General features: G+C 44.4%; 58 protein-coding genes and 1 pseudogene (1 of these 59 running past the window's edge). 37 read left to right on the top strand and 22 right to left on the bottom strand.

Annotation, left to right across the window (positions count from 1 at the left end):
* Both glnD and map read right to left on the bottom strand, forming a co-directional pair.
* Nucleotides 1-774, bottom strand: partial view of a bifunctional uridylyltransferase/uridylyl-removing protein GlnD gene (glnD, locus tag ACED28_RS05685; protein ID WP_371709475.1) — the start only. It extends 1,848 nt beyond the left edge of the window; 774 of the gene's 2,622 nt are visible here — the first part of the coding sequence; the start codon lies at nt 772-774; its stop codon lies beyond the left edge, outside the window.
* A gap of 139 nt (nt 775-913) precedes the next feature.
* Nucleotides 914-1,792 carry a type I methionyl aminopeptidase gene (gene map, locus ACED28_RS05680; protein ID WP_012604605.1) on the bottom strand — a complete coding sequence of 293 codons (879 nt, stop codon included), beginning with the start codon at nt 1,790-1,792 and terminating at the stop codon, nt 914-916.
* Between the two features lie 457 nt (nt 1,793-2,249).
* Between map and rpsB the strand changes: the two genes are divergently transcribed.
* From rpsB to ACED28_RS05575, 21 genes are all read left to right on the top strand, one after another.
* A complete protein-coding gene (rpsB, locus tag ACED28_RS05675) occupies nt 2,250-2,981 on the top strand; it encodes a 30S ribosomal protein S2 (RefSeq protein WP_009847420.1) in 732 nt (243 codons plus the stop codon).
* 137 nt (nt 2,982-3,118) lie between these two features.
* Nucleotides 3,119-3,964, top strand: a complete 846-nt coding sequence (gene tsf / locus ACED28_RS05670) for a translation elongation factor Ts (protein ID WP_009847419.1) — start codon at nt 3,119-3,121, stop codon at nt 3,962-3,964.
* A gap of 156 nt (nt 3,965-4,120) precedes the next feature.
* The gene (pyrH, locus tag ACED28_RS05665; protein ID WP_009847418.1) at nt 4,121-4,852 is read left to right on the top strand and encodes a UMP kinase; all 732 of its coding nucleotides are present in this window, start codon (nt 4,121-4,123) and stop codon (nt 4,850-4,852) included.
* A gap of 98 nt (nt 4,853-4,950) precedes the next feature.
* Nucleotides 4,951-5,508 (top strand): ribosome recycling factor, encoded by a 558-nt coding sequence (gene frr / locus ACED28_RS05660; RefSeq protein WP_009847417.1) that lies wholly within the window; start codon nt 4,951-4,953, stop codon nt 5,506-5,508.
* Between the two features lie 98 nt (nt 5,509-5,606).
* Nucleotides 5,607-6,359, top strand: coding sequence for an isoprenyl transferase (locus ACED28_RS05655; RefSeq protein WP_009847415.1), 753 nt, complete (start codon nt 5,607-5,609; stop codon nt 6,357-6,359).
* A 16-nt stretch (nt 6,360-6,375) separates the two neighbouring features.
* Nucleotides 6,376-7,218, top strand: a complete 843-nt coding sequence (locus tag ACED28_RS05650; protein WP_017096810.1) for a phosphatidate cytidylyltransferase — start codon at nt 6,376-6,378, stop codon at nt 7,216-7,218.
* A gap of 51 nt (nt 7,219-7,269) precedes the next feature.
* Complete coding sequence (gene ispC / locus ACED28_RS05645; protein WP_371709474.1) at nt 7,270-8,478, top strand: 1-deoxy-D-xylulose-5-phosphate reductoisomerase; 1,209 nt, start codon at nt 7,270-7,272, stop codon at nt 8,476-8,478.
* Nucleotides 8,475-9,833, top strand: coding sequence for a sigma E protease regulator RseP (gene rseP, locus ACED28_RS05640; RefSeq protein WP_017103660.1), 1,359 nt, complete (start codon nt 8,475-8,477; stop codon nt 9,831-9,833). The genes ispC and rseP overlap by 4 nt, the downstream gene beginning before the upstream one ends.
* A 48-nt stretch (nt 9,834-9,881) precedes the next feature.
* Nucleotides 9,882-12,287 carry an outer membrane protein assembly factor BamA gene (bamA, locus tag ACED28_RS05635; protein WP_012604598.1) on the top strand — a complete coding sequence of 802 codons (2,406 nt, stop codon included), beginning with the start codon at nt 9,882-9,884 and terminating at the stop codon, nt 12,285-12,287.
* Between the two features lie 27 nt (nt 12,288-12,314).
* Nucleotides 12,315-12,815, top strand: a complete 501-nt coding sequence (locus ACED28_RS05630) for an OmpH family outer membrane protein (protein WP_009847410.1) — start codon at nt 12,315-12,317, stop codon at nt 12,813-12,815.
* A 5-nt stretch (nt 12,816-12,820) separates the two neighbouring features.
* Nucleotides 12,821-13,852, top strand: a complete 1,032-nt coding sequence (lpxD, locus tag ACED28_RS05625; RefSeq protein ID WP_017100792.1) for a UDP-3-O-(3-hydroxymyristoyl)glucosamine N-acyltransferase — start codon at nt 12,821-12,823, stop codon at nt 13,850-13,852.
* A gap of 93 nt (nt 13,853-13,945) precedes the next feature.
* Nucleotides 13,946-14,398, top strand: a complete 453-nt coding sequence (fabZ, locus tag ACED28_RS05620; protein WP_009847408.1) for a 3-hydroxyacyl-ACP dehydratase FabZ — start codon at nt 13,946-13,948, stop codon at nt 14,396-14,398.
* A gap of 1 nt (nt 14,399) precedes the next feature.
* Nucleotides 14,400-15,188, top strand: coding sequence for an acyl-ACP--UDP-N-acetylglucosamine O-acyltransferase (gene lpxA / locus ACED28_RS05615; RefSeq protein ID WP_009847407.1), 789 nt, complete (start codon nt 14,400-14,402; stop codon nt 15,186-15,188).
* A gap of 129 nt (nt 15,189-15,317) precedes the next feature.
* Nucleotides 15,318-16,514 (top strand): lipid-A-disaccharide synthase, encoded by a 1,197-nt coding sequence (gene lpxB, locus ACED28_RS05610; RefSeq protein WP_371708265.1) that lies wholly within the window; start codon nt 15,318-15,320, stop codon nt 16,512-16,514.
* A gap of 48 nt (nt 16,515-16,562) precedes the next feature.
* On the top strand, nt 16,563-17,183 hold the full coding sequence (gene rnhB / locus ACED28_RS05605; RefSeq protein WP_012604594.1) for a ribonuclease HII: 621 nt from the start codon (nt 16,563-16,565) through the stop codon (nt 17,181-17,183).
* Nucleotides 17,184-17,326: 143 nt separating this feature from the next.
* Nucleotides 17,327-20,806 (top strand): DNA polymerase III subunit alpha, encoded by a 3,480-nt coding sequence (dnaE, locus tag ACED28_RS05600; protein ID WP_371709473.1) that lies wholly within the window; start codon nt 17,327-17,329, stop codon nt 20,804-20,806.
* 45 nt (nt 20,807-20,851) lie between these two features.
* Nucleotides 20,852-21,811 carry an acetyl-CoA carboxylase carboxyl transferase subunit alpha gene (gene accA, locus ACED28_RS05595; RefSeq protein ID WP_009847403.1) on the top strand — a complete coding sequence of 320 codons (960 nt, stop codon included), beginning with the start codon at nt 20,852-20,854 and terminating at the stop codon, nt 21,809-21,811.
* 130 nt (nt 21,812-21,941) lie between these two features.
* Nucleotides 21,942-23,288, top strand: coding sequence for a tRNA lysidine(34) synthetase TilS (gene tilS, locus ACED28_RS05590; RefSeq protein WP_371709472.1), 1,347 nt, complete (start codon nt 21,942-21,944; stop codon nt 23,286-23,288).
* Nucleotides 23,289-23,334: 46 nt separating this feature from the next.
* Nucleotides 23,335-23,658, top strand: coding sequence for a cytochrome c (locus ACED28_RS05585; protein WP_012604592.1), 324 nt, complete (start codon nt 23,335-23,337; stop codon nt 23,656-23,658).
* Between the two features lie 130 nt (nt 23,659-23,788).
* A complete protein-coding gene (gene glnB, locus ACED28_RS05580) occupies nt 23,789-24,127 on the top strand; it encodes a nitrogen regulatory protein P-II (protein WP_017063373.1) in 339 nt (112 codons plus the stop codon).
* Between the two features lie 61 nt (nt 24,128-24,188).
* Nucleotides 24,189-25,031, top strand: coding sequence for an endonuclease/exonuclease/phosphatase family protein (locus ACED28_RS05575; protein ID WP_009847399.1), 843 nt, complete (start codon nt 24,189-24,191; stop codon nt 25,029-25,031).
* A 138-nt stretch (nt 25,032-25,169) separates the two neighbouring features.
* On the opposite strand, the gene ACED28_RS05570 is transcribed toward ACED28_RS05575, so the two are convergent.
* The 3 genes from ACED28_RS05570 to gloB form a co-directional block, all read right to left on the bottom strand.
* Nucleotides 25,170-25,856, bottom strand: a complete 687-nt coding sequence (locus ACED28_RS05570) for a YIP1 family protein (protein ID WP_009847398.1) — start codon at nt 25,854-25,856, stop codon at nt 25,170-25,172.
* Nucleotides 25,853-27,424, bottom strand: a complete 1,572-nt coding sequence (locus ACED28_RS05565; RefSeq protein ID WP_017103656.1) for a LysM peptidoglycan-binding domain-containing protein — start codon at nt 27,422-27,424, stop codon at nt 25,853-25,855. Before ACED28_RS05565 ends, ACED28_RS05570 begins: the two co-directional genes overlap by 4 nt.
* A 70-nt stretch (nt 27,425-27,494) precedes the next feature.
* On the bottom strand, nt 27,495-28,253 hold the full coding sequence (gloB, locus tag ACED28_RS05560; protein WP_012604588.1) for a hydroxyacylglutathione hydrolase: 759 nt from the start codon (nt 28,251-28,253) through the stop codon (nt 27,495-27,497).
* A 53-nt stretch (nt 28,254-28,306) separates the two neighbouring features.
* Here gloB and ACED28_RS05555 point away from each other — a divergent pair, with 53 nt between their 5' ends.
* Complete coding sequence (locus ACED28_RS05555; protein ID WP_009847395.1) at nt 28,307-29,092, top strand: class I SAM-dependent methyltransferase; 786 nt, start codon at nt 28,307-28,309, stop codon at nt 29,090-29,092.
* A 56-nt stretch (nt 29,093-29,148) separates the two neighbouring features.
* On the opposite strand, the gene rnhA is transcribed toward ACED28_RS05555, so the two are convergent.
* Entirely contained in the window at nt 29,149-29,613 is a 465-nt protein-coding gene (gene rnhA, locus ACED28_RS05550; protein WP_009847394.1) for a ribonuclease HI, read from the bottom strand.
* A 56-nt stretch (nt 29,614-29,669) separates the two neighbouring features.
* Between rnhA and dnaQ the strand changes: the two genes are divergently transcribed.
* Both dnaQ and ACED28_RS05540 read left to right on the top strand, forming a co-directional pair.
* Entirely contained in the window at nt 29,670-30,437 is a 768-nt protein-coding gene (gene dnaQ / locus ACED28_RS05545) for a DNA polymerase III subunit epsilon (RefSeq protein ID WP_009847393.1), read from the top strand.
* Nucleotides 30,438-30,446: 9 nt separating this feature from the next.
* Nucleotides 30,447-31,694, top strand: coding sequence for a TIGR03503 family protein (locus ACED28_RS05540; RefSeq protein ID WP_371709471.1), 1,248 nt, complete (start codon nt 30,447-30,449; stop codon nt 31,692-31,694).
* Nucleotides 31,695-31,884: 190 nt separating this feature from the next.
* Here the strand turns inward: ACED28_RS05540 and fadE are convergent, their stop codons facing one another.
* Nucleotides 31,885-34,350, bottom strand: coding sequence for an acyl-CoA dehydrogenase FadE (gene fadE, locus ACED28_RS05535; protein ID WP_371709470.1), 2,466 nt, complete (start codon nt 34,348-34,350; stop codon nt 31,885-31,887).
* A gap of 328 nt (nt 34,351-34,678) precedes the next feature.
* Between fadE and lpcA the strand changes: the two genes are divergently transcribed.
* Nucleotides 34,679-35,254: a D-sedoheptulose 7-phosphate isomerase gene (lpcA, locus tag ACED28_RS05530; RefSeq protein WP_009847390.1), complete on the top strand. Its 576-nt coding sequence runs from the start codon at nt 34,679-34,681 to the stop codon at nt 35,252-35,254.
* Between the two features lie 67 nt (nt 35,255-35,321).
* Nucleotides 35,322-36,167, top strand: a complete 846-nt coding sequence (locus tag ACED28_RS05525) for a class II glutamine amidotransferase (RefSeq protein ID WP_009847389.1) — start codon at nt 35,322-35,324, stop codon at nt 36,165-36,167.
* Nucleotides 36,168-36,302: 135 nt separating this feature from the next.
* Here the strand turns inward: ACED28_RS05525 and purN are convergent, their stop codons facing one another.
* Nucleotides 36,303-36,989, bottom strand: coding sequence for a phosphoribosylglycinamide formyltransferase (purN, locus tag ACED28_RS05520; RefSeq protein WP_086027545.1), 687 nt, complete (start codon nt 36,987-36,989; stop codon nt 36,303-36,305).
* Between the two features lie 120 nt (nt 36,990-37,109).
* Nucleotides 37,110-38,150 (bottom strand): phosphoribosylformylglycinamidine cyclo-ligase, encoded by a 1,041-nt coding sequence (gene purM / locus ACED28_RS05515; RefSeq protein WP_371709469.1) that lies wholly within the window; start codon nt 38,148-38,150, stop codon nt 37,110-37,112.
* A 169-nt stretch (nt 38,151-38,319) separates the two neighbouring features.
* Here purM and upp point away from each other — a divergent pair, with 169 nt between their 5' ends.
* On the top strand, nt 38,320-38,946 hold the full coding sequence (upp, locus tag ACED28_RS05510; protein ID WP_009847387.1) for a uracil phosphoribosyltransferase: 627 nt from the start codon (nt 38,320-38,322) through the stop codon (nt 38,944-38,946).
* Between the two features lie 160 nt (nt 38,947-39,106).
* Here upp and ACED28_RS05505 read toward each other — a convergent pair whose 3' ends face one another.
* Nucleotides 39,107-40,345, bottom strand: a complete 1,239-nt coding sequence (locus tag ACED28_RS05505; protein ID WP_004734317.1) for a uracil-xanthine permease family protein — start codon at nt 40,343-40,345, stop codon at nt 39,107-39,109.
* A 277-nt stretch (nt 40,346-40,622) separates the two neighbouring features.
* On the opposite strand from ACED28_RS05505, the gene ACED28_RS05500 reads away from it, so the two are divergent.
* A complete protein-coding gene (locus ACED28_RS05500) occupies nt 40,623-41,882 on the top strand; it encodes a DUF2066 domain-containing protein (RefSeq protein ID WP_371709468.1) in 1,260 nt (419 codons plus the stop codon).
* Nucleotides 41,883-41,997: 115 nt separating this feature from the next.
* Here the strand turns inward: ACED28_RS05500 and ACED28_RS05495 are convergent, their stop codons facing one another.
* The 4 genes from ACED28_RS05495 to ACED28_RS05480 form a co-directional block, all read right to left on the bottom strand.
* The gene (locus ACED28_RS05495) at nt 41,998-42,435 is read right to left on the bottom strand and encodes a DUF2069 domain-containing protein (RefSeq protein ID WP_371709467.1); all 438 of its coding nucleotides are present in this window, start codon (nt 42,433-42,435) and stop codon (nt 41,998-42,000) included.
* Entirely contained in the window at nt 42,432-43,025 is a 594-nt protein-coding gene (gene wrbA, locus ACED28_RS05490; protein ID WP_009847384.1) for an NAD(P)H:quinone oxidoreductase, read from the bottom strand. The genes ACED28_RS05495 and wrbA overlap by 4 nt, the downstream gene beginning before the upstream one ends.
* A gap of 6 nt (nt 43,026-43,031) precedes the next feature.
* A complete protein-coding gene (arsC, locus tag ACED28_RS05485) occupies nt 43,032-43,382 on the bottom strand; it encodes an arsenate reductase (glutaredoxin) (protein ID WP_009847383.1) in 351 nt (116 codons plus the stop codon).
* 123 nt (nt 43,383-43,505) lie between these two features.
* The gene (locus ACED28_RS05480) at nt 43,506-44,960 is read right to left on the bottom strand and encodes a M48 family metalloprotease (protein ID WP_371709466.1); all 1,455 of its coding nucleotides are present in this window, start codon (nt 44,958-44,960) and stop codon (nt 43,506-43,508) included.
* 178 nt (nt 44,961-45,138) lie between these two features.
* On the opposite strand from ACED28_RS05480, the gene ACED28_RS05475 reads away from it, so the two are divergent.
* Both ACED28_RS05475 and ACED28_RS05470 read left to right on the top strand, forming a co-directional pair.
* On the top strand, nt 45,139-45,378 hold the full coding sequence (locus tag ACED28_RS05475; RefSeq protein ID WP_012604576.1) for a sulfurtransferase TusA family protein: 240 nt from the start codon (nt 45,139-45,141) through the stop codon (nt 45,376-45,378).
* Nucleotides 45,371-46,447: an AI-2E family transporter gene (locus ACED28_RS05470; RefSeq protein WP_009847379.1), complete on the top strand. Its 1,077-nt coding sequence runs from the start codon at nt 45,371-45,373 to the stop codon at nt 46,445-46,447. The genes ACED28_RS05475 and ACED28_RS05470 overlap by 8 nt, the downstream gene beginning before the upstream one ends.
* A 155-nt stretch (nt 46,448-46,602) precedes the next feature.
* On the opposite strand, the gene bcp is transcribed toward ACED28_RS05470, so the two are convergent.
* Complete coding sequence (gene bcp / locus ACED28_RS05465; protein ID WP_009847378.1) at nt 46,603-47,073, bottom strand: thioredoxin-dependent thiol peroxidase; 471 nt, start codon at nt 47,071-47,073, stop codon at nt 46,603-46,605.
* A gap of 12 nt (nt 47,074-47,085) precedes the next feature.
* On the bottom strand, nt 47,086-47,628 hold the full coding sequence (locus ACED28_RS05460) for a glycine cleavage system protein R (protein WP_009847377.1): 543 nt from the start codon (nt 47,626-47,628) through the stop codon (nt 47,086-47,088).
* Nucleotides 47,629-48,000: 372 nt separating this feature from the next.
* On the opposite strand from ACED28_RS05460, the gene dapA reads away from it, so the two are divergent.
* Nucleotides 48,001-48,879: a 4-hydroxy-tetrahydrodipicolinate synthase gene (dapA, locus tag ACED28_RS05455; RefSeq protein ID WP_009847376.1), complete on the top strand. Its 879-nt coding sequence runs from the start codon at nt 48,001-48,003 to the stop codon at nt 48,877-48,879.
* Between the two features lie 49 nt (nt 48,880-48,928).
* The gene (gene bamC, locus ACED28_RS05450) at nt 48,929-49,975 is read left to right on the top strand and encodes an outer membrane protein assembly factor BamC (protein WP_371709465.1); all 1,047 of its coding nucleotides are present in this window, start codon (nt 48,929-48,931) and stop codon (nt 49,973-49,975) included.
* 164 nt (nt 49,976-50,139) lie between these two features.
* Here bamC and ACED28_RS05445 read toward each other — a convergent pair whose 3' ends face one another.
* The 4 genes from ACED28_RS05445 to ACED28_RS05430 all read right to left on the bottom strand — a co-directional run bounded on the left by ACED28_RS05445 (nt 50,140) and on the right by ACED28_RS05430 (nt 52,659).
* On the bottom strand, nt 50,140-50,349 hold the full coding sequence (locus ACED28_RS05445) for a DUF2897 family protein (RefSeq protein ID WP_371709464.1): 210 nt from the start codon (nt 50,347-50,349) through the stop codon (nt 50,140-50,142).
* Between the two features lie 8 nt (nt 50,350-50,357).
* Nucleotides 50,358-51,032, bottom strand: coding sequence for a M15 family metallopeptidase (locus ACED28_RS05440; RefSeq protein ID WP_371709463.1), 675 nt, complete (start codon nt 51,030-51,032; stop codon nt 50,358-50,360).
* A gap of 46 nt (nt 51,033-51,078) precedes the next feature.
* The gene (gene dapE / locus ACED28_RS05435; protein ID WP_371709462.1) at nt 51,079-52,215 is read right to left on the bottom strand and encodes a succinyl-diaminopimelate desuccinylase; all 1,137 of its coding nucleotides are present in this window, start codon (nt 52,213-52,215) and stop codon (nt 51,079-51,081) included.
* A 96-nt stretch (nt 52,216-52,311) separates the two neighbouring features.
* Entirely contained in the window at nt 52,312-52,659 is a 348-nt protein-coding gene (locus ACED28_RS05430; RefSeq protein ID WP_371709461.1) for an ArsC family reductase, read from the bottom strand.
* Nucleotides 52,660-52,864: 205 nt separating this feature from the next.
* On the opposite strand from ACED28_RS05430, the gene ACED28_RS05425 reads away from it, so the two are divergent.
* Nucleotides 52,865-53,152, top strand: a complete 288-nt coding sequence (locus ACED28_RS05425; RefSeq protein ID WP_004734273.1) for a helix-turn-helix domain-containing protein — start codon at nt 52,865-52,867, stop codon at nt 53,150-53,152.
* 56 nt (nt 53,153-53,208) lie between these two features.
* On the opposite strand, the gene ACED28_RS05420 is transcribed toward ACED28_RS05425, so the two are convergent.
* Together ACED28_RS05420 and ACED28_RS05415 are read right to left on the bottom strand one after the other, a co-directional pair.
* Nucleotides 53,209-53,541, bottom strand: coding sequence for a DUF4156 domain-containing protein (locus ACED28_RS05420; protein ID WP_102257778.1), 333 nt, complete (start codon nt 53,539-53,541; stop codon nt 53,209-53,211).
* A gap of 12 nt (nt 53,542-53,553) precedes the next feature.
* Nucleotides 53,554-53,898 carry a DUF2956 domain-containing protein gene (locus ACED28_RS05415; RefSeq protein WP_135381670.1) on the bottom strand — a complete coding sequence of 115 codons (345 nt, stop codon included), beginning with the start codon at nt 53,896-53,898 and terminating at the stop codon, nt 53,554-53,556.
* 109 nt (nt 53,899-54,007) lie between these two features.
* Here ACED28_RS05415 and ACED28_RS05410 point away from each other — a divergent pair, with 109 nt between their 5' ends.
* From ACED28_RS05410 to ACED28_RS05395, 4 genes and pseudogenes are all read left to right on the top strand, one after another.
* Complete coding sequence (locus ACED28_RS05410) at nt 54,008-54,469, top strand: DUF2919 domain-containing protein (protein WP_371709460.1); 462 nt, start codon at nt 54,008-54,010, stop codon at nt 54,467-54,469.
* 65 nt (nt 54,470-54,534) lie between these two features.
* Nucleotides 54,535-55,458 carry a Dyp-type peroxidase gene (locus ACED28_RS05405; RefSeq protein ID WP_371709459.1) on the top strand — a complete coding sequence of 308 codons (924 nt, stop codon included), beginning with the start codon at nt 54,535-54,537 and terminating at the stop codon, nt 55,456-55,458.
* Between the two features lie 120 nt (nt 55,459-55,578).
* A complete protein-coding gene (locus tag ACED28_RS05400; protein WP_371709458.1) occupies nt 55,579-56,712 on the top strand; it encodes a flagellin in 1,134 nt (377 codons plus the stop codon).
* Between the two features lie 297 nt (nt 56,713-57,009).
* Nucleotides 57,010-57,149, top strand: a pseudogene (locus ACED28_RS05395) (flagellin); the annotation flags it as partial.

Raw genomic sequence — 57,149 nt, 5'->3', positions numbered from 1 at the left:
TGCAAAGCGAACGCGCCATAAGAAGTCTTGGCACTCCACGAGTTCACGATATTCAGCATCGGTAAGAAAGCCATACTTGCTCATTTCTAACAAAGAAGTCGCACCGAAGTGGCGACGTGCTACCCAACTCAGAGTGTGGATGTCTCTGAGTCCGCCCGGAGTTGATTTGATATGCGGTTCTAGATTGTAGGTGGTGTCGTGGTACCGAGCATGACGCTCTCTTTGTTCTTGAATTTTGGCTTTGTAAAAGGTCTCACTTGGCCAAAATGAATCGGAATGAATCTTTAGTTTCAGCTCTTGGAAGGTGTCCTCACTGCCACACAGTAAGCGCGATTCTTGCAGGTTAGTCGCAACCGTTAAATCGTCACTACCAATCTCAATACATTCAGCAATGGTACGCACTGCGTGGCCGACTTCTAGCTTCAAATCCCACAATAGGGTGATGAATTGACTGACTTTCTCACCTAGTGCTGATGGTAGAGTTCTTTGCGAGACGATGAGAATATCAATATCGGATAAAGGGTGTAGTTCACCACGGCCATAGCCGCCTACTGCGACCAACGCAATATGAGGCAGTTTGCTAAATCCGAAATGTTCCCATAAACGATTGAGAAGCAAATCCATGTATTCGGAGCGCAGCAGAACCAAATCGGTAACTGGATGATGATTTAGAAATTCGCTCTTTTGATACTGCGTGAAGATTTCGAGCTGATTTTTTAATTCGCAGATTTCAAGTTGTTCGTCATTGAACGTAATAGGGCATTGATAAGGCATAGTCTGCTATCCGTGCAAGCAAATGAGAATAGTAAACAATTTAACAGAAGCTGATGCAAAATCGAAATTGAGCGGATAAAAAAATATCCTCGGCAATGCGAGGATATTTTCAAAAGTCTGAGGTGTTCAGTTTGTTGAACTAAGCGTTCTTCATGATACGTGGAATCGTATCATCACTGCGTAGTGTTAGTACTTCACAACCTGTATCAGTCACAACTAATGTGTGTTCCCACTGAGCCGAGTTCTTGCTGTCAGCTGTGTACACTGTCCAGCTATCTTCGTCATCTAGACGACAGCCAAACTTACCCGCATTGATCATTGGCTCGATAGTGAAGCACATGCCTGCTTTTAGCACTGTGCGATCGCTGTTTTTGTAGTGAACGACTTGTGGATCTTCGTGGAACTCAGAACCAATGCCGTGACCACAGTAATCTTTTACAATAGAGAACTTAGCGCGTGGGTTATTCTTGTTGTTTGTCTTGATGTACTTCTCGATAGCAGTACCAACTTGGCCAAGTTGAACGCCTGGTTTAACCTGACGCATGCCTTCGTAAAGTGCTTCTTGAGCAACCATGCATAGACGTTTGTTTGCTGGTGAAACTTCACCCACAAGGAACATTTTAGATGTGTCACCATGGTAACCTTGCGGACGAGTGCTTAGGTCTGCATTTTCGTCATCAGGAACAATCACAGTGATATCAACGTTTAGAATATCGCCATCTTTCAATACTGCAGGTTTGAATTGACCTGTGCTACCAGTCTCATCTTGTGATGCTGGAATACCATGACACACGATGTGGTTGATAGACGTACAGATAGACTTAGGGAAACCGTGGTAATCAAGTGGTGCTGAGTATGCGCCTCTCTCTAGAGCGTACTCGTGACAGATTTGGTTAAGCTCTTCTGTCGTTGTACCCACTTGGATGTGAGGTTCAATCATCTCTAAAATTTCAGAAGCCAGCTTGCCGGCGACGCGCATTTTTTCAATTTCTTCAGCAGTTTTAATTTTTACAGCCATTGCATATCTCTTAATTTGGTAGCACCTAAGTGTGCATATTGGGGCTATTCTATCAGTGCAGCATTTTAGCGCAACATTCCCATATCCATACAATGCTGGTGGATACTACTTAATTTAAGCCGATATTGCTCTGTAAGACGATGCTGAATCGATTTGATTAGGCCGCGATTTATCGGTGAAATCCGCTAATAGGCTAGAGTATAGCAGTCGCCATTTTTGGATTTTTTTCTAGCCATAGATAGACAAAATATGGTATAAAGCGCGCCGGACATCAGGACTGTTTTCTCCAATTGGCGAAACAAGCTTTGTGTCCACTAACTTATTTCTTTAAATCACACACATTCCGACACATGTTCCGGGGTGCCTCAACAACACAGATAACGGCTGAAAAGTGGTTAGTTGTTAGGGGTCGGATTCATGGGGGATGTGGAGGCCTAACCCCATAGAGGATTTTAAAATGGCAACTGTATCAATGCGCGATATGCTTAAAGCTGGTGTTCACTTCGGTCACCAAACTCGTTACTGGAACCCAAAAATGAAGCCATTCATCTTTGGTGCTCGTAACAAAGTACATATCATCAACCTAGAAAAAACTGTACCAATGTTCAACGACGCTCTAGCTGAAATCGCTAAAGTTGGCGAGAAGAAAGGTAAAGTTCTTTTTGTTGGTACTAAGCGCGCTGCATCTGAAGCTGTTAAAGAAGCTGCTATCAACAGCAACCAGTTCTACGTTAACAACCGCTGGTTAGGCGGTATGCTAACGAACTACAAAACTGTTCGTCAGTCTATCAAGCGTCTGAAAGAACTTGAAGCGCAAGCTCAAGACGGTACTTTCGACAAGCTTACTAAGAAAGAAGCTCTAATGCGCACTCGTGAAATGGAGAAGCTAGAGAAGTCTCTTGGTGGTATCAAGAACATGGGCGGCCTTCCAGACGCTCTATTCGTTATCGATGCTGATCACGAACACATCGCAGTTAAAGAAGCAAACAACCTAGGTATCCCAGTTTACGCTGTAGTTGATACTAACTCTAACCCAGACGGTGTTGACTTCGTTATCCCTGGTAACGATGATGCAATCCGTGCAGTACAGCTTTACCTAAACGCTGCTGCAGACGCGGTTAAAGAAGGTCGTAACAAAGATGTTGCTGCTGTAGCTGCTGAAAAAGACGGTTTTGTAGAAGCTGAATAATAGCGGCTCTGAGCCATATTTAGTTCATATTAAGCGGTCATAATCGATGGCTTAAGAACTGAATACAGTCAATATCAGGGGCCAATTAATTAGGCCCCTGTTTTTTATCTTTTTTAGAATTTACTGAGGAATAGAGAATGGCAACTGTAACTGCAGCTCTAGTTAAAGAACTTCGTGAACGCACAGCTGCGGGCATGATGGAATGTAAAAAAGCGCTTGTTGCTGCTGAAGGCGACATCGAGCTAGCAATTGAAAATATGCGTAAATCTGGCGCAGCGAAAGCAGCTAAAAAAGCTGGTAACGTTGCTGCTGAAGGCGCAATCATCATTAAAGAAGAAGCTGGCGTTGCTGCTCTTCTTGAAGTGAACTGCCAAACTGATTTCGTAGCTAAAGATGCAGGTTTCCTTGCATTCGCTAACGAAGTTGCTGAAGTTGCTCTAGCTGAACGTCTAGACATCGTTGCACTTCAAGCTAAGTTTGAAGACGCACGTATCGCTCTAGTAACTAAGATCGGTGAGAACATCAGCATCCGTCGTGTTGAGCTTGTTGAAGGTGTTGCACTAGCTTCTTACCGTCACGGCGAGAAAATCGGTGTTGTTGTTGCTGGTGAAGGCGAAGCTGAAACGCTTAAGCACATCGCTATGCACGTTGCTGCTTCTAAGCCTGAGTACGTTAACCCATCTGACGTACCTGCTGACGTAGTAGAAAAAGAAAAAGCTGTTCAAGTTGAAATCGCTATGAACGAAGGCAAACCACAAGAGATCGCTGAGAAAATGGTTATCGGCCGTATGAAGAAATTCACGGGCGAAGTATCTCTTACTGGTCAAGCTTTCATCATGGAACCTAAGAAAACTGTTGCTGACATTCTTAAAGAGAAAGGCGCATCAGTTACTACCTTCGTTCGTTTAGAAGTTGGTGAAGGTATCGAGAAAGCAGCTGAAATGAGCTTCGCAGACGAAGTTGCAGCGGTACAAAAAGGTTAATCCTTAGCGTATTGTTTGAAAAGAGACCGTGGCAAATGCTGCGGTCTTTTTATGAATAATGAATTATTTCCGGCTTTTAGCTGTTATGAATGCAAACTGAGCTCTTCAGTTTTTATCCATGACTGTTAATCATCAACTCTTTGGAAGGTAAGCTCCATGACTACGAACCCTAAACCAGCGTATCAACGTATTCTGTTAAAACTTAGCGGTGAAGCGCTACAAGGCGAAGAAGGTTTTGGTATTGACCCAACGATCCTTGATCGTATGGCTCAAGAAGTAAAAGAATTAGTTGAACTAGGCGTTCAAGTTGGTGTTGTTATCGGTGGTGGTAACCTTTTCCGTGGCGCAGGCCTAGCAGAAGCGGGTATGAACCGTGTTGTTGGTGACCATATGGGGATGCTTGCAACGGTAATGAACGGCCTTGCTATGCGTGACGCACTACACCGTGCTTACGTAAACGCACGTGTAATGTCAGCAATTCCTCTTAAAGGTGTATGTGACGACTACAACTGGGCAGATGCAATCAGCCAACTACGTCAAGGTCGTGTTGTGATCTTCTCTGCAGGTACTGGTAACCCATTCTTTACTACAGACTCTGCTGCATGTTTACGCGGTATCGAAATCGAAGCTGACGTAGTTCTAAAAGCAACAAAAGTAGATGGTGTATTTACTGCTGACCCAGTAGCAAACCCAGACGCAGAGTTGTATGATACGTTGTCTTACAACACAATTCTTGAGAAAGAATTGAAAGTAATGGACTTGGCCGCATTTACGCTAGCACGTGACCACAAAATGCCAATCCGTGTATTTAACATGAATAAGCCAGGCGCACTACGTCGCGTGGTTATGGGTGAAACTGAAGGTACATTAATCAGCGACGCTGACTAATTTTTCGGGCTTACTGAAGTATAATGCTTCGGTAAGCTTATCCTTATCACTCCAAATAAAAAGCTTTCTTGAAGAAAGAACATAATCAAGGTGAAATTGTGATTAACGAAATCAAAAAAGACGCTCAAGAGCGCATGGTAAAAAGTGTTGATGCACTAAAAAACAGCCTACAAAAAATCCGTACAGGCCGTGCTCACCCGAGCCTACTTTCTGGTCTTACTGTTGAGTACTACGGTGCACCAACACCTTTGACTCAAGTAGCTAACGTTATTGCTGAAGACGCACGTACACTAGCAATTACAGTGTTTGATAAAACACTGACTCCTCTTGTTGAAAAAGCAATCATGACTTCTGACCTAGGCTTAAACCCTATGTCTGCAGGTACGGTTATTCGCGTTCCACTTCCACCGCTTACGGAAGAGCGTCGTAAAGACCTAGTTAAAATCGTTCGTGGCGAAGCTGAAGGTGGCCGAGTTGCTATTCGTAACATCCGTCGTGACGCGAATGGCGATCTAAAAGCGCTTCTTAAAGACAAAGAAATTTCAGAAGACGAAGATCGTAAAGCACAAGACGAAATTCAAAAGCTAACTGACGCTGCGGTTAAGAACGTAGACGAAGTTCTAGCAGTTAAAGAAAAAGAGTTGATGGAAGTTTAATTTTCCATATTCTTTTCTTTCAGGAAAAACGCTGTACTCACGGTGCAGCGTTTTTTTATGCTATTCTGTTCGACTATTAGAATTTGATTCACTCTTTTATGCATAATTCTCAAGCGTTCACAGACTCTCTTCCTAAACACATTGCTATCATTATGGATGGTAATGGTCGCTGGGCAAAAGCTCAGGGTAAGCCTCGTGTCTTTGGTCATAAAAATGGCGTTCAAGCTGTTCGAAAAACCATATCTTCAGCAGCCAGACTTGGCATTAAAGCCGTAACTCTTTTTGCTTTTAGTAGTGAAAATTGGCGTCGTCCTGAAGAAGAAGTGGGTCTTTTGATGGAACTGTTTATTTCAGTGCTGTCGAGTGAAGTAAAAAAGCTTCATAAAAATAATCTACAACTTCGTGTTATTGGTGATAAAAGTCGTTTTAATGAGCGACTACAAAAGAAAATAGAAGAAGCGGAAGCTTTGACTAGCACCAATACAGGTATGGTTATTAATATTGCGGCTAACTACGGCGGTAAGTGGGATATCCAGCAAGCGATGACTTCGATTGCTCAACAGGTTAAGTCTGGCGATATTAATGTAGAAGACATTGATGAAGCTATGATTACACAACACCTGACGATGGCAGATATTCCAGAAGTCGATCTACTTATCCGCACCAGTGGCGAGTGCCGCATTAGTAACTTTATGCTTTGGCAATTAGCTTACGCCGAAATGTATTTCACTGAACAATTCTGGCCAGACTTTAATGAAGACAGCTTAGTAGAAGCTGTGACTTGGTTTGTAAACCGCGAGCGTCGTTTTGGATGCACCGGTGAGCAAATTAAAGCTCTGATGGACAGTTAATAAGGATTTTTTTGGTTTGAAACAACGAATTATTACGGCGTTGATTTTAGCTCCCCTAGTTATTCTAGGTATTTTCGAGTTATCACTTCCCACGTTTATTCTTTCACTAGCAGTAATCTCGCTATTGGGTTTTTGGGAGTGGACTCAGTTTGTTGAAAGCAAATCACGTTATTTAGCGTTGATTCCAACAGTTGTGGTAAGTGCTGCAAGTTTTGCTTTTATACCTTTTGATGCATTTAGCCTTAATAACTTATCGGGTGCTCACTACGCCATTCTAACGATTGGTTCAATTTGGTGGGTAATCGCGAGTGGTATGGCAGTGACTTATCCTAAGTCTATGCCAGCATGGAAAGACTCATCAATTCTTCGTCACGCATTTGGCGTGCTGACTTTGCTACCATTCTTCTGGAGTGTGGTTATCCTGCGTGCTAACGGTATTGATGTTGATCCTTACCACGGCGCAAAATTGGTGATGTTCGTTTGCTTGCTTGTTTGGGCTGCGGACAGTGGTGCTTACTTTTCAGGAAAGAGCTTTGGCAAGCGCAAGATGGCCCCTGCGGTGAGTCCTAATAAAACGATTGAAGGTCTTATTGGTGGCATCATTACAGCAGTGATCGTGGCCTGGATCTTTGCTGACTTGTTTGATATCCAATTCACAAGTCCTCTCCACATGATTGTTATTACTCTTGTGACCGTCGTTATTTCTGTTCTTGGTGATCTTGTTGAAAGCATGTTTAAACGTGTTTCTGGGGTGAAAGACAGCAGTAATCTGATTCCTGGTCATGGTGGTATACTTGATAGAATAGATAGCTTAACGGCTGCATTCCCTGTCTTTGCTCTGCTTTATTTAGCATTCTAATAAAAAAGGGCAGTGATTCTGCCCTTTATTACATTTCTACGGTCATATGTGATGCGAAATCTAACTATCCTTGGCGCTACCGGCTCAATTGGTGCAAGTACACTAAAAGTCGTTGAACAAAACCCTGAACTCTATTCGGTCGTAGCAATGGCTGCAGGCTCGAATGTTGAAAAGATGCTGGCGTTAGTTGAAAAGTGGCAACCAAGCTATGTTGCTATGGCTTGCCCTGATGCAGCATCTAAGCTGACTGAAGTGTTGTCTGCGAATCACCCAAACATCAAAGTTCTTTCTGGCTCTGAAGGCATGTGTCAGGTCGCTTCTCTAGATGAAGTGGACACGGTAATGGCTGCTATTGTGGGTGCGGCAGGTTTGCTTCCTACGATGTCTGCAGTTAAAGCGGGCAAGCGTATCTTATTGGCTAATAAAGAAGCCTTAGTGATGTCAGGGCAGTTATTTATCGACGCCGTAGAGAAGTACGGCGCTGAACTACTTCCTGTTGATAGTGAACACAATGCTATCTTTCAATGCTTGCCTCAAAACGTACAAACTAACCTAGGCCGTTGTGATTTAGAAGAGAACGGTATCAACCATATTCTTTTGACTGGTTCGGGTGGTCCTTTCCGTTATACGGACGTTGCAGAGCTAGAGTCGGTAACACCAGAACGAGCTATCGCACACCCAAACTGGTCAATGGGCCCTAAGATCTCTGTCGATTCAGCAACTATGATGAATAAAGGCTTAGAGTACATTGAGGCGAAATGGCTATTTAATGCCTCTCAAGAGCAACTCAAAGTTATTATCCACCCTCAGTCTGTGATTCATTCTATGGTTCAGTACAAGGATGGCTCGGTGCTCGCTCAAATGGGCGAACCCGATATGGCAACGCCAATCGCTTTGACCATGTCTTATCCTGAACGCACAGAAGCGGGTGTTAAGCCTCTGGATTTCACCAAAGTGGGCGAGCTTACCTTCTTAGAGCCCGATTTAACTCGTTACCCATGTTTGAGATTAGTCATTGAGGCGTGCTATTTGGGTCAGCATGCAACAACAGCGATTAATGCGGCAAACGAAATTGCAGTCGATGCTTTCTTGAACAATCAAGTGAAGTTTACCGATATTGCTATCATTAACGAGTATGTTATGAACAAAGTATGTGAACAACATAACTCTGAGGGCTTAGATAGCTTGGAAAGCCTTCTTGAGCTCGATAATATGTCTCGTCAAATAGCCATTCAATTTATAAAAGAGCAGCTAGCATGAGTGGAATTCTGTGGAACTTCGCATCCTTTATTGTAGCGCTTGGTATTCTGGTCGCTGTTCATGAGTTTGGACACTTCTGGGTTGCTCGTCGCTGCGGTGTGAAAGTAGAAAAATTCTCGATTGGTTTTGGTAAATCGATCTGGAGTAAAGTTGGCCGCGATGGAACGGAATATAGCTTGTCAGTCATTCCATTGGGTGGCTACGTTAAGATGCTTGATGGTCGTGTTGATGACCTTTCTGAAGACGAACAGCAATACGCTTTTGATAAGAAACCGTTGTGGAAACGAACGGCGATTGTGGGGGCAGGTCCAGCATTCAACTTTATCTTTGCCGTGTTCGCATATTGGCTGGTTTTTTTGATTGGTGTTCCAGCGGTTAAGCCTGTGATTGGAGAAGTCACTCCTCAATCTATCGTGGCACAAGCCGGAATTGAAACTGGAATGGAACTTAAATCTATTTCAGGAATCAAAACCGCAGATTGGGAATCAGTAAACTTGGGTTTGATATCACATATTGGTGATGAGTCCATGACTGTAACGGTTTCTTCTCAAGACGACATCGGCTTTGAACAACAGATAACATTGGATATTTCTGACTGGTCGTTCAACCCAGAAACTGAGTCAGCAATGACAACGCTTGGTTTTAGACCCTATTCTCCAGAGATATCGACAGTGCTCGCTCAAGTTATTGATGACGGTGCTGCCTATTCTGCAGGGCTAGAATCTGGCGATAAAATTGTCGAAATTAATGGTCAGCCTATTGAACAGTGGAAGTCGGTTGTTGAATTAATCCGTTCACACCCAATGATGCCCTTGGACCTTGTCGTATTACGAAATGGTGTTGAGCGGTCATTGGTTATGACGCCGAATAGTCGCGAATTTTCTGATGGTTCTACAATCGGCTATGCGGGTATTGCTCCCGAAGTCGCAGAATGGCCAGAAGATTATCGCTTTGAGTTACAATTTGGTGTAATTGAGTCTGTAGGAAAAGCATTTGATAAAACAGGTCAAATCATAGGTTTGACGCTGACAATGCTTAAGAAGCTCATCGTTGGTGATGTTGGTTTAAACAACTTGAGTGGCCCAATTTCAATTGCTAAAGGCGCAGGGGCAACCGCCGATTACGGTTTGGTTTACTTCTTAGGTTTTTTAGCTCTGATTAGTGTTAACTTGGGTATTATTAATTTGGTTCCGCTGCCTATGCTTGATGGCGGACATTTGCTCTTTTTCGCTATTGAGGCCGTTACTCGTAAACCTGTACCTGAAAAAGTTCAAGAAATGGGATACAGAGTGGGAGGCGCAATCCTCTTCTCTTTGATGGCTCTGGCAATATTTAATGATTTTACTCGTCTGTGAATGGTTTCTCACAGGCATTGGTAGTAGCAAGGAATAATTAGAATAAGTATGGCGATTAAGCAAATTCTGTTCGCAAGTCTATTGGCCACTAGTGTGGCTGCGAACGGAGCACAAAACTTTGTAGTTCAAGATATCAAGATCGAAGGTTTACAGCGTGTTGCACTTGGTGCAGCTCTACTGAAAATGCCAGTACGTATTGGCGATGAAGTGGATGACGGCGATGTATCTGAGATCATTCGTGCACTGTATGCTTCAGGCAACTTTGAGGACGTTAAAGTCCTTCGCGATGATGATGTTTTAGTTGTTCAAGTCAAAGAACGACCGACCATCGCAAGCATCTCATTCTCAGGTAACAAGGCGATCAAAGAAGAACAACTTCAGCAGAACCTAGATGCATCTGGTGTTCGTGAAGGTGAAGCCCTTGACCGTACTACACTGAGTAACATTGAGAAGGGCCTTGAAGATTTTTACTACAGTGTTGGTAAATACAACGCGACAGTGAAAGCCGTAGTGACGCCTCTGCCTCGTAACCGTTCTGACCTTAAGTTTGTGTTTACTGAGGGCGTGTCCGCTAAGATTCAGCAAATTAACTTTATCGGTAACGAAGTTTTCTCTGACGCAGATCTACTTAGTCGTTTCAACTTGAACGTTGATGTTGCATGGTGGAATTTCCTTGCGGATGAAAAATACCAGAAGCAAGTATTAGCCGGTGACATCGAAGCGTTGAAATCTTACTACCTTGACCGTGGTTACCTTAAGTTTAAGGTAGATTCGACTCAGGTTGCGATCTCTCCTGATAAGAAAGGTGTTTACATCACGCTAGGCCTAGACGAAGGCGAAGCTTATACCGTTAAAGATGTCTCTTTCCGTGGTGAGCTTATCGGCCGCGAGGCTGACTTCGAAGCGTTAGTGCCATTCGAAGATGGCGATACATATAACGGTTCTTCTGTAACGTCTTTAGAAGAGAGCGTGAAACGAATTCTAGGCGAATCTGGCTATGCGTACCCACAAGTTCGTACGATTCCTGAATTTGACGATGAGACCAAAGAAGTGTCGTTGGTTATCAATGTAGAAGCGGGCAGCCGTATCTACGTTCGTGATATTCGATTCACGGGTAACAACTCAACGAAAGATGAAGTTCTGCGTCGTGAAATGCGTCAAATGGAAGGCAGCTGGCTGAACTCCAAGTCGATTGATACAGGTAAGAGCCGCCTTAACCGTTTAGGCTTTTTTGAAACGGTTGATGTGCAAACGGTACGTGTTCCTGGCAGTGAAGACCAAGTGGATCTGGTTTACAACGTTAAGGAAGCGAACTCGGGTAGCGTCAACTTCGGTGTTGGCTACGGTACTGAATCGGGTGTCAGCTTCCAGGTTGGTTTACAGCAAGATAACTTTGCAGGTTCTGGTAACCGTGTTGGCGTAAGTGCCATGATGAACGATTACCAAAAGAATGTGAGTTTAGACTACCGCGACCCATACTGGAACCTTGATGGCGTGAGTATGGGTGGCAAAATCTTCTACAACGAATTTGAAGCCTCTGAAGCGGGTATTGTCGATTATACCAACCAAAGTTATGGTACGAGCTTAACATGGGGTTTCCCTATGGATGAGCTGAACCGTCTCGAGTTTGGTTTTGGTTATACGCACAACAAGATCGGTAACGTTCCTACCTATATTCAAGTTGAACAGTTTGCGAGAAGTATTGACCAATACGGTGATGAGCATATCTTAACCGATGACTTCGATATCAATATCTCTTGGACGCGCAACAACCTTAACCGTGGCTTCTTCCCTACTGAAGGAAACCACCAACGTGCTTTCGCGAAAATGACAGTACCTGGTTCGGATGCTAAATACTTCAAAGCGCAATACGATGTAAAACATTACATTCCGTTGACTAAAAAGCATGAGTTCACACTATTGATGCGTGGTCGATTAGGCTATGGTAACGGTTATGGTCAAACGGATGGTAATGATAACTTGTTCCCATTCTACGAAAACTACTACGCGGGTGGTTTTACAACACTACGTGGTTTTGGTTCTAACTCAGCTGGTCCAAAAGCTGTTTACGGAAATAGCACGGGCAACAACCCGACGTACAATTCTGCAACCGATGATTCGGTTGGTGGTAATGCGGTTGCTTTGGCTAGCGTAGAGTTAATCGTACCAACACCGTTTGCTTCTGATGAAGCGCGCAGTCAGATTCGAACTAGCGTGTTCTTCGATATGGCAAGTGTATGGGATACCGAATTCGTAGACCGTGGCGCACCGAATAGCGGTCAACAGTACTACTACGATTACTCTGACCCAACAAATTACCGTTCATCTTATGGTGCCGCTCTTCAGTGGATGTCACCGATGGGACCATTGGTTTTCTCTCTAGCGAAACCAATCAAAATCTACGAAGGCGATGACGAAGAATTCTTCACATTCACCATTGGTAGAACTTTCTAATCTTTAAAGGACAATATTTTGAAAAATATGATTAAAGCAGCAGGTTTAGGCCTTGTAGTTCTTAGCTCTTCTTTCTTTGCAACAGCGGCTGAAGCTGCGCAAAAAGTGGGCTATGTAAATACTGCACAAGTATTCCAGGCTCTACCTCAGCGTGAAGTTGTTCTTCAAAAAATGCAGGAAGAGTTCAAAGATAAAGCTGCTGAGCTTCAAAGTATCCAAGCTGAAGCTAAGACTAAGATTGAAAAGCTTAAGCGTGATGGTGAGCTATTAGGGCCTGATGAAGTAGAGAAACTTCGTATTGAAGTCGGCCAACTAGACAGCAAATACAAAATCAAAGCTCAAGCACTAGAAAAAGCAAGCCAACGTCGTGAAGCACAAGAGAAGCAGAAGCTATTCAAAGTAATTCAAGATGCTGTAACTAAAGTTGCAGAGAAAGAAGGCTACGACATGATCGTTGATATTCAAGCTCTGCAGTACGGCAAGCCAGAATACAACATCTCTGAAAAAGTAATTAAATCACTGAAATAAGTTTTATGAAGAATCTGACCTTAGCCGAATTGGCAACGATTACCGGTGGAGAGCTACACGGAGACGGCACAGTTACCGTTTCAGCAGTCGCTCCTATGGATAAAGCGCAAGAAGGAAATATTACGTTCCTTTCGAACGTGAAGTACAGCAAGCACCTTGGTGACTGTAAAGCATCCGCTATTATGGTTAAAGAGAGCGAGCGTGAACTGTGTAAGACCAACGTTATTGTGGTCAACGACCCTTATGTTGCTTTTGCTAAGGTTGCTCAAGCGCTTGATACCACGCCAGCGCCAGCTGTGGGTATTGCTGATTCTGCTTCAATTTCAGGTGACGCGACCATTGGACAAAATGTGTCTATTGGTGCCAATGCTGTGATTGAAACTGGTGTAGTGCTTGGTGATGACGTCGTTATAGGTGCTGGTTGCTTTATTGGTCAAAATGCAAAAATTGGCGCAGGCACTAAGCTTTGGGCTAACGTAAGTGTTTACCATGAAGTTGTGATTGGCGAAGCATGTTTGATTCAATCTAGTACAGTGATTGGATCCGATGGTTTTGGTTATGCGAATGAGAAAGGCGAGTGGGTTAAGATCCCGCAAGTCGGTTCAGTTCGTGTTGGTAACCGCGTAGAAATCGGCGCGTGTACTACCGTTGACCGTGGCGCATTAGATGACACTATTATTGAAGATAACGTTATCTTAGATAACCAACTTCAGATAGCTCATAATGTTCACATCGGATATGGTTCTGCTATTGCAGGTGGTACTATCATTGCCGGCAGCACAACGATAGGTAAGTACTGTATTATTGGTGGCGGTTGTGTGATTAATGGTCATATAGAAATCGTTGACGGCGTTACAATCACCGGTATGGGGATGGTAATGCGCAGTATCACCGAAAAAGGCATGTACTCTTCAGGTATTCCTTTGCAGCCAAATAAAGATTGGCGTAAAACAGCAACGCGAGTTCATCGTATTGATGAAATGAACAAGCGTTTGAAAACCGTTGAAAAACTTATCGAGAACAGCGCGGAATCATAATTCCAGCATTTCTAATAAAAGGCTCGCGTACAGCGAGTCTTTTTCGTTTATAATCCTTCTCATTAAATAAAGAATATACATAGGAATACGACTTTGACTACTGAACAGACAACGATGAACATTACTGAAATTCAGGAACTATTACCTCATCGCTACCCATTCTTAATGGTTGATCGTGTGACTAGCTTTGAAAAAGAAAAAACACTGACTGCGATTAAGAATGTTTCTGTTAACGAACCTCAGTTCACAGGCCACTTCCCACAACTTCCTGTATTCCCAGGTGTGTTGATCTTAGAAGCAATGGCGCAAGCAACAGGTCTTCTAGCATTTAAATCTTTTGGTGCTCCTTCTGGTAATGAGCTTTACTATTTTGCTAGCGTAGATAAAGCGAAGTTCCGCAAGCCAGTAGTGCCTGGTGACCAATTGGTTATCGAAGTTGAGTTCTTAAAAGAACGTCGTGGCATTGCATCGTTCAACGGTGTAGCGAAAGTTGACGGCGTAGTTGTATGTTCAGCTGAACTTAAATGTGCTCGTAGAGAGTTTTAATATGATTCATGAAACAGCGAAAATTCACCCGGCAGCAGTAATCGAAGGTGATGTAACTATCGGTGCTAACGTGACGGTTGGTCCTTTCACTTACATTGCTGGTAACGTGACAATTGGTGACGACACTGAAGTGATGTCGCATGTTGTGATCAAAGGTCACACGACAATTGGTAAGCAAAACCGAATCTTCCCACACGCAGTGATTGGAGAAGAAAACCAAGATAAGAAATACGGTGGTGAAGATACGACTGTTGTGATCGGTGACCGTAATGTGATTCGTGAAGCAGTTCAGATCCACCGTGGTACAACTCAAGACAAAGCGACCACTGTGATTGGCGATGACAACTTACTTTGTGTAAATGCTCACGTAGCGCATGATGTAATCGTTGGAAACCACACTCACATTGGTAACAACGCTATCCTTGGCGGTCACGTGACGGTTGGCGATTACGCCGGTGTAATGGCATTGTCTGCGATTCATCCGTTCTGTTCAATTGGCGCTTATGCGTACATTGGCGGTTGTTCTGCGGTTGTTCAAGATGTACTTCCTTACGTACTTGCCCAAGGTAACCACGCAGCGCCATTTGGTTTGAACCTAGTGGGTTTGAAGCGTAACGGATTTGAAAAACCAGAAATTCGAGCATTACAGAAAGCGTACAAAGAGTTATACCGTTCAGGAAAAACACTTGAAGAAGCGAAAGCCGCTTTAGTTGAAATGGCGAAAGAGTTTGCTTCGGTAACTCCTATGTTAGAAATGCTAGAGAGCTCTGAGCGCGGTATTATTCGTTAATACTTGATGTGGTTATGTACCAATCAATATGAGTATGACAATAGTTACCTCGTTAGATTGGTATAACAAAAAGATCGCTACTCGTTAGGCGATCTTTTTTGTTTTAGGCAAGAAGGGAATTAGAAAACTATGGCACAGCAAGAAGCAGCAACCAATAGCTTGGACTTTGTTTCGAATGAACCTCTGCGTGTAGGTATCGTTGTCGGAGAACTCTCTGGTGACACGCTTGGCGAAGGCTTTATTAAAGCGATCAAATCACAATATCCGAATGCTGAGTTCGTGGGTATTGGCGGACCAAAAATGAAGGCGCTTGGTTGTGAGTCTCTTTTCGAAATGGAAGAGCTTGCCGTGATGGGGCTTGTAGAAGTGCTTGGTCGTTTACCTCGCTTGCTAAAAGTGAAAGCGGAGCTAGTTAAGTATTTTACTCAAAACCCGCCAGATGTCTTCGTCGGTATCGATGCGCCAGACTTTAATCTAAGACTTGAATTAGATCTTAAGAACGCGGGCATTAAGACTGTTCATTATGTCAGCCCTTCAGTCTGGGCATGGCGTCCAAAGCGTATCTTTAAAATCGACAAAGCAACCGATTTGGTACTGGCTTTCTTACCATTCGAAAAAGCGTTTTATGATAAATATAACGTTGCTTGTGAATTCGTTGGCCACACGTTGGCTGATACAATTCCACTGGAGCCGAATAAGAAAGAGGCTCGCGATCTTTTGGGTTTAGATCAAGATAAGCCGTGGTTAGCGGTATTGCCAGGTAGCCGTGGTGGTGAAATGAGTTTGATTGCTCAACCATTTATCGAAACTTGTCAGCGTATTAAGCAAAAGTACCCTGATATCAATTTTGTTGTTGCATTGGTTAATGAACAGCGCAAGAAACAGTTTACAGAGATCTGGCAATCGACGGCACCTGAACTTGAATTTACCTTGGTAGAAGATACGGCTACCAATGTGATTACTGCTGCTGATTCTGTTTTGTTAGCTTCTGGTACTGTTGCTCTTGAGTGTATGTTGCTGAAACGCCCAATGGTCGTTGGCTACAAGGTCAACAAGCTCACTGGCTATATCGTTAAGAAATTGTCGATCACAGAATTTGTCTCGTTACCGAATATCCTAGCGGGTGAAGAAATCGTAAAAGAACACATTCTTGAAGAGTGTCACCCAGATTACCTTTTCCCATCGGTCGATAAGATGCTTTCAACTGACAACGCGCCACTTATTGAACGCTTTACTGAAATGCATCACTGGATTCGTAAAGATGCTGATAAACAGGCAGCTAACGCAGTTCTGAAATTGATCGGTCGAGAGTGTGTTGAATCATAAAGTGCTTCTTTCAAAAGCATTTGCTTAAAAGTTACAAAGAGAATTGTCATGGCAGTAAAAGAGAAAAAAGAATTTCCTCCTTTTGAGTATCCTCAAGGCTACCAGTTATTCGCTGGTGTTGATGAAGTGGGGCGTGGGCCGTTAGTTGGTGATGTAGTTACCGCCGCGGTTATCCTCGATCCGAATAACCCAATCGAAGGCTTGAACGATTCCAAAAAACTTTCTGAGAAAAAGCGCCTTGCTCTGCTTCCTGAAATTAAAGAGAAAGCCTTGGCATGGTCTGTGGGTCGTTGTTCCCCACAAGAAATTGATGAGTTGAATATCTTACAAGCGACTATGGTAGCTATGCAGCGTGCTATTGCCGGGCTGAGTGTTCAACCTGATATGGCGCTAATAGATGGAAATCGAGTCCCTGAGCTACCGATGGCCGGTCTGGCTATTGTGAAAGGGGATTTACGGGTGGCTGAAATCAGCGCAGCGTCTATCATCGCTAAAGTGGTTCGTGACCAAGAGATGGAAGAACTTGATAAGCTTCATCCAGAGTTTGGTTTTGCTAAACATAAAGGTTACCCGACAAAAGCGCATTTTGAAGCGATTGAAAAACATGGCGTAACCGAGCATTACCGTAAAAGCTTTAAGCCAGTAAAACGTATTCTTGGCATAGATTAGAGCGAATTGAATAAGCTCTATATAGATTAGAGCTTTACGTAAACTAGAGCTTAGCATCGAATAAAGTTGCTTAGTGGCGCTAGAAAAAAATAGAATACACACAGTTGTAATCCTAGGCTCAAACCTAGAACTCAGGAAAAATAATGTCAGATCCAAAATTTGTTCACCTACGCGTACACAGTGACTTTTCGATGGTGGATGGCCTATCCAAGGTGCCACCATTAGTTAAAAAAGTCGCTGAAATGGGTATGCCTGCTCTAGCATTGACCGACTTTACCAACCTGTGCGGTTTGGTGAAATTCTACGGTACTGCTCATGGGTGTGGGGTTAAACCAATTATTGGTGCTGACTTCTTGATGCAGTCTCCTGATTTTGGCGATGAATTGACAAAACTCACCGTTATTGCAACGAATAATAAAGGCTACAACAACCTAACGTTATTAATATCAAGAGCTTACCTTCGTGGCCATGTGCAGCATCAGCCTGTTATTGATAAAGAGTGGCTGATTGAACATGCGGAAGGCCTGATTCTTTTATCGGGTGCAAAAGAAGGTGAGATTGGTAAAGCGTTGCTGAAAGGCAATAGAGAGTTGGTTGCAAGCAGCGTTGAGTTTTACAAAACACATTTCGCAGACCGTTTTTATCTGGAGCTCATTCGAACTGGACGTACGGACGAAGAGTCTTATCTGCACTTTGCGCTGGAATTAGCCGAGCAAGAAGACCTGCCTGTTGTCGCGACTAATGAAGTGGTCTTCATTTCCGAAGACTTGTTTGACGCTCATGAAATCCGTGTGGCGATTCACGACGGCTTTACCATGGTTGATCCACGTCGACCGAAAAACTACAGTCCACAACAGTACCTCCGTAGCGAAGAAGAGATGTGTGAGTTGTTCTCAGATATCCCTGAAGCATTAGAGAACAGTGTTGAGATCGCTAAGCGTTGTAACGTGACTGTACGTTTAGGGGAGTACTTCTTACCTAACTTCCCGACGGAAGGTTTAGCGATTGAAGACTTCCTGATCAAAAAATCAGAAGAAGGTCTTGAGCGACGTTTAGCATTCTTGTTTCCTGATGAAAAAGTCAGAGCTGAACGCAGGCCTGAATACGATGAGCGACTTAAAATCGAGCTAGAAGTAGTTAATAACATGGGTTTCCCAGGTTACTTCTTGATCGTAATGGAGTTCATCCAGTGGTCAAAAGATAACGATGTACCAGTAGGCCCAGGTCGTGGTTCTGGTGCTGGTTCTTTGGTGGCTTACGCGCTTGATATCACCGATCTTGATCCACTTGAATATGACTTGCTGTTCGAACGTTTCTTGAACCCAGAACGTGTATCCATGCCCGATTTCGATATCGATTTCTGTATGGATAAACGTGACCAAGTTATTGACCACGTAGCTGAAATGTACGGCCGTGATGCCGTTTCTCAGATCATCACCTTCGGTACTATGGCGGCAAAAGCGGTAATCCGCGACGTTGGCCGTGTATTAGGCCACCCATTTGGCTTCGTTGACCGTATTTCTAAGCTAGTTCCGCCTGATCCGGGTATGACGCTAGAGAAAGCATTCCTCGCTGAGCCTGCATTGCCTGAACTCTACGACGGCGATGAAGAAGTTCGTGAGCTGATTGATAAATGTCGAATTCTAGAAGGTTGTACGCGAAACGCAGGTAAACACGCAGGTGGTGTTGTAATCTCACCGACCACGATTACTGACTTTGCACCTATCTATGCCGATGCGGAAGGTAACTTCCCAGTAACGCAATTCGATAAGAATGACGTAGAAACTGCTGGCTTGGTTAAGTTTGACTTCTTGGGGCTGCGTACACTGACGATCATTGACTGGGCATTAGGCCTAGTAAACCCTCGCTTAGCGAAAGAGGGGAAAGATCCGGTTCGTATCGAGTCGATTCCTCTGGATGATCAAGCGTCATTTAACTTATTACAAAATTCTGAAACGACGGCGGTATTCCAGCTGGAATCCCGCGGTATGAAAGACCTGATCAAGCGTCTACAGCCCGACTGTTTTGAAGATATCATCGCATTGGTGGCCTTGTTCCGTCCGGGCCCTCTGCAATCAGGCATGGTAGATAACTTTATCGACCGTAAACACGGACGAGAGGCGGTCTCTTACCCTGATGAAACGTGGCAACACGAATCGCTTAAAGAGACACTAGAACCGACTTACGGCATCATCCTGTATCAAGAACAGGTAATGCAAATCGCACAAATCCTTGCTGGCTATACGCTTGGCGGAGCCGATATGCTGCGTCGTGCGATGGGTAAGAAAAAGCCAGAAGAGATGGCAAAGCAGCGCGGTACCTTCAAAGAAGGTGCTGAAGCCAATGGTGTTGATGGCGAACTGTCCATGAAGATCTTTGACTTGGTAGAGAAATTTGCAGGCTACGGCTTTAACAAATCTCACTCGGCTGCATACGCACTGGTTTCTTATCAAACACTGTGGTTGAAAACACACTACCCTGCGGAATTCATGGCGGCAGTAATGACCGCGGATATGGATAACACCGAGAAGGTTATTGGCCTTGTCGATGAGTGTTTCCGTATGAAGCTCAAGCTCCTTCCACCTGACATCAACTCGGGCCTCTACCGCTTTAATGTGGATGAAGATGGCGCAATTGTTTATGGCATCGGTGCAATTAAAGGGGTGGGTGAAGGCCCAATTGAAGCCATTATCGAAGCGCGTAACAAAGGTGGTTACTTTAAAGACTTATTCGATTTCTGTGCACGTCTTGATCTGAAGAAGGTCAACAAACGTGTTATCGAAAAGTTGATTCTATCCGGAGCCTTAGATAGATTAGGTCCTCACCGAGCTGCGATGATGGCATCTTTGAAAGATGCGGTTAAGGCAGCAAGCCAACATCACCATGCTGAGTCGTTCGGTCAGTCTGATATGTTTGGTGTGTTGACCGACGCTCCGGAAGAGGTTGAACACAAGTATACTCAAGTGCCTAAATGGCCTGAAAAGGTTTGGCTAGAAGGTGAACGCGAAACGCTTGGTTTGTATTTAACGGGTCACCCGGTGAATGCTTACATTAAAGAACTTGCGAAATACACCAGCTGTCGCTTGAAAGATGCGACGCCGACTCGTCGTGACCAATCCTTAACGATTGCAGGTTTGGTCATTGCGGCTAGGGTCATGACCACGAAGCGTGGTACTCGAATCGGTTTGATGACTCTTGATGACCGATCGGGTCGGATGGAAGTGATGTTGTTCTCTGATGCGCTCGATCGCTACGCAGAATTGCTCGAAAAAGACAAAATTGTGGTTGTTTCTGGACAGGTCAGCTTTGATGATTTCAATGGTGGGCTTAAAATGTCCGCGCGCGAGGTCATGGACTTAGGAAGCGCCCGTGAGAAATATGCTCGTGGGGTGTCGATATCTATCGAGCAATCCCAAATTAACGGTCAATTTTTTGAACGCTTTGGTCAAATCTTAGAACCTTATAGAGCCGGAACGGTCCCAGTCAATGTATACTACCAACGTGCCGACGCTAGAGCGCGGTTAACATTGGGCACAGAATGGCGTGTGACGCCAAGTGATACATTACTAGACGAATTAAAACAGCTGCTTGGAAATAGCCAAGTAGAACTCGAATTTAACTAAAATTTAGCTCCGTAACTGCGGAGCTGAATCAACAAGGATTCATAGATGAGCCTGAACTTTCTAGAATTTGAAAAGCCTATCGCTGAACTTGAAGCAAAAATCGAAGCGCTACGTGACGTTTCGCGTCACGGTGGTGACACAGCGGTAGATCTAGACAAAGAAATTGAACAACTAGAGAAAAAAAGCTTAGAGCTTAAACAGAAAATCTTTAGTGACTTAGGTGCATGGCAGGTGGCTCAACTTGCTCGTCACCCTCAACGTCCTTACACCAAAGATTACCTGGAGCATGCCTTCACAGAGTTTGAAGAGATGGCGGGCGATCGCGCTTACGCTGACGACAAAGCAATTGTGGGTGGTATGGCTCGTCTAAATGGTCGTCCTGTTATGGTTATTGGTCACCAGAAAGGTCGTGAGACTAAAGAGAAAGTGATCCGTAACTTTGGTATGCCAAAGCCAGAAGGTTACCGTAAGGCACTTCGCCTAATGGAAACGGCTGAGCGTTTCAATATGCCAATCATTACTTTCATCGACACTGCGGGTGCATACCCAGGTGTTGGTGCAGAAGAGCGTGGTCAATCTGAAGCTATCGCTAAGAACCTAAAAGTGATGGCAGGCCTTTCAGTTCCGGTTATCTGTAACGTTGTAGGTGAAGGCGGTTCTGGTGGTGCACTAGCGATTGGTGTTGGTGATTACGTGAACATGCTTCAGTACTCTACGTACTCAGTAATCTCTCCAGAAGGTTGTGCTTCAATCTTATGGCGTGATTCAGATAAAGCGCCACAAGCTGCTGAAGCGATGGGCCTAGTAGCTCCTCGCCTTAAAGAGCTTGAGCTTATCGATGAAATCATCCCTGAGCCTCTAGGTGGCGCGCACCGCGATCCAATACAGACAGCTCAGAACATGAAAGACATGTTAGTTAAGCAGTTAGAAGAGCTAGAGCAATTTGATAACGAAGCACTTCTAGAGCGTCGTTACCAGCGTCTAATGAGCTACGGTTACTGCTGATAAGCGACCTTAGCAAGGTGTAAGACCTGCTTTCCGTAACAAGTTGATGAAAGGGTTGGACTCAGTGCCAACCCTTTTTTATTATTAAAACATTCTCCTTTCTCATTAGTACACACGGCTCACTAACCCCATGACTCACTTAATCGAAACCTTCACATCTGTACTTCATCAAAGCGCACTCAAGCCTAGTCGATTGATCGTGGCTTTCAGTGGCGGTGTTGATTCTCGAGTTTTGTTAGAGTTAGCAGCGCAGTACGCGCAAACGCATGGCATTGAGTGCTGCGCGGTGCACGTTCATCACGGTCTCAGTAAGAATGCTGATCTTTGGGCTGAGCAATGCCAAACATGGTGTGATGCTTTGTCGGTTTCGTTAGCAGTAGAAAGGGTCTCGTTGGATATCAACTGTGGTGAGAGCGTTGAAAAGCTTGCTCGAGATGCTCGATACCAAGCTTTTCAGCAGCACATCAGACAGGGCGATGTGCTTGTTACGGGTCAACACATTGACGATCAACTTGAAACCTTCTTGCTTGCGTTAAAACGTGGCAGTGGTCCGAAAGGACTCTCTTCAATGGCGAAAGTGATGTCGTTTGGCGAAGCGTTTATTGTGAGACCTTTGCTGTCAGTGACTCGATCAGACATCGAAGCGTCGGCTCATGATATGGGATTAACTTGGGTCGAAGATGAGAGTAATCAGGATCTGCGCTTTGATCGAAATTTCATTCGTCATCAAGTCACTCCGACGTTGACTGAGCGCTGGCCTAGCTTTCGAGAATCGGTCTGTCGCAGTGCTCAATTATGTGCAGAACAAGAGTCGCTACTCGACGAACTGCTTGAGTCTCACTTACAACAAGCTTTGGGAGGCTGTAACAGTAAGAGCCAGAGCTTAAGCATTGATTCGTTATCTCAGCATTCTGATTTGTTACGAGCACGTTTGATCAGAATGTGGATCAGCCATTGCAATCAACCGATGCCAAGCCAAAAGCAGCTAAAACTTATTTGGGATGAAGTGGCTTGTGCTCAGGCAGATGCCAATCCTAAGCTGGTGTTGAATGATGTTGAGATTAGGCGCTTTAACAATCAGCTCTATTTGGTACAAGACACCAAAGATTTGTCGAACTGGGAAAGTGAAATCTTGATTGATGAGAATTTATTATTGCCTGATGGTTTAGGTGAGATCCATTTGAAAGCGGTGTCGAGTGGTAGTGCATCTCATAACCGAGACGTACAACGTTTTTCCCTCACTAAAGCCAACGGAACCTTGCGAGTGATCTTTAACCCTGAAGGAGTGTCAGCTCACCCAGTTGGACGCGGCCACAGTAGAAAACTCAAGAAGCTTTTTCAGGAATACCAAGTACCCAGCTGGTTAAGACGTAGAACGCCGATATTAATGGATGGCGATCGAGTGATCGCTGTTTTAGGCCTATTCGTAGATAAAAACTACGAAGGTCAAGATTGTGAAGCGCTTTGGAGCAAGTAGAAAAAGTTTGTGTCACAATTCACCGTCACTTTAATAAAAATAATTAATGGAATATGCAATGAAGAAAATTACACTAGGATTAGTTCTTGGATTTGGACTATTGAGTGGTAACGCTCTGGCGGGTGATGTTGCTGCGGGTCAAGCTAAAGCGGCAATCTGTGCGGCTTGTCATGGCGCAGACGGTATCGCAATGATCCCAGGATATCCAAATCTTAAAGGCCAAAACGAGCAATACATCGCTTCATCAATTAAGGCATATAAGAACGGCCAGCGCACCGGCGGTTTGGCGGCTGTAATGCAGGCTCAGGCTTCAATGCTGAGTGATGAAGATATTGCTAATCTAGCTGCTTACTACTCAAGCCTTAAGTAAAACCTTCTTAAAGCGCTGATTAAACAAGATGATAAATTTCGAGCCAGAGCTTTAATGCTCTGGCTTTTTTCATTGAATGTTTACTATAGCTAACCGATAATGAGCTATTCGCACAGTTTAAGGGATGAACATGAAAAAGATTGAAGCCATTATCAAGCCATTCAAACTTGATGATGTACGTGAAGCACTTGCAGAAGTGGGTATTACGGGTATGACAGTATCTGAAGTTAAAGGCTTTGGACGTCAAAAAGGTCATACTGAGCTATACCGTGGCGCAGAGTACATGGTCGATTTTTTACCTAAAGTGAAATTGGAAATTGTTGTGACCGACGAAGTGGCTGACCAATGTGTTGATACCATTATCGAAACGGCTCAAACAGGTAAAATTGGTGACGGTAAGATCTTCATTACTGAAGTTGAACGTGTGGTACGTATTCGTACTGGCGAAGAAGACGAAGACGCCGTATAAAAAAACTATTACCTTAAAAGGAGCGTTTATCGCTCCTTTTTCATTTCTGGTAGGGTGCTGTATGTTTAAGAAAACCATCATTGTTATCACGCTATTGATAACGCTTGCTGTTGTTAGCTTTCATATTATCTTCGTGATCCCGAATAAACCCAATTTGATCACTTCTTCTCAAAATACTAGCAACGATATCTACAGCTGCTACCAAAACTCAGCCCCGAAAGCGATTGATGTGTCTGATGGCCTAGACATTACCGTGTGGAATATCTATAAGCAAAACCGAAATAATTGGCAAAGTGAGTTAAATCAGCTGTCAGCCGGTAGCGATTTAGTTTTGCTGCAAGAAGCGAGTATGACAGAAGGGCTTCGCCAATGGGTAACGAGTGGTCAATGGGGAAGTACTCGAGTGAATGCATTTGAAGCTTTTGAACAAAGTGCAGGCGTACTCAACCTAGCGACGCATCTACCGATTGAAGCTTGTGCTTATACTCATGAAGAACCTTGGCTTCAATTACCTAAATCTGCACTTTGGTCTCGCTATCTGCTAAGTAATGGCGAAGAACTGGCTGTGATTAATATCCATGCGGTGAACTTTACCTTTGGTACGGAAGATTATGAGGCTCAGCTCAAGAGCTTAACCGACAATCTCCAAAAGTATCGTGGGCCTGTTATTTTTGCTGGGGATTTTAACAGTTGGAGTGAAGCTCGCTTTGCTGTATTGAAAGATGCGTTGGAACAGGTAGGTTTGACGGAAGTTGCTTTTGAACCAGATAACCGTACACAGTTTATGACAGGGTTGGTGCTCGATCATGTGTTCTATCGAGGGTTAGAAGTAGACAAAGCAAAGGCGCCCATTACGGACGCCTCTGATCATAACCCTATGCGAGTGACCTTTAAGGCTAAATAGAAGAAACTATCTAGCCTATTAGCCTATTAGTCATTGGATCTTAGCTATTCACCATTCACACTGTGGTTACTTTGGGTAATAAGCAGGGGAATAAATAGGCTAGTGAATTTTCGCTAGCCTTGTTTTTATCTATTCAGCTTAAAAGATTAAAATGTAGAGAGCCCAGATTAGGTAATAGCCAACCCATGGCAAACCAGAGATGACCAGTGCCTGACCACGCTCAAACTCCGTCCAAGTTAATACTGCTGCATAACCCAATACAATGTACCAAGGCAACAAGAGTGGTAATGAGCTGGCAAATTGCGACCAATCATTGGTTAGTGGCAACTTGATTAAGCCGTTTAAGCTGTTCAAGTCGGCCGCGTAGCTCATCACATGCCCGTGCTTGAGTATCAGGCTTGCGTAGCTTGCTACATCGCCTAGAACGGCAGGGAATATCACTACCGATGCGGCTGCAAACCATCGCCAAAAGCTATGTTGGTGTTGGCTTGGCTTTGTTGCTAAGTTAAACCAAAATGCCAACAGAATGATGGTTAACGTACGGCCGAATACATCACTGATGATTTCACTCGCGAGTAGAGTATTACTGTCAAGTAACGCCAATTGGTCAGGGTTTGTTTGAGCCAGTTGCTGTGACAACTCAGCGCTTAACCATGCAAAATCTACATTCGAAAAATAGGCTCCCCAAAATAAGAATGGGCTGAGCATTAATACGACGTAGGGTTGCCATCCCCAAGCACTTCGTTGATAAAGCGCTAAGAAACACGCTGTTGGTGAACGGAATATATCCAACAGCATGACGAGTGGGTTACTTGACGGGTTCATACACTTACCTTAGTTACATCAACATACAGCTTCAGTTTTTGTCCTGGCTGTAGGTATTTCTTGTTCTGCAAAGCGTTCCATTTTACAACATCTGCGCTTTTTACTTTGAACTTTGATGCAATACCGCTGACTGTGTCACCTGATCTTACGTTATAAAAGACAGTTCGGATGATGGCACCGTCTGAACTATTCTTCCAAATGACCAGTTCTTGACCAATTCTAAGAGTGTCACGTGGTCCCATGCCATTCCACTTAGCCAGTGATTGGTGAGATACCTTATTTGCGCGCGCAATCGTCCATAGGCTATCACCACTTTTTACGGTATGGCTAAGCTTATATTGACCACGACTCTTTGACTGTGTGCTTGCTAGGCGATTTGAAGCGCTTAGTGCGTATGTCTTATCGTCTTTGGTTGATGTTGGAATAAATAGGTGCTGACCAACACGAATATTATTGTTGCTCAAACCGTTTGCAGAGCGGATCACTTTGCTGGTGGTGTTGTATTTACTCGCCAGTACGCTGATGCTATCGCCAGATTGCACTTTATAGCGCACCAACTTCATGCCTTTGCCTTTATTGGCTGCCACTTCTTTGTTGAACTTCTCAACAGAGCTTAGAGGAAGCAATAATTGTTGGTGTTTCTCTGGTGCCGTTGCCCACTGGTTATAAGCCGGGTTGTAGCCTTGCAGCTCTTTGACAGGAATGTCGGCGTAGCTTGCGGCAATGGCTAAATCAAGTTGTTCATTTGGGTTAACCAGAGTCAGTACTGCCTTGTTCGGGATCGCAGGGATATCGATGCCATACTTTTCTTGGTTGGCAATCACGTCGGCCAGTGCAAGTAGCTTAGGTACATAGCTGCTGGTCTCTTTTGGTAAGTCTAGAGAGAAGAAGTCGATTGGCTTACCCAGCTTCTTGTTCTTACGGATTGCGCTGTTCACACGACCACCGCCACTGTTGTAGGCAGCGATTGCGTGTTGCCAGTTCCCATCAAAACGTTTGTTCAGGTCGGTTAAGAAATCCAATGCAGCGTCGGTTGAAGCGGCTACGTCACGGCGGCCATCGTACCAGAAGTTTTGTTCTAGTCCGTAAGCTTTGCCAGTACCCGAAATGAACTGCCATAGTCCAGCAGCGCTACCGTGAGAATAAGCAAATGCATCAAACGAGCTTTCAACGACGGGCAACAGGGCCAGCTCTAAAGGCAAGTCTCTTTCTTCAATCTTAGTTGTGATCAAGTAAAGGAAAGGTTCAGCGCGTTTTGATACAGTTTTTAGATGACCAGGGTGCTTGAGGTACCAAGTGCGGTAGTAGTCGACTTTCTTTTGGTCCGGCACTTCCATTTCAAGTTGCATCGCAATACGTTTCCAAACATCTTGCTGTGTTTGTGGAGTAACGACGGGTGTTTCAACTTTTGGTTGTTCTTGGATCGCTCCCGATGAAACGTTCGCTTGAGAAACTTCTTTAGTAGGGGAGGTGTTGGTTTGCTCGGAAGCTTGGTCTGGATTCTCTGACTGAGTTAATTGGCAACCAGAAAGTAGTAGTACCAAAGCCCAGCTGTACTTAACTCGCATGTTACAGCCTTTTTAATAAACGGCCGATGATAATACTTGCCACTCCCTATGAGTGACAAGCCTGTATTTGTTAAAATTCGTTCTTCCACGCACGTAAAGCGGTAAAAACCGATAAAGGATCGGTCTGCTCAGTACGATTAGATACTGATTTCACTACACTTGGTTCTGTGTAGCGTAAGAAGGGGTTAATAAACTTTTCTTGTCTTAAATTTGTGGGGATGGTCGACTTATTTTGGGCTCGAAGCCGATTCACTTGGTCGCGGTATTGTTGCAAATGTTGGTTGTCAGGCTCAACAGCCAGTGCAAAAGCGATATTGGCTGCCGTGTATTCATGAGCACAGTAAACCTCGGTTTCTTGTGGGAGTGCTGTGATCTTGTTCAATGCATCAAACATCTGCTGTGGTGTGCCTTCCATGATTCGCCCACAACCAGCTGAAAACAGTACATCGCCACAAAACAGTTTGGCATCACCAACATAACCAATGTGCCCAGCGGTGTGCCCACTAAGCCCTAGCACGAGGAATACTTCGCCAAACAGCTCTAATTGGTCACCGTCATCAACGGGATGCGTTAAGGTCGGGATAGGTTCATTTTTGGGGCCAACGACATCCACGCCAGGGAATTGTCTTACCAACTCTGGCACGCCACCAATGTGATCGTGGTGGTGGTGCGTAATCAAGATTGCATCTAAAGTTAGCTCATGGTGTGCTAAGTACTCTAATACTGGAGCTGCATCACCAGGGTCGACAACAGCACAACGGCGATCGCTATTTTGAATCAGCCAGATGTAATTGTCGTTAAATGCAGGTATGCTTTTGATATGTAACATTATTGGTTCTCCAGTCACTTTTAGTGAGACAGAATAAGTGAGACAGATTATTGATGAAGCCAGCACGTAGCAGAAAGAAGTTTGAGCGTCCTTATACTTGGGCACAATTGCACAATGGGGACTGGTTGAGAGAATCTATTCAAACTCGACTCGATGAGTGGTGCCCAAAACTATTTGGTTACCATATGCTCAAACTTGGTGGCCTCAGCAGTGAGATTTCTAGCTGCACATGCAACATTCAACATCAAGTAAACCTAGATATCCAGAACCCATTACATAATGTGATAGCAGATGGTTATAATTTACCCTTTTTAGAGAAAAGCTTTGATGTTGTGGTGCTGAGTCATCAGTTAGATTATAGCAACGACCCACACCGGCTATTGAGAGAAGTCGACCGAGTAATGATGGACGATGGCTATATTATTATCACCGGCTTTAACCCTTTTAGTGTGACTGGGCTTGCCAGTTTGATGCCTTGGCGAAAGAACAGCTTGCCATGGAGTGGGCGTATGTATACGCCAAACCGAATTAAAGATTGGCTAGGCGTACTTAATTATGAAGTGATTCATTGTGACACCTACGCGTTGTTCCCTATGAGTAAATACCAAGCGATGTGGACGTGGTTGGAGAACAGCTTAGGCAGCTGCGCATCGTTCGCTGGTAGCCAATACTTTATTGTTGCTCGTAAACGTACTTATCCACTTAAGCCTATCAAGCCACATTGGCACCTTAAGCGACGCTTCTCTCCTGTAGGAGCCAGTTTTAGAACCAATACGCGTCGCACCTTGGACTCCGCTAAAACTTCGTATCCGTTAAAAGCAGAAAAAGCCGACTCATAGTCGGCTTTCCATTGCTATATCTGTTTTAGATACTGACATTTCCTTTAAGAAAATGATCAGCTTGGCTGATAGCCCGTATCTTCTTGGGTCGGGTTTTCAGCTGCACTTCGAGCTAAATCATCACACATTTCATTTTCTCGGTGCCCCGCGTGCCCCTTAACCCAGCGCCAATCAACGCTATGGCGCGCCGTCTCTTTGTCGAGTCTTTGCCACAGGTCTGCGTTTTTAACGGGCTTTTTATCGGCTGTTTTCCAATCGCGCTTTTTCCAGTTGTGAATCCACTGGGTGATACCTTGACGCACGTATTGGCTATCTGTGGTCAGAATGACAGAGCAAGGCTCTTTGAGGGCTTGGAGAGCCACAACAGCGGCGAGCATTTCCATGCGGTTATTGGTGGTTAAGGTGAAACCTTCGGCTAACGTCTTCTCTACTTTTTTGTAGCGAAGTACGATGCCGTAGCCGCCAGGACCTGGGTTGCCTAAACAAGAACCATCAGTGAAAATTTCAACTTGTTTCGTCATGATTTGATACTATTACCTCAAGCACATTATCGGCATAGTCTGACACAGTTATCCTTATGAATACCAGTAGCACTCCAGAACAAAGCACGAACGAAAAAAACAGTTCGAATGAAAACAAACGCATCGTTGTACTCGATACCGAAACCACCGGTATGAATACAGAGGGTGGCCCCCACTATATGGGACATCGCATCGTTGAAATTGGTGCAGTAGAGATCATCAACCGTAGGCTGACTGGGCGTCACTTTCACGTCTATATCAAGCCCGATCGTGCGATTCAAGAAGAGGCAATTGGCGTTCACGGTATTACCGATGAATTCTTGATTGATAAACCAGAATACCAAGACATACATAAAGAGTTTCTCGACTTTATTAAAGGTGCGGAGCTGGTGGCTCATAACGCGCCCTTCGATACGGGCTTTATGGATTATGAGTTTGAGAAACTTAACCCTGCGATAGGTAAAACGGATGACTACTGTAAAGTTACCGATACCTTGGCGATGGCGAAGAAGATATTCCCAGGGAAAAGAAACAATCTAGATATCTTATGTGACCGTTATGGTATTGATAACTCACACCGTACTCTTCACGGCGCATTGCTCGATGCGGAGATTCTAGCTGACGTCTACTTATTGATGACAGGTGGGCAAACTTCGCTGCAATTTAACGCTGGCCAACAAGAAGGTGAAGGCGAAAGCATACGAAGAGCAGAAAGTGGTCGAAAATCCCTAAAGGTTTTGCGAGCTACGGCCGATGAAGTAGAAGCGCATCAAAGTCGTTTAGACCTCGTCGAGAAAAGCGGAAGCTGCCTCTGGCGTCAGTAGGGAGAAAGTATGTTAAGGGTATTGGCTACAGGTTGTTTATTGCTGTTGAGCTTTGGCTTACACGCAGCAACAGAATCTGTAATGAGTTTATTGGATAATCGCTTTCGAGTTGATCCCAGTATCGAGCAAGTTACTTTTGTGATCTATCGAGCCGATAATTCTAAACCCGTCGTCTTGGTTCGTCCTGATGGCAAGAAGTATCATGCTTTGCGTCACGGTGATAATGTCCGTTGGTACCAAGAATCGTCAATGGATATTATCTCTATCGACAATCCGATGCCGGGTCCTTGGCAAGCGGTAGGTAAAGTATCACCTAAAAATAATATCAAACTCTTATCTCATCTGGTTTTAGACGCCAATGATTTTCCGGATAAGCTGTATCAAACAGAACACATAAAATTTACTGCCCGTTTGACTTCAGACGGTAAGCCGCTTGTGTTGCGGGACTTTCTCGACAGAGTAAAACTTAAGGTTACTTTTACTAAGTTTGTTGAAAATGAAGAATCGTTAGTGAGAGAAGCGCGACCAATTCCGGTAGTGATGGGGGAGTTTGCCGATGATGGCGTTGATCTTGACGAAAAAGCGGGAGATGGTGTGTTCACGGTGTCGTTACCAATGGACATTGAGCCTGGTAAATATCGAGCTCGAATTACTTCTGGTAATGGTGTGTTCCTGCGAGCACAAGAGCAAGAGGTCTTGGTTTATCCAACGCCAATCACCACCACCTTCATTCAGTCTCGCAAAGAAGGTTTATCTCATACTGTAGTGGCATCTGGCGAACCAGGTATGATTGCACCGAGCTCGTTAGCAGCTCACGTTGAGTATAAAGCCCCTGACGGGTATGTGATGTATAAGCAAGGCCAAGCCGAAGCGGATGCGATGAAAGTATCTTTATCGTTGCCTTATAATGATGATTTGGGAATTTACACTTGGTCGGGGATAGTTTATGCCACCGATGCGTCAAGCCAGCGTCCACTGATCTTCCCGATTACCGAGCAGTCGTACAGCGTTGTTCAAGAGATAGACCTAGCAGAATCTCGACGTCTTCAAGAGGAAGCTCTTGCTGAGCAGAAACGTATTGCTGAAAAATTAATGATTCTTCAAAAAAGAGAAGATGACAGGCAGCGCAGCATAATGATTATAGCGGTAGGTAATGTGGCTGCGATTTTATTGGGCTTACTGATTTGGTTTGTAATACGTAAAATCACAGCGAAGAAGAGAGCGTTACCCGAGATGCAGCTCAAGGCACCTAAGTAACTCGTCTGCATTCCTAGAGTTGTCTTGAGGTTGTTGTCTTGAGTGAGTAAACCTCGGGACAACAAACCTCGAGAGACTAAACTTAGATAGAGCAAGCCTCGAGAGAGTAAGCATTAAAATTTGTGACAATGAAGTGATGAATAAAAAAACGGGACTCATAGGAGTCCCGTTTTTGTTTCTGTCTCTGACCTTAAGCGACGTTATCAATCGATTGTTCTGGGTACTGAGTCTTTGCTGCAAGCTCCTCTGGTGAGAAGTCATCAACGTTAATTGTGTACAGTCTATGTTCCTCAGCGCTAATCAGAAGATTTGCTTCTTCTTGCGTTAAGATACCTTTCTCAAGTCCCAGCTGAGCGACAAGGTCGAGTCGTAAGAAAGCACGTTTTTGATGTGTTTCTTTACAAACCTTATCAAACAGAGGTTCAGCTTGAAGAATCACTTCTAGCGCTTTTTCAATCTTGCCTACAGGGTTGTATTCCGTTGCTTCCAAGTATTGGCCACGGCCGATACGAGAGCGTGTTTCGCTTGGTGTTTGTAGGATGTGCGCGACTTGGCTATCCAGTTTATCGTTTGGTGCACGACGGATACGGCCAAATGGCATTAACACAACGCGAAGTAGTCGACCAATCACAGGGTTAGGGAAATTCGCCAAGAACTCATCAATCGCGACTTCAGTTTGACGCAAGCTGTCTTGCATACCCCAATGGACTAATGGGAGATCTTCAGCATGGCTACCTTCGCTTTCAAAGCGCTTAAGTGTTGCTGAACCTAGGTAGAGTTGACTCAGGATATCCCCTAGTCTTGCTGATAGGCGCTCTCTGCGTTTCAGTGAGCCGCCTAATACAGCCATTGAAATATCAGACAGTAGCGCTAGGTTAGCACTGTAGCGGTTCAGCTGTTGGTAGTAACGCTGTGTCTGCTTATCCGTTTTATTGGATGGTGTTGGAGCATCTGAACCACGACCGTCGGTTAAACCAAACCACAAGCTGCGGACTAGGTTACTCATAGTGAAGCTAACGTGTCCTGCTAATGCTGAATCAAACTTATCAAGTGCATCGCTGCTTTCCGAATAAGCCGCTTCCATTTCGTTCAGAACATAAGGGTGGCAGCGAATCGCGCCTTGACCATAGATGATCATTGAACGAGTCAGGATGTTTGCGCCTTCAACCGTAATTGCAATTGGTGAGCCTTGGTAACCACGAGCGAGGAAGTTCGATGGGCCTAAGCAAATGCCTTTACCGCCGACGATATCCATCGCATCGATGATGCTGCGTTGGCCACGGTGAGTACAGTGGTACTTCACGATTGCTGAGATAACCGAAGGCTTTTCACCAAGATCGATACCCGCAACCGTCAGGTTACTTGCTGCATCCATTACATAGGCGTTACCTGCTAGACGTGCCAGTGGCTCTTCAACCCCTTCCATGCGACCAATGGGTTGTTTGAATTGACGACGAATACGAGCGTAAGCACCAGTTGCTAATGCTGCAGATTTAATACCACCGGTTGAGTTTGAAGGCAGTGTGATACCACGACCAACCGACAGACATTCAACCAACATACGCCAGCCTTGTCCTGCCATTTTCTGGCCGCCGATGATGAAATCGATAGGCACGAAGATGTCATCACCTTGAGTCGGACCATTTTGGAAAGGCACGTTGAGTGGGAAGTGACGGTTACCAATCTCTACGCCTTTCAAATCGGTAGGGATAAGGGCACAGGTGATGCCAAGGTCTTGCTTGTCACCAAGCAGACCTTCTGGGTCTCTCAGTTTAAAGGCTAAGCCTAAAACGGTCGCAACAGGCGCTAGAGTGATGTAACGTTTGTTCCAAGTTAGGCGCATGCCCAATACTTCTTCGCCTTGCCATTCACCCTTACACACCACGCCGTAATCTGGAATTGAGCCAGCATCTGAGCCGGCTTCTGGGCTAGTTAAGGCAAAACAAGGGATCTCTTTACCTTCGGCTAGGCGAGGTAGGTAGTGGTTTCTTTGTTCTTCTGTACCATAGTGTTGCAATAGCTCACCGGGACCTAACGAATTAGGGACGCCAACGGTTGAGGATAATACGCTAGAAACACCCGTTAGCTTCTGTAGAACTAACGACTGAGCGTAAGCTGAGAATTCTAAACCGCCGTATTTTTTCTTGATGATCATGGCGAAGAATTTATGGTCTTTTAGGTACTGCCAAACTTCTGGTGGTAAATCAGCAAGCTCATGTGTTACTTGGTAATCATTGACCATTTCACACACTGTATTGACTGGGCCATCTAAAAACGCTTGTTCCGCCTCAGAAAGTTTCGGATCCGCAATGTTTTGAAGCTTCTTCCACTCAGGCTTGCCTTTGAACAGCTCTGCTTCCCACCATACTGTGCCTGCTTCCAATGCCTCTTTTTCCGTCTGAGACATTGCTGGTAGAACCTTCTTAAACAAAGAAAGTGCTTTTTGACTAATCAGGGTCTGGCGAATGGTAGGTACAGCAAAGATCGCAACCGCTAACAGGTAGCAAAGCCAGCCAGTAACAGCCACGCCGCCAAGCAGTGTTAATGCTACCATTGCGCCGGTTAACACAATTAACGCACGGACCAGACTAACTCTATGGTAAAGACAGACGCCTAAGATGGCTGTCATGCCGAGTAGGGAGAGCAATATGTTCATGATCGATTTCCTTTTCAGAGATCACTTATTGTTATTAAGTTTAGGTAAGAGGTCTAACCAGTCAAGTGTAAACAAAATATTAAATATTTGTAAAACTCCAAAGTGAATAAAAAGTGATCTCAATAGAGTTAAAGTTCTAATTGTGAGAGGTTGGTGGTGAATATTTGGGCGGATCGACAGTGAGAGGTTAATTAAGATGGCAATCTTTGGGCTTAAGTGTCGACACTATTTCATGTTTGTGGGTAAACTCAGTGATAAAGAGGGGAAAACCCTCAATTCTCATTTCACGCACTTTAAGTTGCGTCAAAAAACATAAGAGATAAGCCAAATGTACCAAGACCTAATCAAAAGTGAATTGAACGAAGCTGCTGACGTTCTGAACAAGTTCTTGAGTGATGACCATAACATTGCTCAAATTGAAGCTGCTGCAAAAATGATTGCAGATTCATTCAAGCAAGAAGGCAAAGTGCTTTCTTGTGGTAACGGTGGTTCACACTGTGATGCAATGCATTTCGCGGAAGAGCTAACAGGCCGATACCGTGAAAATCGTCCAGGTTTTGCTGGTATTGCGATTTCAGATCCGAGTCACCTGTCTTGCGTGAGTAACGACTTTGGCTACGACCACGTATTTTCTCGTTATGTAGAAGCCGTGGGTCGTAAAGGCGATGTGTTGTTTGGTTTGTCGACTTCAGGTAACTCTGGCAACATCCTAAAAGCGATTGAAGCTGCTCAAGCTAAAGGGATGAAAACCATTGCGCTGACCGGTAAAGATGGCGGTAAAATGGCAGGTTGTGCTGATATCGAAATCCGAGTCCCACACTTTGGCTACGCTGATCGCATCCAAGAGATCCACATTAAGATCATCCACATTGTGATTCAGCTTGTTGAAAAAGAAATGGAATAATAGTTTTACAGACATTTGGAGCCTAGGTTTGTGGCTCCATTGGTTTAAATAGGGAGTAGATTAAACCATGTGTGAATTGCTCGGTATGAGCGCGAATGTGCCAACTGATATTTGTTTTAGCTTTACTGGCCTTATGCAGCGTGGAGGCAACACTGGTCCACATCGTGATGGCTGGGGTATTACTTTCTATGAGGGGAAGGGTTTTCGTACATTTAAAGACCCTAATCCTAGTTGTGAATCAAAGATCGCTGAGCTGGTTCAAAACTACCCAATTAAGAGCCAAGCTGTTGTCAGTCATATCCGTCAAGCTAACCGCGGTGGCGTTAATCTAGAAAATACTCACCCTTTCACTCGTGAGCTTTGGGGACGATACTGGACCTTTGCTCACAATGGTCAACTAACGGATTATGATGATCTGATTAGTGGTCGATTCAGACCTGTCGGTGAGACGGACAGCGAACTCTCTTTCTGCTGGTTGTTGAAACAACTTGAAGACCGTTTTCCTGAACCTCCTCAAGATATGGAAGGTATGTTTCGCTTTGTCGCTGAGTGCTGTGACCAGTTACGAGAGAAAGGTGTTTTCAATATGTTGCTCAGTGACGGTGAGTACGTGATGAACTACTGTACGAACCATTTATACTGGATAACAAGACGAGCTCCTTTTGGTAACGCGAGCCTGATTGATGAAGATGTTGAGATTAACTTCCAAGAAGAGACCACGCCTAATGATGTGGTAACCGTCGTCGCAACTCAGCCTCTAACAGACAATGAAGAGTGGTTTAGAATGAAGCCGGGTGAATACGCGCTGTTTCATTTTGGAGAGTTAATTGGCAACAACCACCAAGCGTTGGAAGATGTCGCTTATGCTCCGAAGAAGGTGGCAAGCCAAGCGCCTACTGAACCATTGAGCTAATCTAGTCGATACTATTATTTGTCCTGATTAAAAAAGGCCGCTTACTGTACTAATAAGTCAGTGAGCGGCCTTTTTGTTTTCTGTTTTTTAAGGCTTATTCTTCCGTGATTTACTCTGGGAGAACAACCTTATTAATTACTCTTCTGCGTAACCGTGTGTACCTAATGTTTCACCGTCTAAGACAGCCCTCCCGTTTACCATCGATAAACGATCTTCAGCAAACCATTTACAAACCATCGGGTAAATACAGTGCTCTTGAGTCAGTACTCGGCTTGCTAACATGTCAGCATCATCATCTTCAAATACCGGCACCTTGGCTTGCAAGATTACAGGGCCACCATCAAGTTCTTCGGTAACAAAGTGGACGCTTGTACCGTGCTCTTTGTCTTGTGCATCAATGGCACGCTGGTGGGTGTGTAGGCCTGGGTATTTAGGTAACAGGGAAGGGTGGATGTTGACCATTTTACCGGCATAGTGACGAACAAATTCTGAACTCAAGATACGCATGTATCCCGCAAGTACGATTAAATCGGGTTGGTAAGCATCGATCTGAATCATCAATTCATGATCGAACTCTTCACGTGAACCATAGTTTTTTGGGTTCACAGAATGTGCGTCAACACCTGCTGATTTTGCTCTCTCTAGACCAAAAGCCTCTGCTTTGTTTGAGAAGACAGCTTTAACTGAAGCATCAATCATATTGCTATCGCAGGCGTCCAAAATTGCTTGCAAGTTACTTCCGCTTCCTGAAACTAAAACGACGATGTTTTTCTTAGAGTGACTGTTATTCATAGAATGGCTGTTTTTCATAGAGTGGGTCATGCGATTGATTAACTGAACTGTTTACAATGTACCTACATAAACTAAGGTTTTCTGTGGGCCAAATAGCAAAATGAGGACCATAAGGTCCTCATTGATTAACTAAGTAAGTGAGCATATCACTTATTTGATTTCAACTTGCTCTTCGCCAGCTTCAGCGTTTGCGATCTCACCGATAACCCAAGCGTTTTCGCCTTCGGCTTTCAGCAGTTCAACCGCAGCGTCTGCTTGATCTTTAGGTAGAGCAACAACTAGGCCTACACCACAGTTGAAAGTGCGGTACATTTCAAATGTCTCCACGTTACCTTTCTCTTGTAACCAGTTGAAGATAGCAGGCCATTCCCAGCTCTTGCCATCAATCACTGCTTTAGTACCTTCAGGAAGTACGCGTGGGATGTTTTCCCAGAAACCACCACCTGTGATGTGCGAGATAGCATGAATGTCATGCTCTGCAATCATCTTAAGTGCCGATTTGATGTAAATCTTAGTCGGTTCTAGTAGGTGTTCACCGATAGTGCGACCTTCTAGCTCTTCACTCTTATCAGCACCAGAAACTTCTAGAACTTTACGAATCAAAGAGTAACCATTTGAGTGTGGACTACTTGAGCCAACAGCGATAAGTGCGTCGCCTGCAGCTACTTTAGTACCGTCGATGATGTCAGCTTTTTCTACAACACCAACACAGAAGCCGGCTACATCGTAGTCGTCGCCTTCGTACATACCTGGCATTTCAGCAGTTTCACCGCCGATGAGTGCACAACCTGCTTGAACACAGCCTTCAGCAATACCAGAAACAACATCTGTTGCTGTATCTACATCTAGCTTACCTGTTGCGTAGTAGTCTAGGAAGAATAGCGGCTCACCACCTTGAACGATTAAGTCGTTCACACACATTGCCACTAGGTCGATACCAATGGTGTCGTGTTTTTTCAGATCCAAAGCAAGGCGAAGTTTAGTACCAACACCATCAGTACCTGAAACAAGTACCGGCTCTTTGTATTTCGTTGGAAGTTCACATAGGGCGCCAAAGCCACCAATACCGCCCATTACTTCAGGGCGACGAGTGCGTTTAACAGCACCTTTAATACGGTCTACTAGTGCATTACCTGCATCGATATCAACACCAGCGTCTTTGTAGCTTAGAGAAGAAGTATTACCACTCACGGGATAGTCCTCGAACTTAAGTTGGATGTGAAAACGGCGCTATTCTAACAGGGCTTGATTATGAAGAGCAAACGTTTGCGCGGTTTTTTTTATTAGAATAAAGATTCTGAAATAACCCCACAGTTCGTGTATAATCTACAGGTTTGTTTAAATATTGCCGGAGTTGGAAATGAAAGTTGTTGAAGTGAAACACCCGCTAGTAAAACATAAAATTGGCCTGATGCGTGAAGGTGACATTAGTACTAAGCGTTTTCGTGAGCTAGCGACAGAAGTGGGTAGCCTTCTAACATACGAAGCGACATCAGACTTTGAAACTGAACGTGTAACTATTGATGGTTGGAACGGCCCAGTAGAAGTTGACCAAATTAAAGGTAAAAAGGTAACAGTAGTGCCAATCCTACGTGCAGGTCTAGGCATGATGGATGGTGTTTTAGAGCATATGCCAAGTGCTCGAATCAGTGTCGTAGGTATCTACCGTGACGAAGAAACATTAGAGCCTGTACCATACTTCAACAAGCTAGCATCTAACATTGATGAGCGTATTGCTCTAGTGGTTGATCCAATGTTAGCAACTGGCGGTTCTATGATTGCAACTCTTGACCTTCTAAAAGAGCAAGGCTGTAAAGTATTTAAAGTACTGGTACTTGTTGCTGCCCCTGAAGGTATCGCTGCACTAGAAAAAGCGCACCCAGATGTTGAGCTTTACACTGCTGCAATCGATGAGAAGCTAAACGACAAGGGCTACATTGTTCCTGGTCTTGGCGATGCTGGTGATAAGATCTTCGGTACTAAGTAATTCGGTTTCAGCTTAAGTTACGCTAAACCGTTTCTTAACTCGCTGAATTAGCCGTATTAATAAAAAGGGAGAGCATTCGATGCTCTCCCTTTTTTGATCTTGCTAGCTTGTGATGCTCTTAATTGAGGCTCACAAGCCTCTACAGTTTGTTGACTTGCAGTTAGTCGATTTGGGCTTTATCTACTACGGTGTTGTCGCCTAGCTCTTCAGGAAGGACTAGGTTCAGTAGAATAGCAACGATACCGCATAAGCTTACGCCTTGCAGACTAAAGTCGCCGATGCCAAATGCCATGCCGCCAATACCGAAGACTAAAGTAATGCCGACAATCACAAGGTTACGTGATTTGTGTAGGTCGACTTTGTTCTGAATTAAAGTATTCAAGCCTACGGTTGCGATAGAACCAAACAGAAGAATCATGATGCCGCCCATAACAGGAACTGGAATCGTTTGAAGTAGTGCGCCTAGCTTACCTACTAATGCTAGAACAATCGCTGTTACTGCTGCCCAAGTCATGATCACTGGATTGAATGCTTTGGTCAGCATTACAGCCCCCGTTACTTCACTGTAGGTTGTATTTGGTGGAGCACCCAACATAGAAGCAGCAATCGTTGCCACGCCGTCACCAGTTATTGTGCGGTGTAAACCTGGCTTCTTAAGGTAGTCTTTACCGGTTACATTCGAAATAGCAAGCATGTCGCCTACGTGTTCAACAGCAGGTGCAATTGCTACAAATACCATAAAGAAGATAGCGTTGATGTTGAACTCTGGTGCTGTGAAGTTAGGTAGAGCTAACCAAGCGGCCTGAGCGACAGGGGTAAAATCAACGACACCGTAAACTAAGCTCGTTACATAACCAGCCACAATACCGCCGAAGATCGGCAGCAGCTTAAGAAAGCCTTTCGAGAAAACACTGATGACAATCGTCACAAGTAATGATATCGATGAAATCCATAATGCTGCGTCTGCATCAATAAGTTGAACCGCACCATCGCCTGTTTTACCTAGCGCCATGTTTACCGCAACAGGCGCAAGACCTAAGCCGATCACCATGATTACAGGGCCAACTACGACTGGTGGAAGTAGTTTGTGGATAAAGGCTACACCACGTACCTTAATTAAGGCACCCATTAATACATACACAACACCTGCCGCCATAAGGCCGCCCATGGTTGCACCTACACCCCAAGTTTGAATGCCAAACATGATAGGTGCGATGAATGCAAAAGAAGACGCAAGGAAAATAGGTACTGAACGGCGTGTAATAAGTTGGAATAAAAGGGTACCGATACCTGCACCAAAGAGCGCTACGTTGGGATCAAGGCCTGTCAGCAGGGGCACCAGTACAAGTGCACCAAAAGCGACAAATAGCATTTGCGCACCTTGCAGAGCATTTTTCATGTTATGTCCTTAAAAATGGTCGTTATATGAAAAGCGAAAAATAAAATTCGCGGGATTCTATCACTTGGCAATCGGTTGCTATGTCAGATAGATCAAATTTATTTATATTAGTTATGTTTATCTCTATCAAAATAAGAAAAATTCAGTTTACAAGTGAACGATTTATCATGGTCAGGTGATATTTTGTGGTTATTAAACACAGTGGGTGCTAACGACCTTGCCCCTCAATCCATAGTTGCTTATCATCAAGGCACAAGCTTTGAATATTAGGATCAATATGCGCTACATAGCATTGTTGTTGATGGGACTATTAGCCTCTCCGAGTTATGCCTTAACTCAAGTAGATATCTTTAGTGCTGAAGTTGCGATTAACGCTGAAGACAAACAACCAGAACAAGTGGCAAGAAATACTGGCATGGAGCAGGTATTGATACGTGCGACTGGCCAAACTGATGTCGCGTCGAATGAGACGATTCAAAAGGCGATGCGTAAGAGTGCGCAGTACATGTCTCAAATGAGTTTTGGCGAAAGCAATGACCAATCAACATTGCGTATGCGTTTTAATGGTGCTCAAATTCGTTCACTACTGTCTCAAGCGCAATTACCGTACTGGCCTGATACTCGCTCAAATATTCTTGTTTGGCTGGTAGAAGAGAGTAACTACGACAAGAACATTGTCTGGGAACACTCCAACTCACTGTTAGCTGTAGGCTTACAAGCCAATGCAAAAGAGCGCGGTTTGCCTTTGATGTTTCCTGTTGGTGATTTTGATGATGTTACGGGAGTGGCCACCTCGGATTTGTGGGGCAGCTTTGTAACACCGATTAGCAACGCGAGTCAACGTTACCCTGTTGATGCTGTTTTGGTGATTAAGGCACAGTCTTCTGGATTACGCTGGACTTTGTATGATCAAAAACCAAACCAACTAACGAGCGCGCCAAAATCGCCTGTGAGTGGTTCGGTATCGGGCAACAGCGTGACGACTTCTAAGAAGCTTGTTGACCAAATCAGTAACTACTACGCGAGTAAGAGTGCAGTAACGGTTGCGAGTGAATCTTCGGAATCAATCTTAACGCAGTTTATCAGCCTGAATAACGCGCAAGACTTCTTCCAATTGGAGAATGCACTGAAGCGTCTAAACTCGGTGGCAAGCTTAGATATTCTACAAATTCAAAACAATGAAGTGACGTTCCGAATTCATTTGTTATCGACCCAACAAGAGTTTGAACAAGAAGTTGAAAGCATTCGCCAAGTCGCGAAGGTTGAAGAGTCTTATATCGAACCTGAAGTGAGCCCAGAATTTGAAGCGCAAGATAACATTATGTCTGTAGGCGATGACTCTGCTGTTGTTACTGATGCGATGGGCAATGAAACTACCCCAAGCGTTCAAGTGATGAAAGGTAGTGAGTTATCTACAGGTGCTGAGCTAACAAATACAACTGAGGTGACGCTAGGTGAATCTGATGAGGAAGCGCTACCAGTCACAGCGCCAGTGCACGCTAAGCCAAGCTTAGTATACGAATGGGTTCGCTCGTAATCGTCTACCGACATGACAGATTGATATGAAATCACGAAAAAAGCCCTGCAAGAGAAATCTCGCAGGGCTTTTTGTTTATCTGTTGCCATGTCAGATCTAGAGCATCGAATCAATATTATTGCTCGAATTTAGCTTTCTCTTTCTTTTCTACTTCGGAAAGGCGCTTCAGCTTGATGCCTAACTCTTTGGCTCTAAAACGGGTAAATAATATATTGCCCGCGAAGCCTAGAGTCGTCGAAAGCAGTTCTACAGCGGCTAACAAGCGCTCTCCACCGTCTACATACATAATAGTTAACGCGTGTAGGAAGTAGAGCATTAAGACGAAATTCGCCCAAGCATGCGTATAAGGTTTGCCCGATAATATTCCCGGTAATGGTAGTAACAGCGGTATAGCCCAAGCAATCGCCAGTGTTACATTACTGAGGTGAGGGTGCGGTGAAAGTGTCATCTGCCAAGCAACCACCCAGAATAAAAGCGACAAATTGCCCGTTAAAGCAAGGTAGCGAAATAGCTTGGTTTTGGGAGACATCGGTCTCTCTGACATATACATCATTGAGGCATTCCCTTTTGGTTAATAGCGATGCGCGCTACGCGTTTGCCTAGGTTTTTCGCCAACTCAATTTCTTCTTTGCTTAATGAAGCGCTCTCTCCAGTGCTGCTTGCACCGTAAGGTGTGCCACCGGTTTGAGTGGTGTGCAGCGCAGGTTCTGAATAGGGGATGCCCACGACTAACATGCCATGATGAAGTAGAGGCAGCATCATGCTTTGCTGTGTCGTCTCTTGACCACCATGTAGTGATGAAGAGGAAGTAAATACACAAGCTGGTTTATCGATGAGATCGCCATTAATCCATAACGATGTTGTGCTATCCCAAAAGTGCTTCATTGGCCCAGCCATATTGCCAAACCATACTGGGCTGCCGAGTGCTAAACCATCGCAAGAACGGAGATCTTGTAAGGTCGCAATAGGATCTGTTGGTTGATAGCGCGAATCCGGCTGCTCTTCTACCGTATACACGTTGTTCACCGTTCTTAGCATGGCTTCGCAGTTCGGGATAGATTCCACCCCTCGAGCGATTTGCCTTGCTAGCGCTTGGGTGTTGCCGTGTCGACTATAGTAGAGAACAAGAATGTTGATGCTCATATTGGATTACAGAATCTCTAGTACTTGTTCTGGTGGACGACCAATTTTTGCTTTGTTGTTCGCGACAACCACTGGACGTTCAAACAGTTTTGGATTCGTTGCCATTGCAGCGAAAAGATCTTCATCAGTCACTGATGCGTCACCAAGGTTCGCTTCTTTGTAATCCGCTTCTTTGGTACGCATCATGTCGCGAACACTCTCAAAACCAAGCTGAGTGAAAAGCACTTTTAGCTGTTCAACAGTCAAAGGCGCATCTAGGTATTTGATCACCTCTGGTTGTACGCCGTTTGCTTCAAGCAGTTCGAGAGTTTGACGGCTCTTTGAGCAGCGTGGGTTATGATAAATCACGACAGACATGGTTCTTCCTCATTATTATTTTTGATTTAATAGTTCAGCCGAAGCCAACTGAGTGGCTTCTTATTGTGTAACGTTGAGCTTTCTTTGTATTTTGGCAACGAGCTTCGCTACCAGTCATTATACTTATTGCAACGATAAGAAGCGTTCGCGCTGTATCATTAGTTGATCAATTCGAGCGTCATAACGTGCTTGTTTTAGGCTGCCTAGTTCTGCTATTTGGCTCGCCTGCGTGTAGTACTGAATCGCTTTGCTCCAGTTGGCTTGCAGTGCCAAAATCTCTGCCCTAGCAGACAATTCTTCATCGCTGTTGCCAAGGTTTGTATTTGCCTTTGAAAGCAGGTACCACCCATTGGTGTCGTTCGGGTTATCGTGCGTGTAACGTTGCAACACGCGAACGGCTTCCTGTAGGTCTTCATTTTCGATCAGCGCATTGGCGTAGTTTATGGTTAGAACTGAGTTGTTTGGTTGACGCTCAAGTGCTGACTTAAGTTCTTTAATCGCAATCTCAGGCTTTTTCTGTTCAATGTGCAGATCTGAAATAGCATCCAGATAGAACAAGTTGGTTGGGTCGCTATTCATCAGCTTGGTCAGAATTGGTTCTGCTTTATCTAATTTTTTTGAATCTAGGTAAACCAGTGCTTGCCCATACTCTAATGATGGAACCAAGGCTTTGGGGGCTTTCTTCAGCTTTCGCTCAAACCAATCAAGAGCTGCATCATTATTGATACCAGCATAGCGCGCAACAATACGGGCTCTTGCTAAATGGTAATCCAATGACGGAGCCAGTTTTAGTGGGGTATAGCTACGAGCACGAGCGCGTGAATCTGTGATTCGGTCTTCAGGCAACGGGTGAGTTAATAGCATTGGTGGCGGTGTGCTTGCATAGCGGTATTCATCAGCTAAGCGACCAAAGAAACGTGGCATAGCGTTTACATCGAACCCTGCTTTTGCCAGCGTGTTGATGCCAAAGCGGTCGGCTTCTTTTTCATTACTTCGGGTGTAGTTTATTTGGCTTTGCATGTTACCAGCAGTTGTTGCAGTGATCGCTGCGATACCGGCTTCTGGTGCTGCAATCGCTAATAATACAGAAGCGGCCAGTGCTGCGATGGTTGCAGGAGAGCGGCGAGCTTGATCTTCCATACTACGTGCTAAGTGACGCTGGGTAACGTGCGCGATTTCGTGCGCCAATACGGAAGCGAGTTCACTTTCAGACTGTGCATGCAAGAACAAACCTGAGTGCAAAGCAACATAACCACCAAAAAAAGCAAAAGCGTTGATGTTTCGGTCACGGATCATAAAGAACTGGAAAGGTGTCTTTACATCATTTGCGTTCGCAACAAGGCGATGGCCAAGCGTGTCAATGTATTGGTTTAGAACCGGGTCGTTTACGATAGGCTGGCTGCTTCTGATGATGCGCATGTAGGCATCACCATAGATAAGTTCTTGGTCGATAGTGAGTGTGCCGCCAGCCGCGGTGCCGATATCGGGAAGCTCCAAACCATTGGTATTTGCCAACGTTGGAGTGCTTAATGTAGCTGCGATGCATAAGCAAGCAATTGAGCGAGCGCGTTTAAACATATTAGTCAGTAATACTCCGTTTCTTCTGACAGTAAGACAAGTGCAATGCAAATTGGTTCTCTATCTGATGTAACCTTTACCAAGTGCGTGCGCTATCATGAAGGAAGATGAATGAATGATGGCGCGTTTTCAAAAACAGATTACAATACGACCCTTATAATAAGCATCGAGCTAAAGAATGACACCTAATATTCTAGATTTACGCCAAGAGCGCTGTCCAATGGCACTATTATTAGCCAAGCGTCACAGTGTAAAGTTAGAAGTAGGGCAATCATTGTCAATTTATGTCTCTGATAACAGCTCGATGAAAGATATTGTTACTTTTTTGTCTAAGCAAGCCTATGACGTCATCGTAGAGGTTTGCTCTAATTACCATCATCTCCTCGTCACTAAAAAGGAATTGCAGTCAAATGCTTGAAATGGTCAATCGTTGGTATAAACGACGTTTCTCTGATCCCCATGCTGTCAGCTTGGTTGCCATCATTCTCTTCGGCTTTATAACGATCTACTTCTTTGGTCACCTCATTGCCCCACTTTTGGTGGCTATTGTTTTGGCTTATCTGCTTGAGTGGCCGGTTACTCAACTTCAAAGACTCGGTGTTCCAAGAACCCCATCAGTGATGTTGGTGATTTTAATGTTCTTTAGCGTGATGTTACTTGCGCTGTTTGGTCTAGTACCAACGATTTGGGAACAGGTAGGTAACCTTATCAATGATATTCCAAGCATGTATGGTGGCTTACAGAAGTTCATCGCAACCATTCCTGAGCGTTACCCTGAACTAGCAAACCTGCAGATCGTTGAATCGATTGTGTCTAATGCGAAAAACAAAGCATTAGGCTTTGGCGAAAGCGTTGTGAAGGGCTCTTTAGCTTCTCTTGTTAGTTTGGCGACGCTTGCGGTTTACCTGATTCTTGTACCGCTGCTGATTTTCTTCCTTTTGAAAGACAAAGAAGAGATGATCAGTATGGCTAGTGGTGTTCTGCCTAAGAACCGTCGTCTAGCGACCAAGGTTTGGGTAGAGATGAACCAACAAATCTCAAATTACATTCGCGGTAAGGTGCTTGAGATTTTGATCGTCGGTGGTGTCAGCTACGTAACCTTTGCGATTCTGGATTTACGTTATTCAGCACTGCTGGCTGTCGCGGTCGGCTTCTCGGTATTGATTCCTTATATCGGCGCGGCGGCTGTGACCGTTCCAGTCGCGATTGTTGGCCTGTTCCAGTGGGGCTTAGAACCTCAGTTTTATTGGTTGCTTCTCGCTTACGGTATTATCCAAGCGTTAGATGGTAACGTGCTCGTTCCTGTTCTGTTCTCTGAAGCAGTGAACCTACACCCAGTAGCGATTATTGTAGCGGTGTTGGTGTTTGGCGGACTGTGGGGGTTCTGGGGCGTGTTCTTTGCTATCCCTCTAGCCACGTTGGTGAAAGCGGTTTGGAATGCCTTACCGAGTCACGCTCTCGATGATGACCCTGAACATCAATCGTAATTGAACGCGCTATCAATTTGAATGCGCTATCAATTTTAATAAGTACAAAAAGGCCGAATATCCACGATATTCGGCCTTTTTGCATTTGGATTAGTCCATTGTGAACTTAGATCATCTAGATGCGAATTTAGAGAATCAACTCACTAAAATCGACATTAAGCTTCTGGGTTGAAGTAATCTAAAACCACTTCGTGGTGAGTCTTAGTCTTGAACTTGTTGAAGACGTGTTCAATCTGACCTTCTTCATCAATTAGAAAGCTAATACGGTGCAGACCGTCGTACACTTTACCCATAAATTTCTTCTCGCCCCAAACTCCAAACTGTTCAGCAACGCTGTGGTCTTCGTCAGATAGCAGTGTGAAGTTCAGAGATTTCTTCGCAACGAAATTTGGTAGGCGTTTTACTGGGTCAACACTCACACCTAGAACAACCACATTCAGGTCATCAAGCTGTGCTTTGATATCACGCAGGCCTTCTGCTTGCACAATACAACCCGGAGTCATTGCTTTTGGGTAAAAATAGAAAAGGACTTTTTTACCTTTGAAGTCACCAAGAGATACGATATTGCCATCTTGATCTGGAAGAGAAAAAGCAGGTGCTGGAACACCAGCCGTTAGCGTATTCATGATATTTCCTTTTTAAAAACTGTTTTTGATAAAGTTGAGCGAGCCTTGTACGGATAGGCTCTGACACAGCGCGTCGAATTCTTCTTGTAGCTGCATCAAATTACATTCTGATTGCACAGAAGCGGTAATAGAGATATGGAATTGGTCGTTGTCGAGCTGAACTTTAGATTTATTAATGGTTCGCGCACTTAACGAATCGAGGCCGATGTTTCGGTCTGCGAAGAACTGGGTAAACTGCTCGGTAAGGCCGATTTTATCGTCTGACTCAACGAACACCTCTACTGTGTAAGAGTTCTCAATAACATCATGAGTTGAGGTTCGCTTCATAATCGTAATCAAGTCGTGCTCTTGTCCAAGCAAGGGCAGGGTGGTTTCAACGCGGGTGATGTTGTTTGCCTTTCCAGACAGTAGCATGATAAGCGTAAATTCTTCGCCAAATTGAGCGATACGGCTATCAATAATGTTACAGCCTGATTGGGTGACTAAATGAACCACTTGGTTGCATACACCTGGGCGATCTGTGCCCACAGCTGTGATTACTAGATGTTGAGTCATAAAATCACGTCTCTTATATTCCATTGATTCATGCATGTTAGCACAGTTAGCTAGAGGAATAAGTGTGTGCTTGGGGCTTTTATGAGGCACTTTGCTTCAAATATGTAACAAGTAATAGGAATATTTAGAGTGTTCAAAATTCAAAGAGTGGTGTGAGAGCATTGCTTACTTGTTACTGACATCGAGTGCTGAGCTATTCGCTAGATTGAGTGTAGGTTACCCAAATTCTAGGTCGAACGCGGTTATAAGTCGTTTTACCTCAAACATACGACAATATTTACTGCAGATGTTGCTGGTAAGCCACTTTAATGTCTTGTGTTTATTGATTGGCTTACAGTAACATGCAAAAAGAATAAATTAAGGGAGATAGACATGTTTTCAGGAAGTATCGTTGCGCTAGTTACACCATTTAATACAGATGGTGAAGTGGATTTCGACAGCCTTAAAAAGTTAGTTGATCACCATGTTGCAGCAGGTAGTGATGGTCTGGTTGCGGTTGGCACAACTGGTGAGTCTTCAACACTCACTATTGAAGAGCATGTCAAAGTCGTCAATAAGGTCGTTGAATTTGCTGATGGCCGTATTCCTGTTATTGCTGGTACGGGTGCAAACGCAACTCACGAATCTGTACTTTTCAGCCGTTTGCTCAATGGTTCTGGTATTGCTGGTTGCCTGAGTGTAACACCGTACTACAACAAACCGACTCAAGAAGGTTTGTACCAACATTACAAAGCAATTGCTGAAGTCAGTGACGTTCCACAGATCCTTTACAATGTACCTGGTCGCACTGCGGTAGACTTGTTGCCAGAAACGGTTGCTCGTCTTGCCGAGATCGAAAACATCGTTGCACTTAAAGATGCGACGGGTGATCTTGAAAGAATTGCAATTCACCGTGAACTTTGTGGCGAAGACTTTATCTTACTAAGTGGTGATGACTTAACAGGTCTTGAATTTGTTAAGCGTGGTGGCGATGGCGTGATCTCTGTAACGAACAATGTTGCAGCTGCTGATATGGCGACTATGTTCAAGCTAGCGAAGGAAGGCAAGTTTGAGGAAGCTGAAGCGATCAATGAGCGTTTGATGCCTCTACATAAGAATTTGTTCGTTGAGTCTAACCCTATTCCCGTAAAATGGGCGGTTCACAAAATGGGTCTGATTGCTGAAGGTGGCTTACGTCTACCACTGACTGAACTGTCAAAACCAGCTCAACCTGTTGTTGCTCAAGCAATGACTGAAGCGTGCATTTACTAAAAACGTATAAAGCAATGCCGAAGCGAACCTTCGGCATTTAGGAGTATAAATGAAGTATTCTCACCAGCTAGTGATCGGTTCACTGGCTGTTTTCGTTCTTACAGCATGTTCTGGCAGCCCGACTCAACGTCGCCAAGCCAAAGATGATTTTGAATACTTAGAAACACCTGAGTTTTCACAATGGCAATTGCCTGAAGATGCTCAGCCTCAGTTTTACCCAAACTTTGATATCCCAAGCGGTGAATTCAGTGGTGGTACCGGTCGTCAAGTGGATATTCGTCCTCCTCAACAGGTTCTTGAACTGATCCCAGGTGCTCGTACTGAGCGTCAAAATGGTGAAGTGACATTATGGCTCCTTCGTGCTGAAGAGGCTGACCGAGTATGGCAAACGGCTGTAGATATGCTGACCCAGCGTAATATCGGCATTCGTGAACAGTCAGAAAATGACATTGAGACTGATTGGGTTACGTGGGTTTCTGAAGATGAAGAAGTCGAGATTGGTAGCCGCTACTCTATCTCTCGTTTCCAAGCGAACAATCGCCATGGCTTCAAGATTAATCTGATTGATTGGCGTGAAGGTTCTGAAGAGAAACCAGTATCGGCAACCAATAAAGAGCGTTACAACGCGTTCTTAACGAATCTAGTGATGGCTAAATACGATGCCAACCTTCGTGCTGAAGCGGCACTGAAAGCACAAGAGTTGGTGAAACGTATTCCTATTTCAATGGGGTCGGACCGCAGTGGTTTCCCTGTGATCATTGCTCGCACACCATACAATGTATTGTGGCAACGTCTACCTACCTTGCTACCGACGATGGGCTTCGAACTTGAAGAGCGTAACCAGTCTCAAGGTACAGTGAAAGCTAAGTATGCCGCGCCAGATGATGAATTCTGGGAAGAGATTGGCCTACAGCCTATTGACTTAGCGCCAGGTACTTACACCTTCTTGTTTGGTGATCTTGGCAACCGTACATCGATTAACGTAACGGATGCAACAGGTAAGCCTGTAGAAGAAGAGCTACTTAAGTCAATGGTACCGGTATTAGCACACGTTGCAGACCAAACCAAAGACAAGAAAGAAGCAAAATCTGAATAAGCCCTGAGCAAATTTAGAAGAAAAAAAAGAGGACATACAATGTCCTCTTTTTTATGTTTGTTAGTCAGTGTTTTATGTGCGTGTTGTCAATTTATGTTGTCATTTCGCTAACAAGGAGTCACACGCACCTGACTTGTTGGGGCTAGCGCATCAAGGGCGTTAAGCTAAATGCTTTTGCTGTCAGTCGACTCATCTTTTTGAGCTTTCTCTTGGTTCTGTTTATCCAATTGATTGAGCTTGTCTAAGTCTTTTTCTGTTTTGTTACGACCTGTCAGATCCATATTAGCGGTCTGTTTGAGCGCAGCAATATTACCCACCACAACGCTAACCACGATGATGATGATCACCCAAGGGTTTGTAAGCCACTCTAACATAAGCGCTCCTAATGACTGATATTCGCCACGAAGCGCGCATAGATCTCGTCTAGCTGCTCCGCAATAATTTCATACCCTAATATTGGCTTAGATTGGAGTTGCTTGCCAAGTAAAGTGGGAGATAACTGTGATAAACACAACTGTGAAATTTTACGGTGGCTTATATGCCAAGGTTCTATCGCCACACCACCAAGGTCTTGGCTGTAAGGAAAGAAGAATCCAAATTGAGATGCGTTGGCAGACAGCCATTGGTAAAACACTTGCTGGTGGCCAGTGAGGTATTCCCATGGTTCCAGTTGTAGCTGAGTCCCCTCAGGTAAGTGATTACGAGCAAAGACATCAAAGTCACAACCCCAATGGTGACGACTCGCTCCGGGAAGCGCAGACCACCTAAGAATCGCCGACAACTTTTGATGTTCACTGAGTGTTGAAGCATCAAGTGGTTGGCTTTCTGAGTCTAATATCGGTGCTTCACCAGAAAACTTGCGGTTCCAAATCAGAGATTGCCTTTCATAGTCGCGAAAGCCACTGGCAATCTCCATTTTAAAACCCGCGAGTTGAGCAGCTTCAATCAAGTTGTTCAGATCATCTTTGACGTCACTGTGGACCAAGAAGGTCTTGGTGCCAATCAGGTTAGGTTCCAGATGAGAATCTGATTGCCCGGTAAGCTGCTCTGGTGTCATAACGTGCCTCTCAATAATTAGATGCTATCAATCGCTGATGAAAGAACTATTTAGCGAACAGGTTCACTAGTGTTCTTTCGTACATGTCGGTTAGCTTCTCTAAATCAGCCACTTTCACGCATTCGTTAACCTTGTGAATGGTCGCATTAACCGGACCTAGTTCGACTACTTGCCCTTTCATGCGCGCAATAAAGCGTCCGTCAGAAGTACCACCTGTGGTAAGCAGTGCCGGCTTGACATCATTCACGTGACCTACTGCATCGACAATAGCATCAAGCAACGAGCCTGCGTCGGTTAAGAACGGGTCGCCATTGAATGTCCATTTCAGATCGTATTCGAAATCGTACTTGTCGAGTGTATTTGTGATTCTTTCAACGATGATGTCGTTGTTTAACTCTGTGCTAAAGCGAAGGTTAAACTGAACATTAAATTCACCAGGAATCACGTTTGATGCGCCAGTGCCCGCACTTACATTTGGGATTTGGAAGCTGGTTGGTGGGAAGTAGTCATTACCTTTATCCCACTCGGTCGTAGCCAGTTCATTGATCGCAAGCAGAGAGCTGTGTACCGGGTTGTTCGCTAGGTGAGGGTAAGCAACATGACCTTGTGTGCCTTTAACTGTTAGATCACCAGTGATAGAACCACGACGGCCGTTTTTCACGACATCACCAACGTACTCAGTACTTGATGGTTCACCCACAATACACATGTCGATGTTCTCGCCACGAGCCATCAGAGCTTCAACAACACGTACCGTACCGTTGATGAAAGGACCTTCTTCATCTGACGTGATAAGGAAACCGATTGAGCCTGTGTGATCAGGGTGTTTAGCGATGAACTGTTCTACAGCAACGATCATTGAAGCTAGAGAACCTTTCATATCTGCCGCGCCGCGACCGTGCAGGAAGCCATCTACGATAGTCGGTTCGAATGGTTTAGTGTTCCACTGCTCAATTGGGCCAGCAGGTACAACATCAGTGTGGCCAGCAAAGGCAAATAGAGGCGCTTCTGTACCACGGCGAGCCCAAAAGTTTGTCGTATCTTCAAATACCATCACTTCGATTTCAAAACCTAGCGCTTTTAAGCGTTCAATCATCAGGTCTTGGCAGCCTGCATCTTCTGGTGTTACCGATTGACGGCTGATTAGGTCTTTTACCAGAGCCAAAGTTGGGCTGTCTGTCATCCTTGAGTTCCTTGTTTAAATTAAACGTCTAGTCATTAATTTCAGGCGTTGAACAGGGGAAGTTCAACGCTTTGTTATCTGTTCTAATACAGCTGATTACGCAAAAATAGCAGCGTATTGATCAGCTTTGAAGCCAATATGAAGCTTGCCATCGACTTTCAAGATAGGGCGCTTGATCATTGCTGGTTGTTCAACAAGCAGAATTACGGCTTTTTCTTCCGTTAATGTGTCTTTTTGCTCTTGAGAAAGTTGGCGATAAGTCGTACCACGTTTGTTTAGCACAAGCTCCCACCCAAGATCTGAACAGAAGCTTGTTACTAACTCTTCAGTGATGCCTTGTTTGCGATAATCGTGAAATTCGAACTCGATACCTTCAGCTTCTAGCCATTTTTTTGCTTTTTTGATGGTGTCGCAATTCGGAATGCCAAACATAGTGATAGTCATTATTCTTCCTTTGGGTGATTTTATTTCGTTGTTATGAGTTGAATCCTATCAGGAAGCGGCAATTCAGACAAAATAGAGTGAGGAATATTTTATAGAGTGAAAAAAAACAGTAAGAAAATGTCACTATTGGAGACTTATTGATCAGCCTCAACATGTTGTCAGCAAAAAAAGAAATAATTGAGTTGCACATATATAGGAGGTGTCAATGGAGTTGAGTCCTGTTTTTGCAAGGCGGCTATATTTAGCATTGTTAGTGGAAAGCCTTGATAGGCCAAATGTGCCTAAACTCATCGAAAAAACGGGGTGGCCTCGTCGTACTATTCAAGATGTACTCAAGGCGTTACCGGGGATCGGTATTGAACTTATGTTTGTTCAAGATGGGCGACGTCATAATGATGGCTATTACCAATTATCCGACTGGGGGCCATTTGACAGTCAATGGGTTATCCAGCGTAAAGGCGATATAGCAACAAGCCTTGGATTTAGTGCATAAGCCAGCGAAAGCTGGCTTTCTTCTTTCTACTCCTTACCGATTAGCGATAAGTCGAATTAGCGACACCGATAAGCGGTGCCCAACATGGTTACGGAAGTCGCAAAATCTTGGGGAAGTGTGAAAATTACGGTGTCCGCACCTAATCCAATAGCATTGGACTTTAGCTCATTCATTGCGCCTTGAATCAGAGTGTCGTTCGGGTAAAACAGATAACTATACCAGTGGCCTTCGCTGCCGGTGACTTCCCCTTTATATTCGCACTCGTTGATATCAATCAGTCCGTGGTAATCCATTTGTACTTGGTCAGATTTGCTATGTGGGACTGTTGTCGGTGTCGTGCACCCGACTAATATGCCTGTCATAGCTAAAGCGACTAATTCCTTTTTCATACATTTATCCTGCTATTTCATCAAATAAATCGCGAAACCTACCCAGCTTGCGATCAATAGTAACCACGGCAATTTGCTGGCGTGATTTGATGTTGTTTCAACAATTGTGTCTACATTGCTCTCTTCGTCTAGATTAGTTTGTTGAGTTTGCTTCTCTTTCTGTACGCGTTTTCTTGCTTTATCGGCTTGGCGGCTGCGTTCTTTTTGCTGTTTTTTGTAAAGTGCGATGCCTTTTTCGATACCTTGAGCAATTAATTTTGTTTGTTCTTTGGTTTGAGCTGGCTTTTGCGTCGCTTTGGCTATCTTCAGTGCTTCTTGTTGAGATTCAACAGACGGTGTATTAGTTTTCTTTTTCATACTGAGTTCGACAATTAAAACGGATTAACCAATAAGATAACGCAAACCTAGTTAAGTATGAATGATTTGCGTTAAAGTGTTGGTTTGAAAACAAGTGAAAGTGAGAATTGTGCGGTACTCCATAGAACAATACGATAAACACGGCTTTTTGAAAGCCCCAATCTTATTATGGTTAGGTTGGCTGTTTCTTGCGAAAGCTTTGGTCGTTTTCATTGTTGCGGGCGCAAGCCGAGAGTCGGGAACGGATATTCTTGAGACCATCTATCCAGACCACCAGATGTTTTATGTCGGGATTGCGTTGAGTGTGCCTAGTTTGTTATTGATGTGGTTGTTTGGACTAAGATCTCCAGATAGAAAGCGCCTTAACAAAGCCGTGTCATGGGGACGTTGGGTTACCATGATGGCTATCTTGGCACAGGGCTCCCATACAATTTATTTAATCTATTTGGATAACGGATGGTTCCGTTGGTCAAATGCTATCACCCTATTATTGCTCCTCTGGTTAGCGCTTTATTTAACCAATAGCCATGCCGCTAGAGATTGCTTTAAAGTGGTTGAGCACGAAGACTGATTCTCATCAAAACATTTGTACCATTCACAATTATACTTAGAAGCTAAAACTGGAAGGAATAATCTATGCTTAATGTTTCAAATGAGCAGCCTAACGTTCAAAGTGCTATTTTGCCTGAAGCTGGGCCTTTCGCTCTTTACGTTCAACTTAAAGTGAACGCTAATACTGCTAATGTACTAGCAGAAATTCAAAAGCTTCCGACTCTAATCGACGAGCTAAACCAAACTCAACCTGATGCGAACCTAACGGCGTCGATAGCGTTCTCAAAAGCTTTTTGGGATAAGTTCGAGCAAGCTGCTCCCTCTGATCTAATTGATTTTCCTGCGCTTGGTGAAGGTGATATCACAGCACCGAGCACACTGTCTGATGTTTTGATTCACTGTCATTCAAACCGACATGATCTGCATTTCTTCATCCTACGTAAATTGCTATCTGAAGTAGCGGCAGACGTTGAAGTAATGGATGAAACTTACGGTTACCGTTTCCTAGACTCACGTGACATGACTGATTTCGTTGATGGCACTGAAAACCCGAAAGACGCGCAGCGTGCTGAAGTGGCGATTGTGCCTGAAGGTGAATTCGCAGGTGGTAGCTACGTAATGGTGCAACGTTTTGTGCATAACCTGCCTGCTTGGAATAGATTAAACGTATCGGCGCAAGAGAAAGTGGTTGGCCGTACCAAGCCAGATTCAATCGAGCTAGACGATGTTCCAGCGGCGTCTCACGTTGGCCGTGTGGATATCAAAGAAGAAGGCAAGGGCCTTAAAATTGTTCGTCATAGCCTACCTTACGGCACAGCAACAGGCGATCACGGTTTACTGTTCATCGCTTACTGTAATGTTCGTCATAATTTTGATGCGATGTTAGAGAGTATGTACGGCGAAACAGATGGCAAAACAGACCAACTGCTTCGCTTTACTAAAGCCGTCACTGGCGCTTACTACTTTGCTCCTTCAGCTGAGATGTTGAGTGCACTAACGATTAAGTAAGTCGTCTCAAATAGAATAAACAAAGGGAGCCTCATTGCTCCTTTTTTTTAAAGTTTTATATAAATAGGTCGATACAAGAGCAATCGTAAGTTTTATTCATCTTTTTGCAAGTGAAGGTCTATGGCTATAACTGTTAATACGAATGTTTCAGCATTAGTGGCTCAGAGGAATCTCTCTAATGCCAATAACATGCTGAATCAATCTTTGGAGCGCTTGGCTTCAGGGAGTCGTATTAATAGTGCAAAAGACGATGCTGCTGGCTTACAAATCTCTAATCGATTAGAAGCACAGATGAGCGGCATCGATGTTGCGGTTCGAAATGCTAACGACGGTATCTCCATTATGCAGACAGCAGAAGGGGCGATGAATGAAACCACCAATATCATGCAACGCATGCGAGACCTGTCACTGCAAGCGACTAATGGTTCGAATAGCCAATCGGAAAGGACGGCTATTCAAGAAGAAGTAACCGCCTTAAATGATGAGCTAAACCGAATTGCGGAAACCACTTCATTTGGTGGGAAAAAGCTCCTTAACGGTAGCTTTGGTAGCTCGTCATTTCAAATCGGTGGCAGCTCTGGTGAGGCGGTGCAGATAGGTTTGAAAAACATGCGCACCGATGATATCAACATGGGCGGCTTTAGCTATGTTGCTAATAGTTTGGCAAATGATTCGTGGGAAGTTAAATCCAACCAGAATGATATGAAGATGGCGTTTACCGATCGTTTTGGTCAGCTTCAAGAGATCAACATTAATGCCAAGGCGGGCGATGACATTGAAGAGCTAGCGACTTATATCAATGGTCAAACGGATCTGGTTTCGGCTTCCGTCAATGATGACGGGCAGCTTCAGATCTACATGTCAGGCGAAGACACGGCAGGCACGATCTCTTTCTCAGGCTCATTAACCAGTGAGCTTTCGATGTCGGCGGGTTATTACGAGTCAGTCGATGATATTAATGTCACTGATGTTGGGGGAGCACAGCGCGCCGTGTCTATTTTGGATACAGCGATGAAGTATGTTGATAGTCACCGTTCTGAACTCGGGGCGATGCAAAACCGCTTTGACCATGCGATTAATAACCTTGAAAATGTTCATGAGAACTTGGGGGCATCAAACAGTCGAATCAAAGATACAGACTACGCCAAAGAAACCACTCAAATGCTCAAACAACAAATACTGCAGCAAGTCAGTACCACTATTTTAGCTCAAGCTAAGCAAGCGCCGAACTTAGCTTTAACGCTGCTAGGCTAATAAATTAGGTTAATTCTTATAAAGGTATTCTCGGTTAACTCAAGTCCTTTGGTTAATTAAAATACAATATTTCCCCCGGCTGACTTTTCGACAACTTTAGCCTTTTTCTCATCTTTTTTTGATAATTTCACTGCCAGTCACGCTTTCTTATCCTTTCTCGCTATTTCTTTAATTTTGTTGCTTTTTTTCTAAAGGTTTCAGCATTCACGCCGTTATTAAAAGTAACTTAGAGATAACTACTTGGTTTTCCGAGACGTCGGAAGCCGCTATACCGGAAAATCAATTGGAGAAATCACCATGGCAGTGAATGTAAATACCAACGTATCAGCAATGACAGCACAACGTTACCTAAACAGTGCAAACAGCGCTCAACAAACATCAATGGAACGCCTATCTTCAGGTTCTAAAATCAACAGCGCAAAAGATGACGCTGCTGG

Source organism: Vibrio sp. 1F253 (assembly GCF_041439295.1).
Taxonomy (GTDB): domain Bacteria; phylum Pseudomonadota; class Gammaproteobacteria; order Enterobacterales; family Vibrionaceae; genus Vibrio; species Vibrio tasmaniensis_A.
Note: the sequence above shows the minus strand (reverse complement) of the source record. Positions and strands in the feature narration are given on the sequence as shown.

Coding starts and splice junctions, on each gene's coding strand:
- map (WP_012604605.1), bottom strand. CDS start 1,792: ATGGCTGTAAAAATTAAAACTGCTGAAGAAATTGAAAAAATGCGCGTC.
- rpsB (WP_009847420.1), top strand. CDS start 2,250: ATGGCAACTGTATCAATGCGCGATATGCTTAAAGCTGGTGTTCACTTC.
- tsf (WP_009847419.1), top strand. CDS start 3,119: ATGGCAACTGTAACTGCAGCTCTAGTTAAAGAACTTCGTGAACGCACA.
- pyrH (WP_009847418.1), top strand. CDS start 4,121: ATGACTACGAACCCTAAACCAGCGTATCAACGTATTCTGTTAAAACTT.
- ACED28_RS05655 (WP_009847415.1), top strand. CDS start 5,607: ATGCATAATTCTCAAGCGTTCACAGACTCTCTTCCTAAACACATTGCT.
- ispC (WP_371709474.1), top strand. CDS start 7,270: ATGCGAAATCTAACTATCCTTGGCGCTACCGGCTCAATTGGTGCAAGT.
- rseP (WP_017103660.1), top strand. CDS start 8,475: ATGAGTGGAATTCTGTGGAACTTCGCATCCTTTATTGTAGCGCTTGGT.
- bamA (WP_012604598.1), top strand. CDS start 9,882: ATGGCGATTAAGCAAATTCTGTTCGCAAGTCTATTGGCCACTAGTGTG.
- ACED28_RS05630 (WP_009847410.1), top strand. CDS start 12,315: ATGATTAAAGCAGCAGGTTTAGGCCTTGTAGTTCTTAGCTCTTCTTTC.
- lpxD (WP_017100792.1), top strand. CDS start 12,821: ATGAAGAATCTGACCTTAGCCGAATTGGCAACGATTACCGGTGGAGAG.
- lpxA (WP_009847407.1), top strand. CDS start 14,400: ATGATTCATGAAACAGCGAAAATTCACCCGGCAGCAGTAATCGAAGGT.
- lpxB (WP_371708265.1), top strand. CDS start 15,318: ATGGCACAGCAAGAAGCAGCAACCAATAGCTTGGACTTTGTTTCGAAT.
- rnhB (WP_012604594.1), top strand. CDS start 16,563: ATGGCAGTAAAAGAGAAAAAAGAATTTCCTCCTTTTGAGTATCCTCAA.
- dnaE (WP_371709473.1), top strand. CDS start 17,327: ATGTCAGATCCAAAATTTGTTCACCTACGCGTACACAGTGACTTTTCG.
- accA (WP_009847403.1), top strand. CDS start 20,852: ATGAGCCTGAACTTTCTAGAATTTGAAAAGCCTATCGCTGAACTTGAA.
- tilS (WP_371709472.1), top strand. CDS start 21,942: ATGACTCACTTAATCGAAACCTTCACATCTGTACTTCATCAAAGCGCA.
- ACED28_RS05585 (WP_012604592.1), top strand. CDS start 23,335: ATGGAATATGCAATGAAGAAAATTACACTAGGATTAGTTCTTGGATTT.
- glnB (WP_017063373.1), top strand. CDS start 23,789: ATGAAAAAGATTGAAGCCATTATCAAGCCATTCAAACTTGATGATGTA.
- ACED28_RS05575 (WP_009847399.1), top strand. CDS start 24,189: ATGTTTAAGAAAACCATCATTGTTATCACGCTATTGATAACGCTTGCT.
- ACED28_RS05570 (WP_009847398.1), bottom strand. CDS start 25,856: ATGAACCCGTCAAGTAACCCACTCGTCATGCTGTTGGATATATTCCGT.
- ACED28_RS05565 (WP_017103656.1), bottom strand. CDS start 27,424: ATGCGAGTTAAGTACAGCTGGGCTTTGGTACTACTACTTTCTGGTTGC.
- gloB (WP_012604588.1), bottom strand. CDS start 28,253: ATGTTACATATCAAAAGCATACCTGCATTTAACGACAATTACATCTGG.
- ACED28_RS05555 (WP_009847395.1), top strand. CDS start 28,307: ATGAAGCCAGCACGTAGCAGAAAGAAGTTTGAGCGTCCTTATACTTGG.
- rnhA (WP_009847394.1), bottom strand. CDS start 29,613: ATGACGAAACAAGTTGAAATTTTCACTGATGGTTCTTGTTTAGGCAAC.
- dnaQ (WP_009847393.1), top strand. CDS start 29,670: ATGAATACCAGTAGCACTCCAGAACAAAGCACGAACGAAAAAAACAGT.
- ACED28_RS05540 (WP_371709471.1), top strand. CDS start 30,447: ATGTTAAGGGTATTGGCTACAGGTTGTTTATTGCTGTTGAGCTTTGGC.
- fadE (WP_371709470.1), bottom strand. CDS start 34,350: ATGAACATATTGCTCTCCCTACTCGGCATGACAGCCATCTTAGGCGTC.
- lpcA (WP_009847390.1), top strand. CDS start 34,679: ATGTACCAAGACCTAATCAAAAGTGAATTGAACGAAGCTGCTGACGTT.
- ACED28_RS05525 (WP_009847389.1), top strand. CDS start 35,322: ATGTGTGAATTGCTCGGTATGAGCGCGAATGTGCCAACTGATATTTGT.
- purN (WP_086027545.1), bottom strand. CDS start 36,989: ATGACCCACTCTATGAAAAACAGCCATTCTATGAATAACAGTCACTCT.
- upp (WP_009847387.1), top strand. CDS start 38,320: ATGAAAGTTGTTGAAGTGAAACACCCGCTAGTAAAACATAAAATTGGC.
- ACED28_RS05505 (WP_004734317.1), bottom strand. CDS start 40,345: ATGAAAAATGCTCTGCAAGGTGCGCAAATGCTATTTGTCGCTTTTGGT.
- ACED28_RS05500 (WP_371709468.1), top strand. CDS start 40,623: ATGCGCTACATAGCATTGTTGTTGATGGGACTATTAGCCTCTCCGAGT.
- ACED28_RS05495 (WP_371709467.1), bottom strand. CDS start 42,435: ATGATGTATATGTCAGAGAGACCGATGTCTCCCAAAACCAAGCTATTT.
- wrbA (WP_009847384.1), bottom strand. CDS start 43,025: ATGAGCATCAACATTCTTGTTCTCTACTATAGTCGACACGGCAACACC.
- arsC (WP_009847383.1), bottom strand. CDS start 43,382: ATGTCTGTCGTGATTTATCATAACCCACGCTGCTCAAAGAGCCGTCAA.
- ACED28_RS05480 (WP_371709466.1), bottom strand. CDS start 44,960: ATGTTTAAACGCGCTCGCTCAATTGCTTGCTTATGCATCGCAGCTACA.
- ACED28_RS05475 (WP_012604576.1), top strand. CDS start 45,139: ATGACACCTAATATTCTAGATTTACGCCAAGAGCGCTGTCCAATGGCA.
- ACED28_RS05470 (WP_009847379.1), top strand. CDS start 45,371: ATGCTTGAAATGGTCAATCGTTGGTATAAACGACGTTTCTCTGATCCC.
- bcp (WP_009847378.1), bottom strand. CDS start 47,073: ATGAATACGCTAACGGCTGGTGTTCCAGCACCTGCTTTTTCTCTTCCA.
- ACED28_RS05460 (WP_009847377.1), bottom strand. CDS start 47,628: ATGACTCAACATCTAGTAATCACAGCTGTGGGCACAGATCGCCCAGGT.
- dapA (WP_009847376.1), top strand. CDS start 48,001: ATGTTTTCAGGAAGTATCGTTGCGCTAGTTACACCATTTAATACAGAT.
- bamC (WP_371709465.1), top strand. CDS start 48,929: ATGAAGTATTCTCACCAGCTAGTGATCGGTTCACTGGCTGTTTTCGTT.
- ACED28_RS05445 (WP_371709464.1), bottom strand. CDS start 50,349: ATGTTAGAGTGGCTTACAAACCCTTGGGTGATCATCATCATCGTGGTT.
- ACED28_RS05440 (WP_371709463.1), bottom strand. CDS start 51,032: ATGACACCAGAGCAGCTTACCGGGCAATCAGATTCTCATCTGGAACCT.
- dapE (WP_371709462.1), bottom strand. CDS start 52,215: ATGACAGACAGCCCAACTTTGGCTCTGGTAAAAGACCTAATCAGCCGT.
- ACED28_RS05430 (WP_371709461.1), bottom strand. CDS start 52,659: ATGACTATCACTATGTTTGGCATTCCGAATTGCGACACCATCAAAAAA.
- ACED28_RS05425 (WP_004734273.1), top strand. CDS start 52,865: ATGGAGTTGAGTCCTGTTTTTGCAAGGCGGCTATATTTAGCATTGTTA.
- ACED28_RS05420 (WP_102257778.1), bottom strand. CDS start 53,541: ATGAAAAAGGAATTAGTCGCTTTAGCTATGACAGGCATATTAGTCGGG.
- ACED28_RS05415 (WP_135381670.1), bottom strand. CDS start 53,898: ATGAAAAAGAAAACTAATACACCGTCTGTTGAATCTCAACAAGAAGCA.
- ACED28_RS05405 (WP_371709459.1), top strand. CDS start 54,535: ATGCTTAATGTTTCAAATGAGCAGCCTAACGTTCAAAGTGCTATTTTG.
- ACED28_RS05400 (WP_371709458.1), top strand. CDS start 55,579: ATGGCTATAACTGTTAATACGAATGTTTCAGCATTAGTGGCTCAGAGG.